The sequence below is a fragment of the Streptomyces sp. NPDC056527 genome (assembly GCF_042794475.1).
Taxonomy (GTDB): Bacteria; Actinomycetota; Actinomycetes; order Streptomycetales; family Streptomycetaceae; genus Streptomyces.
Map to the genome: position 1 here is coordinate 1 of NZ_JBHTTQ010000011.1, position 57671 is coordinate 57671.

46 protein-coding genes (1 of these 46 running past the window's edge) are annotated in these 57671 nt (G+C 71.2%); 33 read left to right on the forward strand and 13 right to left on the reverse strand.

Features of this window, described 5'->3' with window-relative positions; genetic code table 11:
• Window positions 1-57: 57 nt before the first annotated feature.
• Complete coding sequence (locus ACFQ7Q_RS08755; RefSeq protein ID WP_383551453.1) at window positions 58-312, reverse strand: antitoxin; 255 nt, start codon at window positions 310-312, stop codon at window positions 58-60.
• A 50-nt stretch (window positions 313-362) separates the two neighbouring features.
• Window positions 363-650: a hypothetical protein gene (locus ACFQ7Q_RS08760; RefSeq protein ID WP_383551455.1), complete on the reverse strand. Its 288-nt coding sequence runs from the start codon at window positions 648-650 to the stop codon at window positions 363-365.
• Between the two features lie 181 nt (window positions 651-831).
• Between ACFQ7Q_RS08760 and miaA the strand changes: the two genes are divergently transcribed.
• The 6 genes from miaA (at window position 832) to hflX (ending at window position 8843) form a co-directional block, all read left to right on the forward strand.
• Window positions 832-1770 (forward strand): tRNA (adenosine(37)-N6)-dimethylallyltransferase MiaA, encoded by a 939-nt coding sequence (gene miaA, locus ACFQ7Q_RS08765; protein ID WP_383551457.1) that lies wholly within the window; start codon window positions 832-834, stop codon window positions 1768-1770.
• A gap of 107 nt (window positions 1771-1877) precedes the next feature.
• A complete protein-coding gene (locus tag ACFQ7Q_RS08770) occupies window positions 1878-2342 on the forward strand; it encodes a hypothetical protein (protein ID WP_383551639.1) in 465 nt (154 codons plus the stop codon).
• A 108-nt stretch (window positions 2343-2450) separates the two neighbouring features.
• The gene (gene dapF / locus ACFQ7Q_RS08775) at window positions 2451-3347 is read left to right on the forward strand and encodes a diaminopimelate epimerase (RefSeq protein ID WP_383551459.1); all 897 of its coding nucleotides are present in this window, start codon (window positions 2451-2453) and stop codon (window positions 3345-3347) included.
• 140 nt (window positions 3348-3487) lie between these two features.
• Entirely contained in the window at window positions 3488-5623 is a 2136-nt protein-coding gene (locus tag ACFQ7Q_RS08780; protein WP_383551461.1) for a RelA/SpoT family protein, read from the forward strand.
• A gap of 114 nt (window positions 5624-5737) precedes the next feature.
• Window positions 5738-7231, forward strand: a complete 1494-nt coding sequence (locus ACFQ7Q_RS08785; protein WP_383551463.1) for a M1 family metallopeptidase — start codon at window positions 5738-5740, stop codon at window positions 7229-7231.
• A 118-nt stretch (window positions 7232-7349) separates the two neighbouring features.
• Window positions 7350-8843 (forward strand): GTPase HflX, encoded by a 1494-nt coding sequence (gene hflX, locus ACFQ7Q_RS08790; RefSeq protein ID WP_383551465.1) that lies wholly within the window; start codon window positions 7350-7352, stop codon window positions 8841-8843.
• Window positions 8844-8945: 102 nt separating this feature from the next.
• Here the strand turns inward: hflX and ACFQ7Q_RS08795 are convergent, their stop codons facing one another.
• Both ACFQ7Q_RS08795 and ACFQ7Q_RS08800 read right to left on the reverse strand, forming a co-directional pair.
• Window positions 8946-10106, reverse strand: coding sequence for a trypsin-like serine peptidase (locus ACFQ7Q_RS08795; RefSeq protein WP_383551467.1), 1161 nt, complete (start codon window positions 10104-10106; stop codon window positions 8946-8948).
• Between the two features lie 154 nt (window positions 10107-10260).
• Window positions 10261-11436 (reverse strand): trypsin-like serine peptidase, encoded by a 1176-nt coding sequence (locus tag ACFQ7Q_RS08800; protein ID WP_383551469.1) that lies wholly within the window; start codon window positions 11434-11436, stop codon window positions 10261-10263.
• A gap of 320 nt (window positions 11437-11756) precedes the next feature.
• Between ACFQ7Q_RS08800 and ACFQ7Q_RS08805 the strand changes: the two genes are divergently transcribed.
• The 5 genes from ACFQ7Q_RS08805 to ACFQ7Q_RS08825 all read left to right on the forward strand — a co-directional run bounded on the left by ACFQ7Q_RS08805 (window position 11757) and on the right by ACFQ7Q_RS08825 (window position 19853).
• Window positions 11757-13220, forward strand: a complete 1464-nt coding sequence (locus ACFQ7Q_RS08805; RefSeq protein WP_383551471.1) for a diaminobutyrate--2-oxoglutarate transaminase family protein — start codon at window positions 11757-11759, stop codon at window positions 13218-13220.
• Window positions 13221-13258: 38 nt separating this feature from the next.
• Entirely contained in the window at window positions 13259-15154 is a 1896-nt protein-coding gene (locus ACFQ7Q_RS08810; RefSeq protein WP_383551473.1) for an IucA/IucC family protein, read from the forward strand.
• Between the two features lie 86 nt (window positions 15155-15240).
• Window positions 15241-15969: a GNAT family N-acetyltransferase gene (locus tag ACFQ7Q_RS08815; RefSeq protein WP_383551475.1), complete on the forward strand. Its 729-nt coding sequence runs from the start codon at window positions 15241-15243 to the stop codon at window positions 15967-15969.
• Between the two features lie 61 nt (window positions 15970-16030).
• On the forward strand, window positions 16031-17842 hold the full coding sequence (locus ACFQ7Q_RS08820; protein ID WP_383551477.1) for an IucA/IucC family protein: 1812 nt from the start codon (window positions 16031-16033) through the stop codon (window positions 17840-17842).
• A 37-nt stretch (window positions 17843-17879) separates the two neighbouring features.
• Window positions 17880-19853, forward strand: a complete 1974-nt coding sequence (locus tag ACFQ7Q_RS08825) for an ATP-dependent DNA helicase (protein WP_383551479.1) — start codon at window positions 17880-17882, stop codon at window positions 19851-19853.
• A gap of 109 nt (window positions 19854-19962) precedes the next feature.
• On the opposite strand, the gene lexA is transcribed toward ACFQ7Q_RS08825, so the two are convergent.
• Entirely contained in the window at window positions 19963-20754 is a 792-nt protein-coding gene (gene lexA / locus ACFQ7Q_RS08830) for a transcriptional repressor LexA (protein WP_329115078.1), read from the reverse strand.
• A 479-nt stretch (window positions 20755-21233) separates the two neighbouring features.
• Here lexA and nrdR point away from each other — a divergent pair, with 479 nt between their 5' ends.
• Together nrdR and ACFQ7Q_RS08840 are read left to right on the forward strand one after the other, a co-directional pair.
• A complete protein-coding gene (gene nrdR / locus ACFQ7Q_RS08835; RefSeq protein ID WP_383551481.1) occupies window positions 21234-21746 on the forward strand; it encodes a transcriptional regulator NrdR in 513 nt (170 codons plus the stop codon).
• Window positions 21747-21905: 159 nt separating this feature from the next.
• Window positions 21906-24794, forward strand: a complete 2889-nt coding sequence (locus ACFQ7Q_RS08840) for a vitamin B12-dependent ribonucleotide reductase (RefSeq protein ID WP_383551483.1) — start codon at window positions 21906-21908, stop codon at window positions 24792-24794.
• 81 nt (window positions 24795-24875) lie between these two features.
• Here ACFQ7Q_RS08840 and ACFQ7Q_RS08845 read toward each other — a convergent pair whose 3' ends face one another.
• A complete protein-coding gene (locus ACFQ7Q_RS08845; RefSeq protein WP_383551484.1) occupies window positions 24876-25406 on the reverse strand; it encodes a TerD family protein in 531 nt (176 codons plus the stop codon).
• Between the two features lie 187 nt (window positions 25407-25593).
• Between ACFQ7Q_RS08845 and ACFQ7Q_RS08850 the strand changes: the two genes are divergently transcribed.
• Window positions 25594-26199 (forward strand): YdbC family protein, encoded by a 606-nt coding sequence (locus ACFQ7Q_RS08850; protein WP_383551486.1) that lies wholly within the window; start codon window positions 25594-25596, stop codon window positions 26197-26199.
• A gap of 39 nt (window positions 26200-26238) precedes the next feature.
• Here ACFQ7Q_RS08850 and ACFQ7Q_RS08855 read toward each other — a convergent pair whose 3' ends face one another.
• Window positions 26239-26904 (reverse strand): TetR/AcrR family transcriptional regulator, encoded by a 666-nt coding sequence (locus tag ACFQ7Q_RS08855; protein WP_383551488.1) that lies wholly within the window; start codon window positions 26902-26904, stop codon window positions 26239-26241.
• Window positions 26905-27039: 135 nt separating this feature from the next.
• On the opposite strand from ACFQ7Q_RS08855, the gene abc-f reads away from it, so the two are divergent.
• From abc-f to ACFQ7Q_RS08875, 4 genes are all read left to right on the forward strand, one after another.
• The gene (gene abc-f, locus ACFQ7Q_RS08860; protein WP_383551490.1) at window positions 27040-28650 is read left to right on the forward strand and encodes a ribosomal protection-like ABC-F family protein; all 1611 of its coding nucleotides are present in this window, start codon (window positions 27040-27042) and stop codon (window positions 28648-28650) included.
• A 33-nt stretch (window positions 28651-28683) separates the two neighbouring features.
• Window positions 28684-29343 carry a histidine phosphatase family protein gene (locus tag ACFQ7Q_RS08865; protein ID WP_383551492.1) on the forward strand — a complete coding sequence of 220 codons (660 nt, stop codon included), beginning with the start codon at window positions 28684-28686 and terminating at the stop codon, window positions 29341-29343.
• A gap of 12 nt (window positions 29344-29355) precedes the next feature.
• Window positions 29356-30267: an ADP-ribosylglycohydrolase family protein gene (locus ACFQ7Q_RS08870; protein ID WP_383551494.1), complete on the forward strand. Its 912-nt coding sequence runs from the start codon at window positions 29356-29358 to the stop codon at window positions 30265-30267.
• A 486-nt stretch (window positions 30268-30753) separates the two neighbouring features.
• Window positions 30754-32253: a DUF4153 domain-containing protein gene (locus ACFQ7Q_RS08875; protein ID WP_383551496.1), complete on the forward strand. Its 1500-nt coding sequence runs from the start codon at window positions 30754-30756 to the stop codon at window positions 32251-32253.
• Window positions 32254-32349: 96 nt separating this feature from the next.
• Here ACFQ7Q_RS08875 and ACFQ7Q_RS08880 read toward each other — a convergent pair whose 3' ends face one another.
• On the reverse strand, window positions 32350-33900 hold the full coding sequence (locus ACFQ7Q_RS08880; RefSeq protein ID WP_383551499.1) for an MFS transporter: 1551 nt from the start codon (window positions 33898-33900) through the stop codon (window positions 32350-32352).
• 133 nt (window positions 33901-34033) lie between these two features.
• Here ACFQ7Q_RS08880 and ACFQ7Q_RS08885 point away from each other — a divergent pair, with 133 nt between their 5' ends.
• From ACFQ7Q_RS08885 to ACFQ7Q_RS08895, 3 genes are all read left to right on the forward strand, one after another.
• The gene (locus ACFQ7Q_RS08885) at window positions 34034-34660 is read left to right on the forward strand and encodes a TetR/AcrR family transcriptional regulator (RefSeq protein WP_383551500.1); all 627 of its coding nucleotides are present in this window, start codon (window positions 34034-34036) and stop codon (window positions 34658-34660) included.
• Between the two features lie 84 nt (window positions 34661-34744).
• Window positions 34745-35455 (forward strand): ribonuclease HII, encoded by a 711-nt coding sequence (locus tag ACFQ7Q_RS08890; protein ID WP_383551502.1) that lies wholly within the window; start codon window positions 34745-34747, stop codon window positions 35453-35455.
• Window positions 35456-35546: 91 nt separating this feature from the next.
• Window positions 35547-36176: a hypothetical protein gene (locus tag ACFQ7Q_RS08895; protein ID WP_383551504.1), complete on the forward strand. Its 630-nt coding sequence runs from the start codon at window positions 35547-35549 to the stop codon at window positions 36174-36176.
• A 96-nt stretch (window positions 36177-36272) separates the two neighbouring features.
• Here the strand turns inward: ACFQ7Q_RS08895 and ACFQ7Q_RS08900 are convergent, their stop codons facing one another.
• Both ACFQ7Q_RS08900 and ACFQ7Q_RS08905 read right to left on the reverse strand, forming a co-directional pair.
• Window positions 36273-36899: a hypothetical protein gene (locus ACFQ7Q_RS08900; RefSeq protein ID WP_383551506.1), complete on the reverse strand. Its 627-nt coding sequence runs from the start codon at window positions 36897-36899 to the stop codon at window positions 36273-36275.
• A gap of 217 nt (window positions 36900-37116) precedes the next feature.
• A complete protein-coding gene (locus ACFQ7Q_RS08905; RefSeq protein WP_383551508.1) occupies window positions 37117-39300 on the reverse strand; it encodes a RecQ family ATP-dependent DNA helicase in 2184 nt (727 codons plus the stop codon).
• A 132-nt stretch (window positions 39301-39432) separates the two neighbouring features.
• Between ACFQ7Q_RS08905 and ACFQ7Q_RS08910 the strand changes: the two genes are divergently transcribed.
• The 7 genes from ACFQ7Q_RS08910 to ACFQ7Q_RS08940 all read left to right on the forward strand — a co-directional run bounded on the left by ACFQ7Q_RS08910 (window position 39433) and on the right by ACFQ7Q_RS08940 (window position 49646).
• The gene (locus ACFQ7Q_RS08910) at window positions 39433-40800 is read left to right on the forward strand and encodes a DUF4192 domain-containing protein (RefSeq protein ID WP_383551510.1); all 1368 of its coding nucleotides are present in this window, start codon (window positions 39433-39435) and stop codon (window positions 40798-40800) included.
• Window positions 40801-40915: 115 nt separating this feature from the next.
• Window positions 40916-42967 carry a glycogen debranching N-terminal domain-containing protein gene (locus ACFQ7Q_RS08915; protein ID WP_383551512.1) on the forward strand — a complete coding sequence of 684 codons (2052 nt, stop codon included), beginning with the start codon at window positions 40916-40918 and terminating at the stop codon, window positions 42965-42967.
• 107 nt (window positions 42968-43074) lie between these two features.
• A complete protein-coding gene (locus ACFQ7Q_RS08920) occupies window positions 43075-43845 on the forward strand; it encodes an NUDIX domain-containing protein (RefSeq protein WP_383551514.1) in 771 nt (256 codons plus the stop codon).
• Between the two features lie 119 nt (window positions 43846-43964).
• Window positions 43965-45722: an ATP-binding cassette domain-containing protein gene (locus ACFQ7Q_RS08925; RefSeq protein ID WP_383551516.1), complete on the forward strand. Its 1758-nt coding sequence runs from the start codon at window positions 43965-43967 to the stop codon at window positions 45720-45722.
• A gap of 160 nt (window positions 45723-45882) precedes the next feature.
• Window positions 45883-46770, forward strand: a complete 888-nt coding sequence (locus ACFQ7Q_RS08930) for a FadR/GntR family transcriptional regulator (protein ID WP_383551518.1) — start codon at window positions 45883-45885, stop codon at window positions 46768-46770.
• Between the two features lie 377 nt (window positions 46771-47147).
• Window positions 47148-48695, forward strand: a complete 1548-nt coding sequence (locus tag ACFQ7Q_RS08935) for an RNA polymerase sigma factor (RefSeq protein WP_383551520.1) — start codon at window positions 47148-47150, stop codon at window positions 48693-48695.
• Window positions 48696-48827: 132 nt separating this feature from the next.
• On the forward strand, window positions 48828-49646 hold the full coding sequence (locus ACFQ7Q_RS08940) for a S1 family serine peptidase (protein ID WP_383551522.1): 819 nt from the start codon (window positions 48828-48830) through the stop codon (window positions 49644-49646).
• A gap of 133 nt (window positions 49647-49779) precedes the next feature.
• Here the strand turns inward: ACFQ7Q_RS08940 and ACFQ7Q_RS08945 are convergent, their stop codons facing one another.
• The gene (locus ACFQ7Q_RS08945) at window positions 49780-50010 is read right to left on the reverse strand and encodes a hypothetical protein (protein WP_329115038.1); all 231 of its coding nucleotides are present in this window, start codon (window positions 50008-50010) and stop codon (window positions 49780-49782) included.
• 432 nt (window positions 50011-50442) lie between these two features.
• Here ACFQ7Q_RS08945 and ACFQ7Q_RS08950 point away from each other — a divergent pair, with 432 nt between their 5' ends.
• From ACFQ7Q_RS08950 to ACFQ7Q_RS08970, 5 genes are all read left to right on the forward strand, one after another.
• On the forward strand, window positions 50443-52560 hold the full coding sequence (locus ACFQ7Q_RS08950; protein WP_383551525.1) for a type IIA DNA topoisomerase subunit B: 2118 nt from the start codon (window positions 50443-50445) through the stop codon (window positions 52558-52560).
• 114 nt (window positions 52561-52674) lie between these two features.
• Window positions 52675-53847 carry a sensor histidine kinase gene (locus tag ACFQ7Q_RS08955; RefSeq protein WP_383551527.1) on the forward strand — a complete coding sequence of 391 codons (1173 nt, stop codon included), beginning with the start codon at window positions 52675-52677 and terminating at the stop codon, window positions 53845-53847.
• The gene (locus ACFQ7Q_RS08960) at window positions 53844-54602 is read left to right on the forward strand and encodes a response regulator (protein ID WP_383551529.1); all 759 of its coding nucleotides are present in this window, start codon (window positions 53844-53846) and stop codon (window positions 54600-54602) included. Before ACFQ7Q_RS08955 ends, ACFQ7Q_RS08960 begins: the two co-directional genes overlap by 4 nt.
• A gap of 98 nt (window positions 54603-54700) precedes the next feature.
• On the forward strand, window positions 54701-55213 hold the full coding sequence (locus ACFQ7Q_RS08965) for a DUF485 domain-containing protein (protein ID WP_383551531.1): 513 nt from the start codon (window positions 54701-54703) through the stop codon (window positions 55211-55213).
• Complete coding sequence (locus tag ACFQ7Q_RS08970) at window positions 55210-56808, forward strand: cation acetate symporter (RefSeq protein ID WP_383551533.1); 1599 nt, start codon at window positions 55210-55212, stop codon at window positions 56806-56808. Before ACFQ7Q_RS08965 ends, ACFQ7Q_RS08970 begins: the two co-directional genes overlap by 4 nt.
• Window positions 56809-56824: 16 nt before the next feature.
• Here the strand turns inward: ACFQ7Q_RS08970 and ACFQ7Q_RS08975 are convergent, their stop codons facing one another.
• Together ACFQ7Q_RS08975 and ACFQ7Q_RS08980 are read right to left on the reverse strand one after the other, a co-directional pair.
• Window positions 56825-57508, reverse strand: a complete 684-nt coding sequence (locus ACFQ7Q_RS08975; protein WP_383551535.1) for a response regulator — start codon at window positions 57506-57508, stop codon at window positions 56825-56827.
• Window positions 57505-57671 carry the end of an ATP-binding protein gene (locus tag ACFQ7Q_RS08980; protein WP_383551537.1) on the reverse strand. It continues 1594 nt past the right edge of the window, so the window shows 167 of its 1761 coding nt (coding positions 1595-1761); the start codon falls outside the window, past its right edge; it ends in the stop codon at window positions 57505-57507. The genes ACFQ7Q_RS08975 and ACFQ7Q_RS08980 overlap by 4 nt, the downstream gene beginning before the upstream one ends.

The window sequence follows — 57671 nt, forward strand, 5'->3', positions numbered from 1 at the left end:
GAGCATGTGCTCCGCGGCCGTCCGCCGTGCGGAGGGACCGTCAGGTGACGCCGGGCGTCAGGCGGCCGGCGGCCGGGTCGGGCCTTCGCCCTGCGAGCCGTCGTCCTTGTGGGCGATCCGGTCAAGGGCGTCCTTGGCCTTGCCGGTGCCCGATTCGATCTTGGCGCTGTACTTGCCCTTGGTCTTCTCGTCGACCAGCTTCGCGGCCTTGTCGACGCCGTGCTCGATCTTCTCCCCGTGCTGCTGCGCGAGATCGGAGACCTTGTCCTTGGCCGGGGCGAGCTTGGCCTTCAGTGAATCCAGGAGACCCATGGGTCACCTTCCCTCTGGTGAGTCCGTTTGCCGTGCCCTGTCTCCAGGAACTACTTCCGGGCGCCTTCGCCGGCCTCGTTGTCCGCGGCCACCTCGGCCGACTGCTGCTTCGGGATCTCCACCGCCTCGACCGCGTCCACGACAGCGGCCGCCTCCGCGGTCTCGCCGGCCCCGGAACCCTCCGGCGCCTCGGTCTCGGAGTCCTCGGCGCCGGGCGTGGCCGCCTCGGTCTTCTCCGCAGCCTCCGGCGTCTCCGTCAGGGCGACGGCCTGGGCCTCCTCCGTTGACGCCTCGGCAGCTCCCTTGCCCTTACGGCGAAACATTGCAAAAACGCCCATTACCACTCCATAGCGTACTCGTGTGGGAGAAGCCCCGCGGCGCCCGGGGCGCCCGTTGCGCCACCCGGCGCAGCCGGTACGGAAACCGGCGGTCGGAACCTCGCAACTGGCAACGAACCCGGATGCGGGCCGTCACGTCGCTCATTCGGGGACTCGTCGAGAGGTTTGCGAGACTGGGGCGGTGAGAAGTGCAGCTCCCGCCCCGCGGGTCATCGCCGTCGTCGGTCCCACTGCGGCCGGAAAGTCCGATCTGGGAGTATTTCTGGCCCAGCAGCTCGGCGGCGAGGTCGTCAACGCCGACTCGATGCAGCTCTACCGAGGGATGGACATCGGCACCGCCAAGCTGACGCTCGAGGAGCGCGGGGGCATCCCGCACCACCTCCTCGACATCTGGGACGTGACGGAGGCCGCCAGCGTCGCCGAGTACCAGCGCCTCGCACGCGCGGAGATCGACCGGCTGCTCGCCGCGGGCCGTACCCCCGTCCTGGTCGGCGGCTCCGGTCTGTACGTGCGCGGTGCCATCGACGCCCTCGAGTTCCCGGGCACCGACCCGGCCGTACGGGCCCGTCTGGAGGCGGAACTGGAGGAGCGGGGCTCCGGTGCGCTGCACCTCCGCCTCGCCGCGGCCGACCCCGAGGCCGGGCGCGCGATCCTGCCCAGCAACGGCCGCCGCATCGTCCGGGCGCTCGAGGTGATCGAGATCACCGGCAAGCCCTTCACGGCCAACCTGCCCGGTCCCGACTCGGTCTACGACACCGTGCAGATCGGCGTCGACGTGGAGCGCCCCGAGCTCGACGAGCGGATCACCACGCGCGTGGACCGGATGTGGGAGGCCGGTCTCGTGGCGGAGGTGCGCACGTTGGAGGCGCAGGGATTGCGGGAGGGGCGCACGGCCGCACGCGCGCTCGGCTACCAGCAGGTGCTCGCGGCGCTCGCGGGGGAGTGCACCGAGGAAGAGGCGCGCGCCGAGACCGTGCGCGCCACCAAGCGCTTCGCGCGCCGTCAGGATTCGTGGTTCCGGCGCGACCCGCGGGTTCACTGGCTGAGCGGCGCGGCGGAACACCGGCGGGAACTCCCGCGAGAGGCGCTGGCGTTGGTCGAACGAGCGGTTACAGCCTGATCACGTGATGGCATCGGGACGCCACGCCCGTCATTCCAGTGGTCTTCGGCGTGCCATCATCGAGCATCGATCGACCAAGTGGAGTCCGAGTGGGAGGGCGCGTGGCGATGGAGGCCGGCCCTCGCGACAGAGAACAGAACGACGCGATCCGGGGCGAAGCCCCGGGTGACGCGCCCGGTTTGAGCCCGGACGGTCCGGACGAGGCCGAGGGTTCGGCCGTCGAGGTCGACGCCGACGAGGTCGAGGTCGAACTGCGGCCCCAGCCCCGGCTGCGGATCTGGCAGCTCGCCCCGATCGTCGGCCTCGCCGCCGTCGGCTCGCTGATGTTCGCCTTCCCCCTCGCCTTCGGTTCCGGCGAGGGCGGCGCCGTCGTCGCCATGCTCGGACTGCTGATCAGTTCCTGCGCGGCCGGCTGGGGCATGATGGCCGCCCGCAAGGTGGGCCACACGTGGCCGGGTCTTCCGGCCCGCGGCTCCGGCGAGCGGCCGAACTGGCGGGTGATCGCCCTGTACGTGTTCTTCAGCGCGCTCCTCGTCGTCCTGGCCGTCTGGCGCGTGGCCCGCCTCCGCTGACGCCGAGGCCCGCGCCCCCGTCGCAGGTCGCCCGGGTGCCCGGCACGCCGACGCCCGCTCCGTGGACCGTCGAGGGCCTTGTCCGACCCGACCCGTACAGTTGATCCCGTGACCACCACGCAGACCTCGCCGCTCGCATTCCTCAAGGGCCACGGGACCGAGAACGACTTCGTGATCGTCCCCGACGCCGACAACGCCGTCGAGCTGCCCGCCGGGGCCGTCGCGCGACTCTGCGACCGACGGGCCGGTATCGGCGGCGACGGGCTGCTGCACGTGGTCCGCAGCGCGGCCCACCCCGAGGCCAGGGCCATGGCCGACGAGGCCGAGTGGTTCATGGACTACCGCAACGCGGACGGTTCGATCGCCGAGATGTGCGGCAACGGCGTCCGCGTCTTCGCCCGCTATCTGCAGCACGCCGGGCACGTCACGGCCGGCGAGGTCGCCGTCGCCACCCGCGGCGGGATCAAGCGGGTCCACCTCGACAAGGACGGCTCCGTCACCGTCTCCATGGGGCGCGCCCGCCTTACCGAGGCCGGTGTCACCGTCACCGTCGACGGCCGCAGCTGGCCCGCCCGCAACGTGAACATGGGCAACCCCCACGCCGTCGCCTTCGTCGACAGCCTCGACCACGCGGGCAATCTGTTCACCGAGCCGCCGTACACCCCCGCCGAGGTCTACCCGGACGGCGTGAACATCGAGTTCGTCGCCGACCGCGGCCCCCGCCACGTCGCGATGCGCGTGCACGAGCGCGGTGCCGCCGAGACCCGTTCCTGCGGCACGGGCGCGTGCGCCGTCGCCGTGGCCACCGCCCGCCGGGACGGCGCCGACCCCGCCGTGATCGGGACGCCCGTCACGTACACCGTGGACGTCCTCGGCGGCACGCTGATCATCACCGAGCACCCCGACGGCGAGATCGAGATGACCGGCCCGGCCGTCATCGTCGCCGAGGGCACGATCGACCCGTCCTGGCTCGGCGCCGGAGCATTCGAAACAGTCAACGACTGATCCGTCGCTCGAATGGGTGATCCGCTTCACGCTGGGCGAGAGCGGGACTGCAGCGCGTGGTGGGGTCGGTAGCATCAAGCACCGGCCCGGCAGGCACGCCTTGCCCGCCCACCGCCGGTCGACGTCGCCGGAGGTGCCCCATGAGCGCAGAGGCCACCAATCCCGTGAGCGCAGCGGAGGCCACCGGCCCCGACGCTCCCAGCCGCAGGCGCGCCCGTCCGAGGATCGACCTCCGCCGGCTGGGCCGCGCCGCTCTCCTCGGTCCCGCCACCAGGGACCGGCTGCCCGACGCCATCGGGCATGTCGCCGAGGCTCACCGCGCCCACCACCCCGATGCCGACCTCGCCGTGCTGCGCCGGGCGTACGTCCTCGCGGAGCACTCGCACCGCGGACAGTTCCGCAAGAGTGGCGAGCCGTACATCACCCATCCGCTCGCCGTCACCCTGATCCTCGCCGAACTGGGCGCCGAGACCACGACCTTGACCGCCGCCCTGCTCCACGACACCGTCGAGGACACGGAGGTGACGCTCGATCAGGTCCGTGCGCAGTTCGGCGACGAGGTCGCCTATCTCGTCGACGGTGTCACCAAGTTGGAGAAGGTCGACTACGGCGCCGCCGCCGAGCCCGAGACCTTCCGCAAGATGCTCGTCGCCACCGGCGACGACGTCCGGGTCATGTCGATCAAGCTCGCCGACCGGCTCCACAACATGCGCACCCTCGGCGTGATGCGACCCGAGAAACAGGTCCGGATCGCCAAGGTCACCCGCGACGTCCTCATCCCGCTGGCCGAACGGCTCGGCGTCCAGGCGCTCAAGACCGAGCTGGAGGACCTCGTCTTCGCGATCCTCCACCCGGAGGAGTACGAGGCGACCCGCGCGCTCATCGCCGAGAACACCGGCGCGGGTGACGCGCTGGCCGCCATCGCCGCCGGCGTCTCCACCGTCCTGCGCGACGCGGACATCACCGCCGAAGTCCTCGTCCGGCCACGGCACTTCGTCTCCGTCCACCGCGTCCGCCTCAAGCGTGGCGACCTGCGGGGCAGTGATTTCGGGCGGCTTCTCGTCCTGGTAGGCGAGGACGCCGACTGTTACGCCGTCCTCGGCGAGCTCCACACGTGTTTCACCCCGGTGATCTCCGAGTTCAAGGACTTCATCGCCGCCCCCAAGTTCAACCTGTACCAGTCGCTGCACACCGCCGTCGCGGCCCCCGACGGGTCCGTCGCCGAAGTCCTCATCCGTACGCACCAGATGCATCAGGTCGCCGAGGCCGGCGTCGTCGCGCTCGGGAACCCGTACACCCCTCCGACGGGCGGCGAGGGCCCCGATCAGGCCGAGGACGGGGAGCGCGTCGACCCCACCCGCCCCGGCTGGCTCTCCCGGCTCCTCGACTGGCAGCAGGCCACCCCCGACCCCGACACCTTCTGGACCTCGCTGCGTGCGGACCTCGCGGAGGACCAGGAGATCACGGTCTTCCGTGCCGACGGCGGCACCCTCGGCCTGCCCGCCGGGGCGAGCTGCGTCGACGCCGCCTACGCGCAGCACGGCGGAGCCGCCCACGGCTGCCTCGGCGCCCGTGTCAACGGGCGTCTGGCGACGCTCAGTACGGTCCTGAACGACGGCGACACCGTGCAGCTGCTGCTCGCCCAGGACACCGCCTCCGGGCCGTCCCCCGAGTGGCTGGAGCACGCCCGTACCCCCGCCGCGCGCATCGCGATCACCGCCTGGCTCCAGGCGCACCCGGAGGCCGTGGGCGCACCCGAGGCCGACCCTCGGCCGCCGGTGTCCTTCACCGCCGACCGGCGCTCGGGTGCCAAGCTCCACGCCGAGCTGCCGGAGGCCACCGCCACCGACGCCGTCGTACGGCCGGCCGGCTGCTGCACCCCCGTACCGCCCGACGAGATCACCGGCTTCCAGGTCCGCGGTGGATCCGTCACCGTCCACCGCACCGGATGCGCCGCCGTCGACGCCATGAGACGGCTCGGCCGCACGCCCGTCACCGTCCACTGGGGTGCCACCGCCGAGTGCCGTGTGACGCTCGTCGCCGAGTCCTTCGGCCGCCCCCGCCTCCTTGCGGACCTCACCGAAGCCATCGCCACAGCGGGTGTCGCCGTCGTCGCCGCGAAGATCGAGCCGCCCAGCGAGCAGCGGGTCCGGCACACATACACCCTGCAGCTCCCCGACGCGGCCGGGCTGCCCGCGCTGATGCGCGCCATGCGGGACGTGCCCGGGGTGTACGACGTGAGTCGCGCCCGGCACCCCGCCTCGCACGGAGAGTGACATCGCCGCGCGTGCCGGCGGCACAGGGGTGATGGCAGCACGGCCGTGACCCCTTCGGGTGGCGGGCGAGCGCGCCGCACGGGGGAGCGGCGCGGGCACTGGTAGCCGTAGCCCATGCCGCTCACACCCCGAAATCGCTCCCCACGCGCGCGTTGGCTGCGTTCCGCCGTCCTGGTCGCCGCCTCGGCCGGGCTCGTCGCCGCCGCCCTCCCCGCATCCGCGCCGCTCGGGATCGGAGACCCGCTCTTCCCCCACCTCGGCAACCCGGGCTACGACGTCCTCTCCTACGACATCGATCTCACCTACCAGGGCAAGAACACCGAGCCGCTCGCGGCGGTGACCCGGATCGACGCCCTCGCCACCGCCGACCTGGAGCGGATCAACCTCGACTTCACGCACGGCAAGGTCGCCTCGGTCACCGTCGACGGCGAACCGGCCGACTTCGTGAGCAGCGGCGAGGACCTGGTGATCACACCCGCCCAGCCGGCCGAGGACGGCGACCCGCTGACCATCGCCGTCACCCACACCAGTGATCCCAGTGGCCCCGCCGACACGGGCGGCTGGGTGCGTACCGGTGACGGTCTCGCCATGGCCAATCAGGCCGACGCCGCCCACCGGGTCTTCCCCTCCAACGACCACCCCTCCGACAAGGCGTACTTCACCTTCCGGATCACGGCCCCCAGCTCGCTCACGGCCGTGGCCAACGGCCTTCCGGCCGACCGGACCACCGACGGGTCCACCACCACTTGGACCTACCGCACGACCCACCCCATGGCCACGGAGCTCGCGCAGGTCTCCATCGGCCGCACCACCGTCGTGCACCGGGCCGGGCCCCACGGGCTCCCCCTTCGCGACGTGGTGCGCACCGCCGACCGCGAGCTCCTGGAGCCCTGGCTGAAGCGCACCCCCGGTCACATCGAGTGGATGGAGCGCCAGGTCGGCCCGTACCCCTTGGAGACGTACGGACTCCTGGTGGCCGACGCCGAGACCGGATTCGAGCTGGAGACCCAGACCCTGTCTCTCTTCGAGAGAAGGCTCTTCACCGAGCCCGCCTACCCGGAGTGGTACGTGGACTCGATCATGGTCCATGAGCTGGCCCACCACTGGTTCGGCAACAGCGTCTCGCCCCGTACCTGGTCGGACCTGTGGCTCAACGAGGGACACGCGAGCTGGTACGAGGCGCTGTACGCCGAGGAGACCGCCAAGCAGTCCCTGGAGCGGCGCATGAAGGCCGCCTACGGAGCCTCCGACGCCTGGCGCGCCGACGGCGGACCGCCCGCCGCCCCCGAGCCGCCGACGCCCGGACAGAAGATCAGCCTCTTCCGGCCCGTGGTCTACGACGGCAGCGCCCTGGTCCTCTACGCCCTGCGCCAGGAGATCGGCAAGGACGCCTTCCAGAGCCTGGAACGCCGCTGGGTCGGCGAGCACGCGGACTCCACCGCCACCACCGCCGACTTCACGGCGCTCGCCTCCGAGGTCGCGGGGCGTGACCTCACGTCGTTCTTCGCGGGCTGGCTGTACGCGGAGAAGACCCCGCCGATGCCCGGGCACCCGGACTGGCGCTCCCGCCCGGCCGCCGAGGCCCGCGGCGCCGTGAAACCAGGGTGACGGGCCGCGGTCGACCGTGTCACCATCGTCAGGTCGACGACGCGGTCGGCCCGGGAATCTTTCCGTGCCGTCACACGTTGTGATCGACGCAACCACTTTCCATCGACGTAAGGATCAAATGACCTCCTCTTCATCCCCTTCCCAGGACGAGCAGAGCTTCGCGGAGACGAGCCGCACCGAGAGCCTTCGGGCCGATGCCCTGATGGAAGAGGACGTCGCCTGGAGCCACGAGATCGACGGAGAGCGGGACGGCGATCAGTTCGACCGCTCCGAGCGCGCGGCCCTGCGGCGCGTGGCGGGCCTCTCCACCGAACTCGAGGACGTCACCGAGGTCGAGTACCGACAGCTGCGCCTGGAGCGCGTCGTGCTGGTCGGCGTATGGACCTCGGGGACCGTCCAGGACGCGGAGAACTCCCTGGCGGAGCTCGCGGCCCTCGCCGAGACGGCGGGCGCCCTGGTGCTCGACGGCGTGATCCAGCGCCGTGACAAGCCGGACCCGGCCACCTTCATCGGTTCCGGCAAGGCCCGTGAGCTGCGGGACATCGTGCTCGAAACCGGTGCTGACACCGTCGTCTGCGACGGCGAGCTCAGCCCCGGCCAGCTCATCGCCCTCGAAGACGTCGTCAAGGTGAAGGTGGTCGACCGGACCGCCCTCATCCTCGACATCTTCGCCCAGCACGCCAAGTCCCGAGAGGGCAAGGCGCAGGTCGCGCTCGCGCAGATGCAGTACATGCTGCCGCGACTGCGAGGCTGGGGTCAGTCGCTCTCCCGTCAGATGGGCGGCGGCGGCGGTGGCGGCATGGCCACCCGTGGTCCCGGTGAGACCAAGATCGAGACCGACCGGCGTCGGATCCGCGAGAAGATGGCGAAGATGCGCCGGGAGATCGCGGAGATGAAGACCGGCCGCGACATCAAGCGGCAGGAGCGGCGCCGTCACAAGGTTCCCTCGGTCGCCATCGCCGGTTACACCAACGCAGGCAAGTCCTCGCTGCTCAACCGGCTGACCGGTGCGGGTGTGCTGGTGGAGAACGCCCTGTTCGCCACCCTCGACCCGACCGTGCGCCGGGCCGAGACGCCCAGCGGCCGGGTCTACACCCTGGCCGACACCGTCGGGTTCGTACGGCACCTGCCGCACCACCTGGTCGAGGCGTTCCGCTCCACGATGGAGGAGGTCGGTGACTCCGATCTGATCCTGCACGTGGTCGACGGTTCGCACCCGGCTCCGGAGGAGCAGCTCGCCGCGGTGCGCGAGGTGTTCCGCGACGTCGGCGCGGTGAACGTGCCGGAGGTCGTGGTCGTCAACAAGGCGGACGCGGCCGACCCGCTCGTCCTGCAGCGCCTGATGCGGGCCGAGCGCCACGCGATCGCGGTCTCCGCCCGTACGGGCGAGGGCATCGAGGAGCTGCTCGCGCTCATCGACGCCGAACTGCCGCGGCCGCAGGTCGAGATCGAGGCACTCGTGCCGTACACGCAAGGCGGTCTCGTCTCCCGGGTGCACGCCGAGGGTGAGCTGCTCTCCGAGGAGCACACCGCGGAGGGCACGCTGCTCAAGGCGCGCGTGCACGAGGAGCTGGCGGCGTTCCTGACGCCGTACGTACCGGCCGCCCACTGACCGGTTCGCTCACACGCGGAAGGCCCCGCCCCCGATGAGGGGGCGGGGCCTTCCGCATGACGTACGCCGGTGTCCGCCGGCGTGGGTGTCAGTGCCGTCGGGTCAGCGGGCGAACTTCTTGCTCACCATCTCGTGCGCGTTCTTCGCGCCGCTCCCCAGCAGCGGTCCGGCCAGCCAGCCGTTGCCGCCGGCCGGGCCGATCGAGGTGTTCGAGACCAGCGCGGTCGTCCCGTTGGGCAGCGCACGGAACCAGCCGCCGCCGGACGAGCCACCGGTCATCGTGCAGCCGATGCGGTACATGGTCGGCGTGGCCGGTGCCGTGGTGAGCCGGGTGGCCCGGTCCAGGCACTTGTGCATGATCAGACCGTTGTACGGCGGAGCAGCCGGGTAGCCCCAGGCTCCCACCGTTCCGGCCTGCGCGGGCGCGGGCGCCGAGAAGTCGATCGGCAGCGCGGCGCCGACGGTCTCCTCCAGGGACTTCTTCCCGCGGGCCGGCTGCACGTGCAGCACGGCGTAGTCGTACGGCCAGGCGGCCTGCGACCCGCCGCGCTGGATCCACTCGCCCGAGGTCACGGCCCAGTCGGCCCAGTACTGGCCGTACGGCGACTCCTCGTGCGGCTGAGCATTGCGCAGCGCCGCCGGAGACTTGCCGAGGTCGTTGTAGGCGGGGACGAAGGTGATGTTGCGGTACCAGCCGCCTCGCTGCCCGGCGTGGACGCAGTGGCCGGCGGTCCACACCATGTTGGACTTCCCGGGCCGGCGCGGGTCCTTCACGATCGTGCCGGAGCAGACCATGTGGCCCTGGGGCGAGTCGAAGAAGATCTTGCCGACCGGCGCCGCGTTGCGGTGGTACGGCGTCTTCTCCCGCTGGGCCTGGACCGGTCGCGGCGTGGGGTCGCTGCCGCCGGAGCCCGCCGTCGTGGCCATCGTCTGGTCCGGGCTCTTCGCGGACTGCATCCGCTGGGAGTCCCAGAGCCCTTCGATCACCGGGTTGACGAAGTCCTCGGCCTCACGGAGCCATGTGTCCGTGTTCCAGTTCTTCCACTCGCCGTTCTTCCACTTGTCCGGGTCGACGCCGTGCTTCTTCAGCTTGTCGGCGAGGTCCTTGGGAAGAGTGGCATCGCCGCCTCCGGTGGCCGGAGCGCTCGTCTGCGCCGAGGGCTTGTCGGCCGCCGGTGTCTCGGTCGGCCCACAGGCGGTCGCGGTCAGCGCGAGCGCCGAGGCCAGCGCCGCGAAGGCCGGTATGAGTCGTGTGGAACGCATGAGTTGAGATCCCCCAGATGATGATTCCCGCGTCCGGGCGACGCCACGGACCGATTGCCACGGTCGCGTTGCCATGGACGCGTCACTTGCGGTGCACAGTATGCCCGTAGGAAAAGGGCGGGGCCCCGCAGGACCCCGCCCCTCGGCCCGCCGTCTAGCGGCCGGCGAACTTCTTGCTGACCTCGTCGTAGATGCCCTTGGCCTCGGTGCCCAGGCGCGGACCGGCCAGCCAGCCGGCCGTCACCGGGCCGATCGAGGTGTTGGACACCAGCGCCGGCTTGCCGTCCTGCCCGGCGGCGACCCAGCCACCGCCGGACGAACCGCCCGTCATCGTGCAGCCGATGCGGTACATCGTCGGCTGCTCCGCCTTCACCGACAGGCGGCCCGGCTTGTCCTGGCACTGGAACATCTTCTGGCCGTCGAACGGCGGGCCCGCCGGGTAACCCGTCGCCGTCATCTTCGCGATCTTCGACACCGCGGGAGCGTTGAACTCCACCGGCAGGGCCGAACCGACCGTCTCCTCCAGCGACTTGCCCGTGCTGCCCTTCTCCGGCGTCACATGGATCACCGCGAAGTCGTACGGAGCACCCTGACCGCCCGTCGCCGCGCCCTGGGAGATCCACTGCTCGGACGTCTGCGCCCAGTCGCCCCACCACACGCCGTACGGAGCGACCTGCTCACGCGTCGCCTTCTCCAACTGCGCGGTCGGCAGGGCGCGGTCGTTGTACGAGGGGACGAAGGCGATGTTGCGGTACCAGCCGCCCTTCTTGCCCGCGTGCACACAGTGACCCGCCGTCCAGACCATGTTGGACTTGCCGGGGTTGGCCGGGTCCTTCACGACCGTGGCCGAGCAGACCATCGAACCCTCGGGGCCGTCGAAGAACACCTTGCCCGCCTCGGGGGCGTTGGAGTGGTACGGCGACTGCACGCCCTTCGCCCTGACCGGCGCGGGGGTCGGGTCGGTGACACCCTCGTCGCCCGAGATGTCCTCCTCCTCGACCGGCTTGTCGGGCCGCTGCGCGTCACGCATCCGGTCCGGGTCCCAGAGGTCCTCGATGATCGGGTTGACGTAGTCCTTCGCCTCACGAAGCCACTTGTCGCGGTCCCAGTTCTTCCACTCGCCGTTTCTCCACTTGTCCAGATCGATCCCGTGCTCCTTGAGCCGGTCCTTGAGATCGTCCGGAATCGTGATCTTGTCGCCGGTGGACGGGCTCGCGGAAGCGCTGGGCTTGTCTCCCGCGTTCTCCTCGGTCGGGCCGCAGGCCGTCGCCGTCAGCGTCAACGCCGCGACGGCGGCTGCCGCGGCCAGCAGCGGACGAATCGATCGCATCTCGTGATCCCCCTGGGACTACGTCAACTTGTGCATGAGTGAACAGTGGTGGCGCCGTGACCGGCGCCGATGTGCGCCCCCACTATGCCGGTGCCCGGTGGGACGGCGTGCGGCAGGTCCGCGGTTCCGGCCTCCGCCCGGCCGTTGCCGGGTCGTGATCCCCACCGTCTCAAGGATCTTGAGATTTCCCCGTGATCCTTGGCAGCCCTCGTCGTTGGTACGTACGGGGGACACAGCGGAAGCGTTCAGCGACACCGTTCGCGCGGCGGAGCAACGTACCGATGTGCAACGCAACTGTTACAGCGGGAGGACACCGAGCCGTGGCCGTCACCGAACCAGCTCCGGCCGTACCGTCGGCCGTGCAGGCGAACCAGCGGGAGCGGAGAGCGGGTGAAGGGGGCGCACTTGAGGGCATCCTGCGTCGCCAGTCGCTGCGCGAATCGGCGGCGCGCACCTATGCGCGCTCATTGCCGATCGTTCCCGTACGGGCCCGGGGACTGACCATCGAGGGCGCGGACGGCCGGCGCTATCTGGACTGCCTCTCCGGCGCGGGGACCCTGGCCCTCGGGCACAACCACCCGGTGGTCCTCGAAGCCATCAAGAAGGTCCTCGACTCCGGAGCCCCGCTGCACGTCCTCGACCTCGCCACCCCGGTCAAGGACGCCTTCACCACCGAGCTGTTCGCCACGCTGCCGCCCGGACTCGCCCACGACGCGCGCATCCAGTTCTGCGGACCCGCGGGCACGGACGCCGTCGAGGCCGCCCTCAAGCTCGTGCGCACGGCCACCGGCCGCCGTGGCCTGCTCAGCTTCACCGGCGCCTACCACGGCATGACGGCCGGAGCCCTCGACGCCTCCGGGGGAGCGACGGACGTACGGGTCACCCGGCTCCCCTATCCGCAGAACTACCGCTGCCCCTTCGGAGTCGGCGGCGAGCGCGGGGCCGAACTCGGCGCGCGCTGGACGGAGAACCTCCTCGACGACCCCAAGAGCGGGGTCCCCACACCCGCCGCCATGATCCTCGAACCGGTCCAGGGCGAGGGTGGCGTCATCCCCGCCCCCGACGCCTGGCTGCGGCGGATGCGGGAGATCACCGCGGCCCGCTCCATCCCGCTCATCGCCGACGAGGTCCAGACGGGCGTCGGACGCACCGGCGCCTTCTGGGCCGTGGAGCACAGCGGCGTCGTGCCCGACGTCATGGTCCTGTCCAAGGCCATCGGCGGCTCCCTCCCGCTCGCGGTCATCGTCTACAGGTCGGAGCTCGACGCCTGGGAACCCGGCGCCCACGCGGGCACGTTCCGCGGCAACCAGCTCGCCATGGCGGCCGGTGCCGCCACCCTCGCCTACGTACGGGAGAACCGGCTCGCCGACCGCGCGGCCACCCTCGGCGCCCGGATGCTCGGACGGCTCCAGGGCCTGGCCGCGGCCCACCCCTGCATCGGCGATGTACGCGGCCGTGGGCTGATGATCGGCGTCGAACTGGTGGACCCGGACGCCACGGACCCGGGCGACCTCGGGGCCACCGTCCCACCGGCCGATCCCGCCCTCGCCACGGCCGTCCAGCGCGAATGCCTCGACCGCGGACTCATCGTCGAACTCGGCGGCCGCCACTCGGGCGTCGTACGCCTTCTCCCTCCGCTCACCCTCACCGACGAACAGGCCGAGGCCGTCCTCGACCGCTTCGCCGACGCCCTGGCCGCCGCCGAACGTGCCCACCGCCCGGCGTCTCCCCCACGCGGCAAGCGTCCCCGGACCGACACCGGACCGACCGGACCGTCCCACTGATCCCGGACCGAACCCGGACACCTCACAAGGAAGCCCCCGTGAACGCCAGCCCCGCATCCGAAGCGTCCGACACCGCCAGCGCCGTACTCGGCCCTCTCGCCGTCGAACAGGCCACCGTCCCCCGGCAGCACTCCGGCCCGTACGACCCCCAGCCCACCCCCGCACCGCACGCGTCCGTCAAGGCCGCCGCCGCTGTGGGGAGTACGGCGACCCGGGAGGATCACCTCGACGACCCGGACGCACAGCGCGCAGCCGACGCCGCGACCATCGAGAACCTGCTGCGCTGCTGGGTACGCGAGAAGAACCTTCCGGCCCCCGAGTCCACGACCCTCCGTATTCCTCTCGACGCCAGCGGCACCGCCCTCCTCGTCCCCGTCCACTACTGGTCGCCGACGGGGTGGCACCGCTTCGGGCCCCCCACCCTCGAAGGACTGCACCCCACCGCTCCCACCGCCGACGCCGTCACCGTCGCCGCACTCATCAGCCGCGAGACCGGCCGCCCCGAAGGAACCGAACTCGTCGGTCGCGTCGCCGATTCGACCCGCCGCACCGCCGAGTTCATCACCGAGCGGCGCCGTCGCCCCAACCCCGGCCCCGAAGCCGACCTCTTCCTCACCGCCGAGCAGTCCCTGTTGCTCGGCCACCCGCTCCACCCCACCCCCAAGAGCCGCGAAGGGCTCTCCGAGGCCGAGGCCCGGGCCTACTCACCCGAGCTCCACGGTTCCTTCCCGCTGCACTGGATGGCTGTCGACCCCACGGTCCTCGCAGCCGACTCCGCCTGGACCGAACAGGGCCGGCCGGTCACCGCAGCCCAGCTCGCCGCCGGCCTCGCCGAGGGTCTCGAACTGCCCGCCGGCACCGTGCCATTGCCCCTGCACCCCTGGCAGGCGCGAGAACTGCCGCACCGCCCCGCCGTCGCCGCCCTTCTGGACGCCGGCCTCCTCCATGACCTCGGCCCCCACGGGGCCACCTGGCACCCCACCTCCTCCGTCCGTACCGTGCACCGACCCGGCGCCCGGACGATGCTCAAGCTCTCCCTCGGCGTGCGCATCACCAACTCCCGTCGCGAGAACCTCCGCAAGGAGCTCCACCGCGGCGTGGAGGTCCACCGACTGCTGCGTACCGGGCTCGTCGACCAGTGGCAGGCCTCCCACCCCAACTTCGACATCGTCCGTGACCCCGCCTGGCTCGCGGTCGACACCCCGGCCGGCGAACCGATCCCCGGGCTCGACGTCATGGTCCGCCACAACCCCTTCAACGCCGGGGACGACGCCGTCTGCATCGCCGCCCTCACCGCCCCGCGCCCCTGGCCCGGCACTACGCGGATGCGCTCCCGTCTCGCCGACATCGTCCACCGCCTCGCCGTCCGGACCGGCCGCCCCACCACGGCCGTCGCCGCGGAGTGGTTCCTGCGCTACCTCGACCAGGTCGTCCGCCCCGTGCTCTGGCTCGACGGCCACGCGGGCGTCGCCCTCGAAGCCCACCAGCAGAACACCCTGGTGCTCCTCGACCCCGACGGCTGGCCCATCGGCGGCCGCTACCGCGACAACCAGGGCTACTACTTCCGCGAGTCCCACCGCGACGAGCTGGAGAACCGACTCCCCGGCATCGGCGCAGCCAGCGACACGTTCGTCTCCGACCAGGTCACCGACGAGCGCTTCGCCTACTACCTCGGCATCAACAACGTCCTCGGCCTCATCGGAGCCTTCGGCGCCCAGCGCCTCGCCGACGAACGCGTACTGCTCGCCGGCTTCCGCCAGTTCCTCACTTCCGCCACCGGTCTTGGCTCACCGCTGCCGCACCGGCTCCTGGAAGCCGCGACCCTGCGCTGCAAGGCCAACCTCCTCACCCGCCTGCACGGCCTCGACGAGCTCGTCGGCCCCGTCGACACCCAGTCCGTCTACGTCGCCATCACCAACCCCCTCCGTTCCTGAGGACCCCCCGCTCTCATCCCGACCCCACATCCATCAGCCCGCCGAAAGCCCACGATCCGACCGAACAGCCGAGAGGAGCACCCGCCATGTCCCCCACCGATGCGAGCACCGACTCGGGCACCGACCCCGGAACCGGCCACGGGCCATCGGCCGACACGGGCGGCGAGGACACCCTGGACCTGCACCTCGCGGACGAACTCGTCGCCCTGCTCGCCAACGCCGACGGCCCGGCGAGCACGTTCGGCGACCTCCTGGACGACGTCGCCACATGGGGCCGGGCCACGACCCCCGCTGGCTCCTTCCACCTCGTACCCGTGCGGATCGAACGGGACCTGGCGCTCGTCAGCCGCTGGATGAACGACCCTGCCGTGGCCGCCTTCTGGGAGCTCGCGGGCCCGGAATCGGTGACCGAGTCCCACATGCGCGCCCAACTCCACGGCGACGGCCGCAGCGTGCCCTGCCTCGGCGTCCTCGACTCGACCCCGATGAGCTACTTCGAGATCTACCGCGCCGACCTCGACCCGCTCGCCCGGCACTACCCAGCCCGGCCGCACGACACCGGCATCCATCTCCTCCTCGGCAGCGTCGCCGACCGCGGCCGCGGAGTCGGCACCACGCTGCTGCGAGCAGTCGCCGATCTCGTACTCGACCACCGGCCTCGCTGCACCCGCGTCATCGCAGAACCCGACCTTCGCAACACCCCCTCCGTCTCGGCCTTCCTGAGCGCCGGCTTCCGCCTCTCCGCGGAAGTCGACCTCCCTGACAAACGAGCCGCGCTCATGGTCCGTGACCGCGCCCTTCGTCACGTCCTGTGAACGCATCCCTGCCTTACTTACACCGCTCGACCCACAGCGGTTCCCACCCAGAGGAGTCCCCGTGCCGTCGTCCCCTGTCACCCATGACTCCGCACTGCTCACACCCCCCGAGCTGACTGCCGCGACCTGGACCAGGGCCGCCGCGCGCCTGCTCGCCAAGACCGTCGGCGAGTTCGCGTACGAGGAGATCGTCGAGCCCGTCCCCGTCCCGCCCGACCCCGCGACCGACACCCCCGGCGACCCCGACCGCTACCTCCTGCGGCTCGACGACGGCTCGCCACTGACCTTCACGGCCCGCCGTGGAGCCTACGGAAGCTGGCGGGTCGCCCCCGACTCCCTCGCCCTCGACGGGCAGCCGCTCACCGACCCCCTCGACTTCCTCGTCCGGGCCCGCAGGCTGCTCCGGCTCGACGGCGCCACCCTCGGTCATCTCATCCGCGAGCTCACCACCACCCTCGCCGCCGACGCCCACCTCGACCGGACGGCGCTGACGGCCGACCGGCTGGCCGATCTCGGTTACGCCGAACTCGAAGGCCACCAGACCGGCCACCCCTGGCTCGTCCTCAACAAGGGCCGGATCGGCTTCTCCGCGACCGACGCGGCCCGCTGGGCCCCCGAGGCCCGCCGCGCCACCCGGCTCCCCTGGATCGCGGTGAGCACCGAGCTCGCCGCCTACCGCGGAGTCCCCGGCCTCGACACCCCTGACCGGCTCTACGCCGGCGAACTCGACGCCGACGTCCGCGAGACCTTCCACAGCACGCTGCGGGCCCGCGGGCTCGACCCCGAGACGTACCTGCTCCTGCCCGTCCACCCCTGGCAGTGGGACGAGATCGTCCTCCCGCTCTACGCCCCCGCCGTCGCCTCCGGAGCCATCGTGCCGCTGCCGGCCGACGGGGACCTTCGGCTGCCCCAGCAGTCGATCCGCACGTTCCTCAACACGAGCCGGCCCGACAGGCACACCGTCAAGCTTCCGCTGTCGGTCCTCAACACCCTCGTCTGGCGCGGTCTCCCCACGGAACGGACCCTCGCCGCCCCCGCCGTCACCTCATGGGTCCACGGGCTGCGGGACGGCGACCCGTTCCTGCGCGACGAGTGCGGGGTGGTCCTGCTCGGCGAAGTAGCCTCCGTCACGGTCGAGCACCCCCTCTACGACCGACTGCCCGAGGTCCCGTACCAGTACAAGGAACTCCTCGGCGCGATCTGGCGCGAACCCCTCAGGCTCCCGCCCGGCGAACGCGCACGCACCCTCGCCTCCCTGCTCCACACCGACCCGGACGGCCGGGCGTTCGTCGCCGAACTGGTCGAGCGCTCGGGGCTCGCCCCCAGGACCTGGCTCCAGCGTCTCTTCACGGCCATGCTGCCGCCGCTGCTGCACTTCCTCTACCAGTACGGCACCGTGTTCTCCCCGCACGGCGAGAACGCCATCGTCGTCTACGACGACCAGGACGTCCCCGTACGCCTGGCGATCAAGGACTTCGTCGACGACGTGAACATCAGCGCACGCCCGCTGCCCGAGCACGACGCGATGCCGGACGACGTCCGGGCCATCCTGCTCACCGAGGAGCCCGACTTCCTCACCCAGTTCATCCATTCAGGGCTCTTCGTCGGTGTCTTCCGCTACCTGGCCCCCCTGTGCGAGGAACAACTCGCCGTGCCGGAACGTGACTTCTGGGCGCTGGTGCGCTCCGAGATCCTGCGCCACCAGGCGCGCTTTCCCGAGCTGAAGGAACGGTTCGAGCTCTTCGATCTCCTCACGCCCCGGATCGAGCGACTCTGTCTCAACCGGAACCGTCTGCACCTGGACGGCTACCGCGACCGCCCGGAGCGGCCCCATGCCGCCGTCCACGGGACGGTCCCGAATCCGCTCGCGTGATCCGGCTGTCAGTGCCGCGCCGTAGGCTGGACGCGCTATGACGAAGCCATCCCTCCCCGACCTCCTCCATGCCGCAGTCTCCGCCGTCGGCGGTATGGAGCGCCCCGGCCAGGTCACCATGGCCGAAGCGGTGGCCGAGGCCATCGACGACAGCTCCCACCTCCTCGTCCAGGCCGGCACCGGCACCGGAAAGTCCCTCGGCTATCTGGTGCCGGCGCTGGCGCACGGAGAGCGCGTCGTGGTGGCCACGGCCACCCTCGCGCTCCAGCGCCAGCTGGTCGAGCGTGATCTTCCGCGAACGGTCGACGCACTGCACCCGCAGCTGCGTCGCCGCCCGGAGTTCGCCATGCTCAAGGGGCGGTCGAACTATCTCTGTCTGCACCGCCTCCATGAGGGTGTGCCGCAGGAAGAGGAGGACGGCCTCTTCGATCCCTTCGAGGCCGCCGCTCCCACGAGCAAGCTGGGACAGGACCTGCTGCGGCTCCGCGACTGGTCGGACGAGACGGAGACGGGGGACCGGGACGATTTGACGCCGGGCGTCTCCGACCGCGCCTGGGCACAGGTGTCGGTCTCCTCCCGGGAGTGCCTGGGCGCGAGCAAGTGCGCGTACGGCGCGGAGTGCTTCGCCGAGGCGGCCCGCGAGCGCGCCAAGCTCGCCGAGGTCGTCGTCACCAACCACGCCCTGCTGGCCATCGACGCGATCGAGGGCGCCCCGGTGCTGCCCCAGCACGAGGTGCTGATCGTCGACGAGGCCCATGAGCTCGTCTCCCGGGTCACCGGCGTCGCCACCGGCGAACTCACCCCCGGCCAGGTCAACCGGGCGGTCCGCCGCTCCGCGAAGCTGGTCGACGAGAAGGTCGCCGACCAGCTCCAGACCGCGGCCGAGGGCTTCGAGCGGCTGATGGAGCTGGCGCTGCCGGGCCGCCTGGAGGAGATTCCGGAAGACCTGGCGTACGCGCTGATGGCGCTGCGCGACGCCTCCCGCGCCGTCATCACGGCGCTCGGCTCCACGCGCGACAAGTCCGTCCAGGACGAGGACGCCGTCCGCAAGCAGGCGATGGCGTCCGTGGAGACCGTCCACGGCGTCGCCGAGCGGATCACTCAGGGCTCCGAGTACGACGTGGTCTGGTACGAGCGCCACGACCGCTTCGGGGCCTCCCTGCGGGTGGCGCCGCTCTCCGTCTCCGGGCTGCTGCGCGAGAAGCTCTTCGCGGACAGGTCCGTGGTGCTGACCTCCGCCACACTCAAGCTCGGCGGTGACTTCAACGGGGTGGGGGCCTCCCTGGGGCTGGCCCCCGAGGGCACGCAGGGCGATGACATTCCGGTGTGGAAGGGGATCGACGTCGGTTCGCCGTTCGACTACCCCAAGCAGGGCATCCTCTACGTCGCCAAGCATCTGTCCCGCCCCGCGCGGGACGGCGATCGCGGAGACATGCTCGACGAGCTGACGGAGCTGATGCAGGCCGCCGGCGGTCGCACGCTCGGTCTGTTCTCCTCGATGCGCGCCGCTCAGCTGGCCGCCGAGGAGCTGCGCTCCCGGGTCCCCGAGTTCCCGATCCTGCTCCAGGGCGAGGACACGCTCGGCGAGCTGATCAAGAACTTCTCGGCCGAACCGCAGACCTGTCTCTTCGGCACGCTCTCGCTCTGGCAGGGAGTGGATGTCCCGGGCGCCAGCTGCCAGCTGGTCGTGATGGACAAGATCCCCTTCCCGCGCCCCGACGACCCGCTGATGAGCGCCCGCCAGAAGGCGGTGGAGGACGCCGGAGGCAATGGCTTCATGGCTGTCGCGGCCACTCACGCGGCGCTGCTGATGGCCCAGGGCGCCGGACGTCTCGTGAGGGCGACCGGGGACCGCGGCGTCGTCGCCGTGCTCGATCCGCGGCTCGCCACCGCCCGGTACGGCAGCTATCTGAAGGCGTCGCTGCCCGACTTCTGGTACACCACGGACCGTAATCAGGTGCGCAAGTCATTGGCGGCGATCGACGCCGCGTCGAAGGCGGCGGGGGTCTGAGAAAGCCGACCGGGGCCCTGCCGCATCGGCAGGGCCCCGGAGGGACACAGCAGGGCCCCGGGACCGGCGCAGTGGATCCCGGGGCCCGGTCGGAGCCGGCGAGGTGGTGTCACACCCGCCGCAGTACCGCGACGACCTTGCCGAGGATGGTGGCCTCGTCGCCGGGGATCGGCTGGTACGCCGCGTTGTGCGGCAGCAGCCAGACATGGCCGTCCTCGCGCTTGAAGCGCTTGACCGTGGCCTCGCCGTCGAGCATGGCCGCCACGATGTCGCCGTTCTCCGCGACCGGCTGACGGCGCACGGTGACCCAGTCGCCGTCGCAGATCGCGGCCTCGATCATCGAGTCTCCGACGACCTTCAGGACGAAGAGCTCACCGTCGCCGACGAGCTGCCGGGGGAGCGGGAAGACGTCCTCGACGGACTCCTCCGCGAGGATCGGGCCACCGGCGGCGATCCGGCCGACGAGCGGCACGTACGACGCGGCGGGCTTGCCGGTCGTGTCCGTCGGCTGCGTGCTGGGCTGGTCGGAGCCGCGCACCTCGTACGCCCGGGGGCGGTGCGGGTCCCGGCGCAGGAAGCCCTTGCGCTCCAGGGCCATCAGCTGGTGGGCCACGGAGGAGGTGCTGGAGAGGCCGACCGCCTGGCCGATCTCGCGCATCGACGGCGGGTAGCCGCGGCGCTGGACCGAGTCCCGGATGACCTCGATGACCCTCCGCTGGCGGTCCGTGAGGCCGGAGCTGTCCGCCCTGATGCCTGGAGGTCGCCCGGGCAGCGAGCGCGTAGGTCGCCCTGGCTCCCCGTCTCCGTTCATGGCTGCGTCATTCATGGCATGCACCGGCTCGAGTCGGCCCTGGGAGCGGTCCTGGGCAGTGATGGTGGCACTGTCTGCGGTGGTGGTCACGTCGGCGGCCCCTCTCGAATGGTCTCCCTGGCTGGCACAACGGTAGTGGCTTTCGAAAGGTTGCGCCAAACACACGTTCGAGTGAAAAATCGCGGATTGCCTTACGTGTACGTGCAGGTGGGTGTATACGCAGACCCCGGTTGCGGTGGCAATTCGGTCATTACGGTAGCGTTCCTCGCCGGGCCGCCTGGGAGCGGGGGTGCTTTCCCAGTGTGGCACTCATGGGGCCGGAATCAGCGGAGACGCGCGCCTCCCGTACCCTCGTGGCCGGTCGCGGGCGCGCCTGGCGCGCGACACGCGCGAAGTGCCGGAAACGCGACCCAACCCCAGATCTAGTGGTTGCATGGCATCAGCCACCTACAAGTTGTGGTCCCCCGTCTATCGGCGGTGCCCGCATCGCCTATGCTGGTGGTCGCTTCGAGGGGCCTTGACGGGCTCGGCGAGGCTATTCAGTCGTGCCGCGAGGGAGGGTCGGAACCATGCATTGCCCCTTCTGTAGGCACCCCGACAGCCGTGTCGTCGACAGTCGCACTACCGACGACGGGACGTCGATCCGACGCCGCCGCCAGTGCCCCGACTGCTCCCGTCGTTTCACGACGGTGGAGACCGCATCGCTGATGGTGATCAAGCGGTCCGGCGTGACCGAGCCCTTCAGTCGTACCAAGGTCATCTCCGGCGTCCGCAAGGCATGCCAGGGGCGACCCGTGACCGAGGACGCCCTCGCCAAGCTCGGCCAGCGGGTCGAGGAGGCGGTGCGCGCCACCGGGAGCGCCGAGCTGACCACCCACGACGTGGGCCTGGCCATCCTCGGCCCGTTGCAGGAGCTCGACCTCGTCGCGTACCTGCGCTTCGCATCCGTTTACAAGGCTTTCGACAGCCTCGACGACTTCGAGGCCGCCATCTCGGAACTCCGTGAGCAGCGGCCTCCCGCAGTGGACTGCGGGACCGGAGCGACCCCAGAGGTCCCCGTTCCCGCCACCGCCGCCGACTGACCGGCGGGCCGGACCGGGGGTCCGGCCGAGGCCGGCCGCGCGCGGCCGAAAAGACATGTCACGGGCGCCCGGAGCGGTGCTCGCGACAACAGACAAGAAGACAGTGCCCTGGGACTATCTGGGTGCTTAAAGGTGTTTTGCCCGTATATGGGAGGCGGCATGACAGAGACGGCGAGCGGTCCGGCGCGAGGTTCCCGAGCCAAGGGAGCCAAGGCGAGCAAGGGCCTGCGTATCGAGCGCATCCACACCACCCCGGGCGTGCATCCGTACGACGAGGTGATCTGGGAGCGTCGTGACGTCGTCATGACCAACTGGCGCGACGGCTCGGTCAACTTCGAGCAGCGTGGCGTCGAGTTCCCCGACTTCTGGTCGGTGAACGCGGTCAACATCGTCACCAGCAAGTACTTCCGCGGGGCCGTCGGCACCCCGCAGCGCGAGACCGGTCTCAAGCAGCTCATCGACCGGATCGTGAAGACGTACACCAAGGCCGGCGAGGGGTACGGCTACTTCGCCTCGCCCGCCGACGCCGAGATCTTCGAGCACGAGCTGGCGTACGCCCTCCTGCACCAGATCTTCAGCTTCAACTCCCCGGTGTGGTTCAACGTCGGCACGCCGCAGCCCCAGCAGGTCTCCGCCTGCTTCATCCTGTCCGTCGACGACTCCATGGAGTCGATCCTCGACTGGTACAAGGAAGAGGGCATGATCTTCAAGGGCGGCTCCGGCGCCGGCCTGAACCTCTCCCGTATCCGCTCCTCCAAGGAGCTGCTCTCCTCCGGCGGCAACGCCTCCGGCCCGGTCTCCTTCATGCGTGGCGCCGACGCGTCCGCAGGAACGATCAAGTCGGGCGGCGCCACGCGCCGCGCGGCCAAGATGGTCATCCTCGACGTCGACCACCCCGACATCGAGGACTTCATCGAGACCAAGGTCAAGGAGGAGGAGAAGATCCGCGCGCTGCGCGACGCGGGCTTCGACATGGACCTGGGCGGCGACGACATCACGTCCGTCCAGTACCAGAACGCCAACAACTCGGTCCGCGTGAACGACACGTTCATGAAGGCGGTCGAGGAGGGCGGCAAGTTCGGCCTGACGTCCCGTATGACCGGCGAGGTCATCGAGGAGGTCGAGGCCAAGGCGCTCTTCCGCAAGATGGCCGAGGCCGCGTGGGCCTGCGCCGACCCGGGCATCCAGTACGACGACACGATCAACCACTGGCACACCTGCCCCGAGTCCGGCCGCATCAACGGCTCGAACCCGTGCAGCGAGTACATGCACCTGGACAACACGTCCTGCAACCTCGCCTCGCTGAACCTGATGAAGTTCCTCAAGGACGACGGCAAGGGCAACCAGTCGTTCGACTCCGAGCGCTTCTCCAAGGTCGTCGAGCTGGTCATCACCGCGATGGACATCTCCATCTGCTTCGCGGACTTCCCGACCCAGAAGATCGGCGAGAACACCCGCGCCTTCCGCCAGCTGGGCATCGGCTACGCCAACCTCGGCGCCCTGCTCATGGCCACCGGCCACGCGTACGACTCCGACGGCGGCCGCGCCCTGGCGGGTGCCATCACCTCGCTGATGACCGGCACCTCGTACAAGCGCTCCGCCGAGCTCGCCGCGGTCGTCGGCCCGTACGACGGCTACGCCCGGAACGCCGAGCCGCACCAGCGCGTCATGAAGCAGCACGCCGACGCCAACACCGTGGCCGTCCGAATCGACGACCTCGACTCGCCGATCTGGGCCGCCGCCACGGAGGCCTGGCAGGACGTGATCCGCCTCGGCGCCAAGAACGGCTTCCGCAACGCCCAGGCGTCGGTCATCGCCCCGACCGGCACCATCGGTCTCGCGATGTCCTGCGACACCACCGGCCTCGAGCCCGACCTCGCCCTGGTCAAGTTCAAGAAGCTGGTCGGCGGCGGCTCGATGCAGATCGTCAACGGCACCGTCCCGCAGGCCCTGCGCCGCCTGGGTTACCAGGAGGAGCAGATCGAGGCGATCGTCGCCCACATCGCCGAGCACGGCAACGTGATCGACGCCCCCGGCCTGAAGACCGAGCACTACGAGGTCTTCGACTGCGCCATGGGCGAGCGTTCCATCTCCGCGATGGGCCACGTCCGCATGATGGCCGCCATCCAGCCCTGGATCTCGGGCGCCCTCTCCAAGACCGTGAACCTGCCGGAGACGGCCACGGTCGAGGACGTCGAGGAGGTCTACTTCGAGGCCTGGAAGATGGGCGTCAAGGCGCTCGCCATCTACCGCGACAACTGCAAGGTCGGCCAGCCCCTCTCCGCCAAGAAGAAGGAGGAGGAGAAGGTCGAGGTCACCGCGAAGTCCGAGGCGACGATCCGCGAGGCCGTCGAGAAGGTCGTCGAGTACCGCCCGGTCCGCAAGCGTCTCCCCAAGGGCCGCCCCGGGATCACCACGTCCTTCACGGTCGGTGGCGCCGAGGGTTACATGACCGCCAACTCCTACCCGGACGACGGTCTCGGCGAGGTCTTCCTGAAGATGTCCAAGCAGGGTTCGACGCTCGCGGGCATGATGGACGCCTTCTCCATCGCCGTCTCCGTCGGCCTGCAGTACGGCGTCCCGCTGGAGACGTACGTCTCGAAGTTCACCAACATGCGCTTCGAGCCGGCCGGCATGACGGACGACCCGGACGTGCGGATGGCGCAGTCGATCGTCGACTACATCTTCCGCCGCCTGGCGCTGGACTTCCTGCCCTTCGAGACCCGCTCCGCGCTCGGCATCCACTCGGCCGAGGAGCGTCAGCGTCACCTGGAGACGGGGTCCTACGAGCCCGCCGACGACGAGATGGACGTCGAGGGTCTGGCCCAGTCCGCCCCGCGCCAGACGGAGACCCTGAAGGCCGTCGCCCCTGCCCCCAAGGCGGAGGTTCCGGCGCCCAAGCAGGCGCACACCTCGGCGGAGCTCGTCGAGATGCAGCTGGGCATCAGCGCGGACGCCCCGCTCTGCTTCTCCTGCGGTACGAAGATGCAGCGGGCGGGCTCCTGCTACATCTGCGAGGGCTGCGGCTCGACCAGCGGCTGCAGCTGAACCGCTGAGCAGTGACTGACGAAGGGGACCGGCCTGTGGCGGCCGGTCCCCTTCGTGGTCGTCCGCATCGGTGCGGAAGGCTCAGGAGTGCCGGGCGCCCATCAGCGTCGCGAAGGTCTGCGGGTCCACGTCGAACCCACGGCGAATCGACCGGTACGACCAGCCCTCCGCGCCGTCCCGGGTGAACTCCACGACCGTCACGGCCGTCGCATCGGCGACGTCCTCGAAGCCGTGCGCGACGAGGTCCGTGTAGCCCTCGCGGACCCGTACCCCGGTGTTGGCGATGTCGCCGAAGGTCAGCCGGCCGCCGCCCTGCTGTATGGCCACGCCCACCACCACGCGCGCGTACCGGGGGGCGAGCCGGTCCAGCTCCAGGATCATGGCCTCGTCGTATCCGAAGCCCTGCCCCGTACGGCTGTCACGGCTGAGCGTGATCGTGCCGTCGGGGGAGCGACTGCCGAAGTGCACCAGATAGTCGGGCGAGCCGTGGGGATCGTCCGTCGTGTACACCCCGGCGATGATGTCCAGGTCGTGCGCCGAGGCGCCGATCGGACTCGGATCCCACTTGAGCGTCACCTCGACCTTGCCGACCCCCTTGTTGAGTCCGCTCACCGTGAATCCCCTCTCCGTGTACGACTTGCGTCGCCGGTCAGACCAACTGCCCGTGGTCGCGGGCAGGTTGTTCATGGTGTCATGCGCGGTCGGCGGGGTGCCGAGGGTCGAGGAGGCGGCCGTACCGGCGGCAGTGCACTCCTCCGTACTCTGACGGGGGCCATGCTCCGCCCCGTACGATGGCGCGGTGCTGGTCAAGTGGATTCGCTGCACCGTGGTGGACCGTAGGGGGTTCGAGCGGGGACAGCGGAAATGGGCGGGGCTGCTCGGTGAGCCGGGATTCCGGGGACAGGGCGGAGGATGGAGCCGGGCACGGCCGGATGTCGCCCATGTCTTCGCGTTCTGGGAGAGCCGCGCGTTCTACGACTCCTTCATGGCGCGCTCCCACGACCGGCTCGCCACCGCGCAGTCGGGCACGTTCAGGAACGCCCAGGTCAAGCTCTTCGACCACCGCTTCGACGTGAAGACGGGATTCGAGCCGAAGTTCACCGATGCCGATGTGGCGAGGGTGGCGCACTGCCGGGTCCACGAGGACCGAGTCGAGCACTTCGCGTTGATGCAGGAGAAGGTGTGGAATCCGGCGATGGCCGGTTCCCCCGGGATGCTGCGCGGTGTGTTCGGCGAGGCACCGGGGAACGAGTTCGTGGTGCTGTCGATGTGGCGGTCCGCCGCCGAGCACGGCAAGTACCGGGTCGAGCGCGTGGAACGGCTCGGGCTGCGTGCCCAGACGGAGGCCGACGTGGCGGCGCTCACCGGCGACGTGGTGCAGCTCGAACCGTCCTGGACGGTCTGAAGGGGCCGGCGGACCTTGTCACGGGCGCCGGGACCGCAATCACTCCCCGGCGGCCTGCTCCCGGCCGTCGGCTTCCGATCGTCGTACGAACGCGCCCGCGGTGACCGCCGCGAGCGTCGCCCGGGCCGCCTGGTCCGCCGTGGCGGTGTCGACCGGCTCGCGGGTGACGAACAGACGCAGGAACAGGGGCGCTGAGACGGCGCGGACGACCGCGCCGGCGTCCGTGCCCACGGGCGCCTCGCCTCGGGCCGATGCCCGCTCCACGACCACCTCGCAGCGGGCGAACCGCTCGCTGTAGAAGGTCCGCAGCGCTTCGGCGGCCCGCTCGGACTGGAAGGCGGCGCCGACGAACGCGGTGGGGGCCGCCGCGGCGCCTTGGTCGGCGAAGGATTCGACCACCTCGCGGGCGAGTGCCCGCAGATCGCCGTCGAGGCTTCCGGTGTCGGGCGGCGTCCAGCTGTCCTCGCCCGCGAGGTCGAGGGCGTCCGCGAGCAGCCCCTCCATGCTGCCCCAGCGGCGGTAGAGCGTCGTCTTGTGCACTCCGGAGTGCTCCGCCACGTACTCGACGGTGAGGGCCGGATAGCCGTGCTCGGCCAGGCCCGTGAGGACCGCGTCGCGCACGGCGGCCCGGGTGCGTGCCGTGCGGCCGCCGGGGCGCCTGCTGCCCGGGGCGGGCGCCTGCTCCCCTTCGATCGGTGCATTCAATTGCTACTCCTGTTGCGTTAGTGGATCGAGTGTGCCACACTCTCCGTAATGCAACTCGGGTTGTGTTTGCCGGTCGGGGGTGTGCCCTCTGTTCCGGCCTGTTCGGTTCGTTCCACCTCATCACCGGAGGCGCCCTTGCCTACACAGATCTCTCTGCATGACGTGACCGTGTCCCGCGGCGAACGGCTGCTGCTCGACCGGATCTCGCTCACCGTGCGCCCTGGTGACCGGATCGGGATCGTGGGGGAGAACGGGGCGGGCAAGACCACCCTGCTCCGCCTGCTCGCCGGACTCGAAACGCCCGACGACGGCGAGGTCGTCACCGTGGCCGACGGCGGCACGGGACTGCTGGCACAGACACCGCGGCTCTCCGGCGATCACACCGTCGCCGATGCGATCGACGACTCCCTGGCGGAGCTCCGCACCATGGAGCGGCGGCTCAGGGAGTTCGAGGCGGAGCTGGGCACCGCCGACGGAACCGTGCTCGACGCGTACGGGGAACTGCTGACCACCTTCGAACTGCGCGGCGGGTACGAAGCGGACGCACGGGTCGACAAGGCCATGCACGGCCTCGGGCTCGCCTCCATAGGCAGGGAACGCCGGCTCGGCAGCCTGTCGGGCGGTGAGCAGGCCCGGCTGGGCATCGCCTGCGCGGTCGCCGCCGCACCCGAGGTGCTGCTTCTCGACGAGCCGACCAATCACCTCGACGAACAGGCCCTCGGCTGGCTGGAGGAGGCGTTGTCGGCCCACCGGGGCACCGTCGTGGCCGTCTCCCATGACCGGGTCTTCCTGGAGCGGGTGGCCACCGCCGTCCTCGAGGTGGACGCCGAGCGCCGCACGGTCGTCCGGTACGGCGACGGCTACGCCGGATTCCGGTCCGGGCGGGCGGCCGCGCGACAGCGCTGGGAGCAGGCGTACGAGGAGTGGCGTGAGGAGACGGCGCGGCTCGAGGCGTACGCCACGACCACCGCACACGGCGTCGCCGCCGGACGCTCCATCAAGGACAACAACAAGATGGCCTACGACCGGGCGGGCGGCCGGGTCCAGGCGTCCGTCTCCGGGCGGGTGCGCAACGCCCAGGAACGCCTGCGCCGCCTCCGGGCCGAACCGGTGGCCAAGCCCCCGCGCCCGCTCACGTTCACCGCGCGGCCGGTCGCCGGGGGCGCCCAGGGAGACCTGGTCACCCTGACCGATGTGCGCGTCGCCGACCGGCTTGCCGTCGACCGGCTGACCATACGGGCGGGGGAGAAGCTCCTGATCCACGGCGGCAACGGCGCGGGCAAGTCCACTCTGCTCCGTGTCATGGCGGGACTGGCGGAACCGGAGGCGGGAGAAGTGCGCCGAAGCGGGCGCATCGGGTTCCTCGCCCAGGAGATACCGGCCCACCGGCCGGCGGAGCGGGTCCTCGCCACCTTCGGGCGAGGGCTGGCGCTCACCGAGGACGAGCAGGCCGAACTGCTGCTGTCATACGGCCTGTTCCGTTCGGCGGACCTCCTGGTGCCCGTCGGCAGCCTCTCCGCGGGGCAGCGCCGCAGACTCGCCCTCGCACGCCTGCTGGCCCGCCCGGCCGACCTGCTGCTCCTCGACGAGCCGGCCAACCATCTCGCCCTCGGGCTCGTCGAAGAGCTGGAGGAGGCGCTGGAGCAGTGGACCGGGGCTCTGGTCGTGGTCTCCCACGACCGGCAGTCGCGCCGTCGCTTCACCGGGCGGATACGCCGGATGGACTCCGGGCGCCTCCTCGGCTGAGCCCGTCCGAAGCGGGCGATCTAGGGTCATGGCATGGCACGACCGCGGCGCATCGTTCTCGTACGGCACGGAGAGTCCGAGGGCAATGCCGACGACACGGTGTACGAACGGGAGCCGGACCATGCGCTCAGGCTCACCGAGACCGGCCTGCGGCAGGCGGAGGAGACGGGGGTACGGCTGAGGGAACTGTTCGGGAAGGAACAGGTCAGCGTCTATGTGTCGCCGTACCGCCGCACCCACGAGACGTTCGGGGCCTTCCATCTCGATCCCGGGCAGGTGCGCGTACGCGAGGAGCCGCGGCTGCGGGAACAGGACTGGGGAAACTGGCAGGACAGGGACGACGTACGGCTGCAGAAGGCGTACCGCGACGCGTACGGCCACTTCTTCTACCGCTTCGCCCAGGGCGAGTCGGGGGCGGATGTGTACGACCGGGTCGGAGCGTTCCTGGAGAGTCTGTACCGCAGCTTCGAGGCGCCCGACCATCCGCCCAACGTGCTGCTGGTGACCCACGGCCTGACCATGCGCCTGTTCTGTATGCGCTGGTTCCACTGGACGGTCGCCGATTTCGAGTCGTTGTCCAACCCGGGCAACGCCGAGACGCGGACCCTGCTGCTCGGCGAGGACGGCCGATACCGCCTGGACCGGCCGTTCGAACGCTGGCGTACCCCGGAACCGTACGGCCACACCGGATAGAGTGGCATTGCGATGACCGCTGACTCCTCTTTCGACCGGCGCTTCGACCGCGCCCTGGCCAGCCTTCGAGGACTGGCCGTGGGAGACGCCCTGGGCTCCCAGTACTTCGTCCCCGCCAACTATCCGCTGCTCAAACGACGTGAAGTGCCGTCGGGACCGTGGCAGTGGACCGACGACACCGAGATGGCCTGCTCCGTTCTGGCCGTGCTCGCGCAGCACAACCGGATCGACCAGGACGCGCTCGCGCAGGCGTTCGCCGAGCACCACGACTTCGACCGGGGCTACGGGCCCGCGGTCAACCGGATGCTCCGGCTGATCAGGGAGGGCGGCGACTGGCGTGAGCTGGCCGCGGCGCTCTTCAACGGTCAGGGGTCCTGGGGGAACGGAGCCGCGATGAGGATCGCCCCGCTCGGCGCCTGGTACGCCGACGACCCCGAGCAGGCGACCCATCAGGCCGAGATCTCCGCGTACACCACGCACCAGCACCGCGAGGCCGTGGTGGGCGCGATGGCCGTGGCCGCCGCTGCCGCGCTCGCCGCGGACCCGGCCGGGCCGCCCACCCCCGCCGCCCTCTTGGACGGCGTGATCGCGCTCGTCCCGCGCAGCGCCGTCGGCGCGGGGCTGCGACGGGCCCGCGACATGCTCGACTACGGCGACGCGGCGACGGTGGCCGCGGTCCTGGGCAGCGGTCGCCGTACCAGCGCGCACGACACCGTGCCGTACGCGCTCTGGTCGGCGGCCCGTGGCCTCGACGACTTCGAGCGGGTCTTCTGGACGACCGCGCAGGTGGGCGGCGACGTCGACACCACCTGTGCGATCGCCGGGGGCGTCGTGGCCTCCGCCACGACCGGCGCGCCTCCCGCCGCCTGGCTGGACCAGACCGAGGAACTGCCCGGCTGGCTTCCGGCCTCCGTCCGACCCTGACGACGGTCCGCACTGCCCGGCGAGGAGCATCCGCCGAGTCGCCGGGCAGGCGGATCCGCGCAGCCCCCGCCGGGACGAGTGTCACGGTCCTGCCACAGCGCCGACCCGCCGGGGCCGAATCCCCGAGGGCACGGTTAGAGTCGGCCACTCCCAAGCGCTGATCATGAAGAGAGAGCGCCGACGAGACACCCGGACGCAGGCCCTCCGCCCCCATGGCCCCGTTTGCGGACCGGGTCGGGAGGGGGTCCCGTGTCCGACACATCGTCCGCACCACCACCGAAGGACAGCACTCCTTCACCAGAGGGCAGCGCTCCTCCGCCGAAAAGCGGTGCCGCGTCCGTGCCTGCGGCCGCCGCGCCTGCGGCCTCGGCCGGCGCCGTATATCCCGTGCCACCTCAGCCCCGCGCCCAGGCGTCCGCTGGGTGGCAGGGAGGCCAGAGACCCCAGCAGCCCTGGGCGCCACCGACACCGCCGGGCGACAGCTGGTTGACCAGGCTGCGTCCCGCCGCGCCAGCCCGGGCCGGCACCGCGACCGTGGCGGCCATCGCGGCCACCGCGCTTCTCAGCGCGCTGCTGCTCGGCGACGGCCTGGGCCTGAATCTGGTGCTCGTGGCCGTTCCGGCCGTGGTCGCCGCGTCCTTCGCCGCGCGGGCGGCGGGCCGCCGTCTTCGCCCCTGGACGCTGATCTGGGCGATCGGGGGACTCGCCCTCCTCGGCATCCCCGCGCTGCGGGACGCCGGCTGGCCGACGTTTCTCGCGATCGTCACCGCGCTGGTGGTGACCTCTTTCGCCCTGCACGGCGGCCGCGGCTGGCCGAGTATGTTGTTCGGCCCCATCGGTCTGATCGACTCGCTGGGCTCCGGCACCACCTGGGCCTGGCGAGGGCTGCGTGACCGGGCCGACGGTTCCCGCGGCCGATGGGGGCCGGTCGTGCGTACGGTCGGCGTGGCCGTCGCCCTCCTCGTCGTCTTCGGCGCGCTGTTCGCGGGCGCCGACGCGGCCTTCGCCGATCTGCTCGGCTCGCTCATCCCCGACTTCTCGCCGGCCCAGGTGCCGTGGCGGCTCTCGTTCTTCCTGCTCGGTCTCTTCGGGGCGATCTCGCTCGCCCGTACCGCCGCCGCTCCGCTGCGCTGGGACCGCATGGTCATCCGTCCCGGCCGTGCGCGGGCGCGCATGGAGTGGGCCGCTCCGCTCATCGTCCTGAACCTTCTCTTCGCGGCCTTCAACGCGGTGCAGCTCACGGTTCTCTTCGGCGGCTACGACAAGGTGCTGGAAGAGACCGACCTGACCTACTCCGAGTACGCGCGGGAGGGGTTCTGGCAGCTCCTGACGGCCACTCTGCTCACCCTCGTGGTCATCGGGCTCGCCTTGCGGTGGGCACCGCGCGAGGGGGCCCGCGACCGCACCCTCGTGCGCGCCGTGCTCGGCACCCTCTGCGTCCTCACGCTGGTCGTGGTCGCCTCCGCACTGCGCAGGATGGACCTGTACGTGGACGCGTACGGGCTCACCCGGCTGCGCATCTCGGTGGCCGCGATGGAGATCTGGCTGGGTCTGGCCATCGTGTTGATCATGGCCGCGGGGATCTTCGGCGCGCGCCTGCTGCCGCGGGCGCTGGCGGCGAGTGCCGCCGCGGCCGTGCTGACCTTCGGCCTGGCCTCGCCCGACGCGATCGTCGCCGAGAACAACGTCGAACGGTACGACCGCCTCGACAAGATCGATGTCCCCTACCTCGCGGGGCTCTCGGCCGACGCAGTGCCCGCGCTCGATCGGCTGCCCGAGCCGCAACGTTCCTGCGCCCTGATGCACATCGAGAAGCGACTGCGCGCCGACGACGGAGGGTGGTTCGCCACCAGCTGGTCGGAGGCGACGGCCCGTTCGATCCTCGCCGAACGAGGGGTCGAGTCGTCCTCGGCGGAGTGTGGCTGGCCGAGCAGGGAAGAGGACCACGACCCGTACACCGACGGCGACCCGTACAGCATCCCCTGAGTCCACTCGCCCTCCGCCGGACCGGAACCACTGGCTCTGCCCCCTCCCACCGCACGCCGCGGGGGAGGGGGCAGAGCGCGAAGGTCCCGAGGCGCGCTAGGCGACCGGGCCCGCGGCCTCGGCCTTGCCGCTGAGCGCCTCCAGATCGCTCTTGCGCACCCTGATCACCGCCACCGCCGTGATCAGGGCGAGCGCCACCATGCCGACGGCTGCCGTGAAGGCGGTCGAGATTCCTGAGGTCAGCACTTCGTGACCCCAGGGAGCCGGCAGCTCCTTCGTCGCCGCGAACTCCGCCTGCTGCTCCGGAGTCGCGCCGGCGAGGAAGGCCGGTACCTGCTTCTCGGCCTCGTTCCGGCTGGCGGTGCCGAACACCGTGACAAGGATGGAGAGACCCAGCGAACCGCCCACCTGCTGCGTCGCGTTGAGCAGCCCGGAAGCCGCGCCGGCCTCGTGCTGCGCCACGCCGGAGACGGCGGTGAGCGTGAGGGTCACGAAGTTCAGGCCCATGCCGAAGCCGAACAGCACCATCGGGCCGAGGACACCGCTGACGTACGAACTGTCCGGAGTGATGAACGTCTGCCAGAACAGCCCGAGACCGGTGATCGCGGAGCCCGCCACCATGAAGGGCTTCGGGCCGAGGACCGGCAGCAGCCGCTGGGAGAGTCCCGCGCCCGTCACGATCGCGACCGTCACCGGGAGGAAGGCGAGTCCGGACCGGATCGGGCTGTAGCCCAGGACGTTCTGCACGAAGAGAACGATGAAGAAGAACATCCCGAACATGGCCGCGGCCAGGCTGAGCATGATGACGTACGTGCCCGAACGGTTGCGGTCGGCGAACATCCGCAGCGGAGTGATGGGCTCACGCGCCCTCGACTCGACGATCGCGAAGGCCGCGAGCAGGATCACCGCCGCGACGAAGGAGCCGATCGTGAGCGGATCGCGCCAGCCCTCCTCGGATGCCCGGATGAAGCCGTATACCAGCGAGGCCATACCGAGGGTCGAGGTCAGGGCGCCCGCGATGTCGAACCGGCCGGGGTGTCGCTCGGACTCGTTGATGTACCGCGGTGTCAGGAAGGCGATCAGCAGGCCGATCGGCACGTTCACGAACAGCACCCAGCGCCAGTCGAGCCACTCGGTGAGCATTCCGCCCGCCAGCAGGCCGATCGCGCCGCCACCGGCGGAGACGGCGGCGAAGACCCCGAGCGCCCGGTTCCGCTCCGGGCCTTCGGGGAAGGTCGTGGTGATCAGCGCGAGCGAGGTCGGCGAGGCGATCGCGCCGCCGACGCCCTGGAGCGCGCGAGCGGCGAGGAGATGCCAGGGTTCCTGGGCGAAGCCGCCGAGCAGCGAGGCGAAGGTGAAGAGCAGGATGCCGGCGAGAAAGACGCGGCGGCGGCCCAGGATGTCGCCGGCCCTGCCGCCGAGCAGGAGAAGGCCACCGAAGGTGAGCGTGTAGGCGCTGAGAACCCACGACAGATCGGTGGTGGAGAAGGAGAGCGCGTCCTGGATGTGCGGCAGTGCGATGTTCACGATCGTGGCGTCGAGCACGACCATCAGCTGGCAGGCGGCGATCACGGTGAGGGCGATTCCCGGTCGCCCCTGCCGGGCCGGGCCCGGCGTGTTCCGCGTGTCCACTGGAGATGTTGTCACTATGGATCCCCCCACGGAGAATTAGTGAACGCACCCGTTCACTGTCGTCAACGGTAGTGAGTCCCCCTCAGTGAACGCAACCGTTCACTGTGCGCTGCCGACTGCCTCGACCCGCCCCAAGGAAGAGTCCCCGATGGTTACTTCGCGCTCCGCGGCCACCGCTCGGTCGCAGGGGGCGTCGCCGCGACGCCGTGGTCCGGTACTGGAACGAGCCATTCTGGAGGCCGCGCTCGATCAGCTGAGCACGGTCGGCTGGAACGGCCTGACCATGGAGGGCGTCGCGGTCGGCGCCCAGACGGGCAAGGCCGCGGTGTACCGGCGCTGGCCTTCGAAGGAGGATCTGGTCGCCGACGCGCTCCAGGTCGGACTGCCGACGCTCGACGAGGCGCCCGACCACGGGAGCGTGCGTGAGGACCTCTACCAGTTGTGCCGGCGGATCCGGGCCGCGATGTACTCGAAGCCCGGCTTCGCTCTGCGATCGGTCATTCACGAATGCGACAGCGAGACCGCCGAACGTCTGCACGGGCTGATCGTGACCGGGGTGATCGAACCCTCCGCCCGTCTCCTCCGAGAGGTGGTGCGGAGGGGGATCCGGCGCGGTGACGTGCGCGCCGACGCCACTGGTGAGCTGCTCTTCGACGTCATCCCGGCGATGATGATGTACCGCTCGAAGATGTGCGCCAGCGAATGGACGGACGCCGAGATCGCCGCGATGATCGACCAGATCATGGTGCCGCTCCTCCGCTCGCCGAGCTCGTGAACCGCCTTTCCGCGATGGCTTCGGACATCGGAGGGGAATGCGGGTATCGCGGGCGGTCCCCATCGGCGTAATCTGTCTGGCGCCATGCCGTACGAACCGCCCACCCACAGCGTCGAGCGATCGCTCCGAGCCACCACCGGCGCCAAGATCGTTGCCGGGGTCGACGAGGTCGGACGCGGGGCATGGGCCGGCCCGGTCACGGTCTGCGCGGCCGTCACTGGTTTGCGCCGGCCCCCCGAGGGGCTCACCGACTCCAAGCTCATCACCCCCAAGCGCCGCACGGCCCTGGCCGCGGAGCTGGAGAAGTGGGTCACCGCCTACGCGCTCGGGCACGCCTCTCCCCAGGAGATCGACGAGCTCGGGATGACCGCGGCGCTCCGGCTGGCGGCCGTGCGCGCGCTGGACGCCCTGCCCGTACGGCCGGACGCGGTGATACTCGACGGCAAGCACGACTACCTCGGCAGCCCGTGGAAGGTGCGTACGGTGATCAAGGGCGACCAGTCCTGCATCGCCGTCGCGGCGGCCTCGGTCATCGCCAAGGTCCGGCGCGACGCGATGATGGCCGAGCTGGAGAGCGAGGCCCAGGAGTGCGCGGTCTTCGGCTTCGGCGCCAACGCGGGCTACCCTTCGCCGGTCCACAAGGCCGCCCTGGAGGAGCGGGGGCCCACCCCGTACCACCGGCTCTCCTGGTCGTATCTCGACGCGCTGCCTCAGTGGCGGCACCTCAAGAAGGTCCGCATCTCCGCCGAGGCGGTCGCACTGGAAAGCGGGGGCCAGCTCGGCTTCGACTTCTGAACTTCCCGGCAGCGCCGTCTCGCCGGCCGGGTCGCACGATTGTGCCCACCCGCCGGAGCCTCGCGCACCGGCATTTGATAGACATCCACCCATGCCTCTCATCCCCGAGGAGCCTCAGATTCACGAGAGTGCCCAGGGTCCCCGCGCCATGGCCGCCGGCCACCCCGCGCCGACCCCTCGTCCCGTACCCGGTCCGCGCTCGGCGGCCTCGCCGCGTCCAGGGCGCCCCGGCCCCGCACCGGCCAGGCCCGCGCCGCCGGCGCAGCGCCCGCACCCCGGTGCCGGGCAGTCCCCGTCGCCCCGTCCGGAGAATCGTTCCGAACAGCGGTCCGGCCCGCAGATCCAGCTGATCCCCGCCCCGGTCGACGGCGCGCTCGACGCCGCCGAAGAGGCCGTGGATCTGCTTCTGGAGACCGGCCGCCCGCCCGGCGACATCCTCGTCCTCACCACCGGTGAGCAGCACCCGTGGGCGGCGCACGAGCTGTCCTTCGGTGATGCCGCCTACTGGGCCCAGCAGGACGCCCGCGACGACGTGTTCTTCGCGGACGCCGCCGCTGTGGAGCGGGCCGCCACGCGACCCGTGGTCGTCGTGGCGGTCAACGGCGGAGCCGATGACGCCGCCGCACGCGCCCTGCCCCTGGCGATGGGACGCGCGACCGCGCTGCTCGTCGTCTGCGGTGACCCGCAGAGCGTCAACGCCGTGCTCGGCGCGGGTGTCTGAGGCGAAGCACCTCTCGCGGTCCTGACCCGGCTGCCCCGTGGGGGCGGCCGGGCCGTGGTCCCGCGGATCCCGTCCACCGGCGCGGGGGCCGTCGCGTCAGCGTGCCGCCGTCCTGCGCAGCAGCTCGGAGGCTCCGCCAGCGGTACGCGGAGTCATGATGCCCAGCTCCGAGACGTCCCCCAAGGCGGTCGGACGGGAGTCGGAGCCGGGGTGCCGTCCACCGCGGCCCTCGCCGAGCACCTGCCAACCGCCGCGGGTCAGCGTGATGTACGCACCGCAGCGCAGCCCGTGGAGCGTGCAGGCATCGCGCAGCCCCCACATCCAGGCGCCGTCCTCCTCGGTCCATCGCTCGTCGCCGTCACGGCAGTAGAGCAGTACGGCCGTCCGCACGGGGGTCCGGCGCCGCAGATCGTGCGGGATGACCCGGCGCAGATGCGCGAGGAGCGCGTTGCGGAACTCCCAGCCGTCCGCGGGGACGGCGCGACGCGTGAACGACGCGCTGGCGGCCAGCCGTTCCTCGTGGTCGAGGACGGCGACGACGGCGGTCGCGGGTGTCGGCCGATGGCGGGTGTGCAGACCGCTCACGACCTCGCGAGGATTGCGGAGCAGCGGTATCCCCGCCGCGGCCCACTCGGACGGTTCCAGTATCCGGGCGAGGCGGCTGGCGGACTCGGACGGCGAGTTGATCGAGGTGGCTGCGGACGGAGCGAATCCGAAGGTCACGGTCCTCCCTTCGGATACGCGCCCGCTGGCGGGCAGGGTCGAGTGAGGGCGCACCACAGCACAGTCCTTCCGGACCACGTACAAAGGCTGTGCGGGGCGGGGTCTCAATTCTTGCGGGCCTGTGCGCGGGCGGCAACGAGCAATTGAGGCAGCTGACTGGAATGCGCCGGTATGACACTCATATCCCTGCCCAGCCACCCAGTGTTCACTCCCCGTTTCACCCCTGGACGGCAAGCACCAGCGGAAACACGCCTTCCGCTCCCGCCCGGCGCAGCAGTCGGGCCGACACGGCGAGGGTCCAGCCGCTGTCCGACAGGTCGTCAACCAACAGCACCGGCCCGCCGGCCGAGGCCAACCGCTCCGCCAGCTCGGGGGGAACCGTCAGCGCCTGATGGAGCCCCACCACCCTCTGGGCGCTGTTCGTTCGGGAGATCCGCAGCTCCTCCGCCTCCGGCACGTACTCGACCGCTCCCAGCAGCGGCATCCTGCCGATCTCCGCGATCCGCCGACCCAGTGAGCCCACCAGGTCCGGCCTGTTGCGCGAGGCGATCGTGACCACGCCGGCGGGCCGGGAGGGAGCGTCCGGCGCGCCGGAGGCCCAACCACCCGGACCCTTGGCCCAGTCGGCAAGCACGCGGACCACCGCCTGCACCACATCGTCCGGAACCGGACCGTCGGGCGCGCGCTCCGCGAGCATCGGACGCAGCCGGTTTCCCCAGCCGATGTCCGACAGCCGTCCGAGAGCCCGCCCTGCGGACGACTGCTCGCCCGCCGGGATACGGCCCTTCAGATCGACACCGACCGCAGTGAGCCCGGTCGGCCACATCTTGCGCGGCTCCACGTCCACGCCCGGCCGACCCAGCTCACCCTTGGCGGCATCGAGCGCGGCATCGGTCACCTTCGGGTCGAACCGGGACCCCGAGCAGTTGTCGCAGCGGCCGCACGGGGCGGCCTCCTCGTCGTCCAACTGGCGTCGCAGGAACTCCATCCGACAGCCCGTCGCCGCCGCGTACTCACGCATCGCCTGCTGCTCCGCCGACCGCTGACGGGCCACCCAGGCATAGCGCTCGGAGTCGTACACCCACGGCTGTCCCGTGCTCGTCCAGCCGCCCTTCACCCGGTGCACGGCACCGTCCACGTCCAGGACCTTGAGCATCGTCTCCAGCCGGGTCCGCCGCAGTTCGACCAGAGGCTCCAGGGCCGGCAGGGAGAGCGGTCGGTCCGCATGCGCCAGGACGTCCAGAGTGCGACGCACCTGCTCCTCCGGCGGAAAGGCGACCGACGCGAAGTACTGCCAGATCGCCTCGTCCTCCTTGCCCGGCAGCAGCAGCACCTCCGCGTGCTCCACTCCTCGTCCGGCACGGCCCACCTGCTGGTAGTACGCGATCGGGGAGGAAGGCGAACCGAGGTGCACCACGAAGCCCAGGTCCGGCTTGTCGAACCCCATGCCCAGGGCCGACGTCGCCACCAGCGCCTTGACCCGGTTCGCCTGCAGGTCCTCCTCCGCCTGCTGCCGGTCCGCGTTCTCCGTCCGGCCCGTGTACGAGGCCACCGTGTGCCCGCACTGGCGGAGATAGGTGGTGACCTCCTCGGCGGCCGCGACCGTGAGCGTGTAGATGATCCCGGATCCGGGAAGATCGCCGAGGTGGTCGGCCAGCCAGGCCAGCCGGTGCGCGGCGTCGGGCAGTTGGACCACTCCGAGGCTCAGGCTCTCCCGGTCGAGCGGACCACGCAGCACCAGCGCGTCCGTACCCGCTCCCGTACCGAGCTGCTCGGCGACGTCCGCCGTCACACGGGCGTTGGCCGTCGCCGTCGTGGCGAGCACAGGGACGCCGGCCGGCAGATCCGCCAGCATCGTGCGCAGACGGCGGTAGTCGGGCCGGAAGTCGTGGCCCCAGTCGGAGATGCAGTGCGCCTCGTCGACGACGAGCAGACCCGTGGCGGCGGCGAGCCGGGGAAGGACCTCGTCGCGGAAGTCCGGGTTGTTGAGCCGCTCGGGACTGACCAGCAGCACGTCCACCTCGCCCGCGGCCACCTCCCGCTGGACGGTCTCCCACTCCTCCGTGTTCGACGAGTTGATCGTGCGGGCACGGATTCCGGCGCGGGCCGCGGCCTCCACCTGGTTGCGCATCAGCGCGAGAAGCGGGGAGACGATCACCGTGGGACCGCTGCCGGCCTCGCGCAGCAGGGATGTCGCCACGAAGTACACCGCGGACTTGCCCCACCCGGTCCGCTGCACCACCAGCGCCCGTCGCTTGTCCGCGACCAGCGCCTCGATGGCCCGCCACTGGTCCTCCCGCAGTCTCGCCTTGCCGGTGGGGTCCCCGACGAGACGGGCGAGTACGGCGTCGGCGGTGGCTCGGAGGCCCGTGCGGTCGGCGAGACGATCTGCGTTGGTCATGCCCCCATGCAACCCGATGGGTCGGACATCGCGCGAACGAGCCGCGAACCTGTGGACAACCGGGAATCGACGTTGCCGGGAGTTATCCACAGGGGTTTCGCAGTCGGCGACGTCCGCGAGACCGTCGTGACCATGAACACGAACCCGCACGAATCCCGTGGATCCACCGAATCGCAGCAGATCACCCTGCGCGGCCCGGCCGAACTGGCCGACGCTCTCCCCTTCATGTTGGGCTTCCATCCCACCGACTCCGTCGTCCTCGTCGCCCTCCACGGCGAGCACGGCCGCTTCGGCGGCAGGGTCAGGCTCGGCATCCCGCGCTCGGCCAAGGAATGGCCCTCGACGGCGGAGCACCTCGCGGAGTGCCTCGTCGAGGGCTGCACCCGCCGCGGCACGCGCCCGGACGGCATCGTCGTCTTCCTCTGCCAGGACCCCGCGCCCGGTGAGACCGGCCGCCACGTGATGGAGCGCCTGCGCCCCTTCGCCCAGCGGCTGCGCACGGCCTGTGGCGAGCTCGACATTCCCGTCTACGAAGTCCTCTGCATCTCCGACGGCCTCTACTTCTCGTACGTCTGTCCCGACACCCGCTGCTGTCCGCCCGACGGCACCCCGCTCGCCCTGACCGGTACGTCGGTCATGGCGGCATCGGCCGCCTACGCCGGAATCCAGGTGCGGGGATCCCTGCGTGACATGGAGGCGCGGCTCAAGCCACGGGCGTCGCCCGACGACGAGCGGCAGCGTAAAGCCCTGAACGAGGCCGCGTCCGTGATCGTCCCCAGGATCCTCGACGACCCGCCGGCCCCGGGCAGGGAGGACATCAGGGAGAAGACGCTCACGCTCGCCCGCGAGATGCTGCGGCGGTACGGCGGGCCGCCCGGGGTGGCCGAGGGACCGGCACCGGCATCCGTGGCCGACCGGGCGCGCGGCACGGGAGCCATGGAGCGGGACGCGGCCGACGACGCACTGATCGACCCGGACGAGGCCGCGGCACTGATCCTCGGACTGCAGGACCGTGACACCCGGGACCGGGCCGCCGAGTGGATGGAAGGTCCGGAGGGCGCGGCGGCCCTGCGGCTCTGGGGAGTGCTGGCCCGGCGGTGCGTGGCGCCCTTCGACGAGTACGCGGCGGCGCCGCTGACCCTCGCCGGCTGGGTGGCCTGGTCCACCGGCGACGAACCGGCCGCCCGGGTCGCCCTGGGTCTCGCTCTGGACGCCGACCCCGACTATGTCTTCGCCAGGCTGCTGCACCAGGCCTGCAACGAGGGACTCGATCCCGAGTCGCTGCGCGGCTGCCTGCGCCAGGAGCGGGAGTCGAGGGCGGCGGCGGCCGTCGAAGCCCGCGCCGGAGCGCGCCGGGCCGGTTCGCGCAGCGCCCGTCCGCAGGCGGTCAGGAAGGGCCGGCGCACCGCCGGAACCCGCCCCGGCACATCCTCACCGAAGCCGTCGCGGGACGCCGCGACCGGGCGAACCGGACAGCGGGGGACGAGGAGCGGCCGATGACGCCCGTGACCAGGCCGCCCGCGAAGGCGTTCAGCTCTGTGGCGGAGCCCCACGACCCGTCCCGCCGACCACGTACCGGCAGTCCGGATCGCACAGAGAGCACCGCACACCACCCATGGCCTCCAGTTCCGCACCGGCCCCCGGACTTCCGGCCGGACCCGCGACCCTCGCCGGCCTCACCCTTCCGGGTGCACCGAGGCCGAGCGAGCTGCCCTCGGTGCACAACGCGCTCATCTGCGTCGCTCTGCCCGCCCTCGTCATCTGCGCCGACCACGGACAGCTCACCGGACGCGGCCTCGAAGGGGTCTATCTGTCCGGGCGGAGACTCCTCTCCCGCTGTGTGCTGCGGGTGGCCGGACGGGAACCGATCGCGCTCCAGGGCAGGCGGGCCGCCGCCGACCGCGCCGTGTTCCTCGGGGCCCTGCGTACATCGGGGGACAACGGACCCGATCCCGGGATCACCGTCGAGCGTTCGCGCGGCGCCGACGGAACCGAGCGGATCACCCTGCGCAGCTCCGCCACCCGGCCGCTGCGACTCCCGGTGGAAATCGCTCTCGGGACGGATCTCGCGGATCTGGGCGCGGTGGCGTCCGGGCGGCCTGGGCCCGAGATCTTCCCCAGCGTCCACGGCACCGGGATGCGCTGGACGGCGGACGACGGCCGGTACGCGGCCGTCACCGCGGAGCCGCCGCCCATGGACGCGCTGGCCGCCGCCGGGCTCCTGCGGTGGGAGATCGAACTGGCTCCCGGAGCCGCCAACACCATCGAACTCAGGGTGCGCGCGGACCGGACACCCCGGTCCGCCCCCCTCTCGGCACAGGGCGCAGCGCGGCCCGGAGGCGCCGTGCTCGCCGAGGCTCGCGCCGAGGGCGACGATCCTCGGATCGGGGAGCTGCTGCGGACATCCGTCGACGACCTGCGGGCCCTTCTCCAGCGCGACGCGGCCCACCCGGGGGACGTCCATCTCGCCGCCGGGGTGCCCTGGCGCTGCGGACCCGCCACCTCCGAGGCGCTGTGGGCAGCGCGCATGGCCCTGCCCCTCGGTACCCGGCTCGCCGTCACCACGCTCCGAACGCTGGCCCGGACCCAGATCGGTGGAACGGGCCCGGTCGCGGGGCGCATCCCCGGCCCCCTCAGGGACGCCGGCCCCTACCTGCCGCCCCGCTGCACCGGCATCGAGGCCACCCTCGCCTTCCCCGCGGCCCTGGCCGAGGCCAGACGCTGGGGGTTGCCCGAGCAGGACCTCGAAGAACTGCTTCCCGCGGCGGAGCGGTGCCTCCAGTGGCTGCGATCCGCCGCGGACCCGCACGGGTTCGTCCCGGACCCGGGGCCCTCCGGTCCCTGGCGGGCCGAGACTCAGGCCCACGCCCACCGGGCGGCCGTGCTCGGCGCCGACCTCCTCGACGCCAGCGGCCGACCGGGCGGGGATGCCTGGCGGGAGTGGGCGAGCACCCTGCGGGCGCGCTTCCGCGCGGAGTTCTGGCTCGACGACAGGTCCGGTGGCAGACCCGCCGCCGCCCGGGCTCCGGGCGGCGGGCCATGGACCCAGCTCGGAGGGTGGGCGGCGCACCTGCTCGACACCGGTCTCCTGGGCGGCGGCCGGTACGCGCCCGGCCTGCTGGACCGGGCCGAGACCGAACAGCTGGCCCGGTTGCTCGGCACCCCGGCGCTGGACTCCGGTTGGGGGCTGCGCAGCCTCGGTGCCAAGGAGCCCGGCCACAACCCCTTCGGGCACAGGGCAGGAGCCGTACGCGTCCATGAGACGGCGGTGGCCGTGGCCGGGCTCGCCGCGGCGGGGTACGAGAGGGAGGCCGTGTCCCTGCTCCGTGGCGCCCTGGACGCGGCGGAGGCGTTCGGCCACCGCCTGCCCGAGATGTACGCGGGCGACCAGAGGACGGCCGGCGCTGTTCCGGTGCCGCACCCTGCGGCCTGCCGGCCGGCCGCCGTGGCCGCGGCCGCCGGTGTCCATCTGCTGGCGACCCTCGCCGGGATCCGGCCCGACGCGCCTGGCCGGACGGTGGCCCTGCACCCCGTCCGTTCGGCTCCGCTCGGCGCGGTACGACTGTCGGGGCTGCGGGTCGCGGGGGAGCCGTTCACCGTGAGGGTGAGCCGGCTCGGGCTCGGCATGGTCGAGGAGGCCGCCGACGGCCTCCAGCTGGGGGGCTGATCATGCGGGGCGGCAGCGCGAGGGAAGCCCTACGGGAGGGACAAGAAGTCACTGCCGATGCGGTGGAGGGGAGTGTTTATCGTCAGGAAGACGACTATGATCGCGGCATGTCTCCCTACGACCCGTCGGCCTTTCCGCCCTTTGCCGTCACCGTCGATCTGGTCGTGCTCACCGTGCGGCGCCACGCTCTGTGCGCCCTGATCGTGAGACGGGGAGAAGCGCCGTTCCAGGGCCGGTGGGCGCTGCCCGGTGGATTCGTCCGGGCGGACGAGGATCTCGGCGCCGCGGCGGCGCGCGAGTTGGTCGAGGAGACCGGACTCTGCGTCCACGACCCGGGTGCCCCGGCGCCCATGCCGAGCAACGGCGCCCACCTCGAGCAGCTGGCCACCTACGGGGACCCGCAGCGTGACCCCCGGATGAGAGTGGTCAGCGTCGCCCATCTGGCGCTCGCCCCGGATCTGCCGGCGCCGCGCGCGGGCGGTGACGCGAACAGCGCACGCTGGGCACCGGTCGAGGAGGTACTCGGCAAGGACGGCTCCGTCGAGCGCGAGGAGGGGCAGGGGGAGCCGCTCGCGTTCGACCACGCGCAGATCCTCGCCGACGGAGTGGAGCGGGCCCGTTCCAAGATCGAGTACTCCTCGCTGGCGACTGCCTTCTGTCCGCCGGAGTTCACGGTCGGCGAGCTCAGGAGGGTGTACGAGGCGGTGTGGGGTGTCGCGCTCGACCCGCGCAACTTCCACCGGAAGGTGACGGGCACCCCCGGATTCCTGGTGCCCGCGGGGGGCACCACCACGCGCCAGGGCGGCCGTCCCGCGCAGCTCTTCCGTGCGGGTGGGGCGACGTTGCTCAACCCGCCCATGCTGCGTCCCGAGGTCTGACGAGCGTGCTCGGGGGCGACCCGAGGCCTCAACCCTGCGCCAAAAGTCCGAAATGTCGCGTTATCTTGCTTCGATAGCCGCCCTGCCGCGGAGCGGTGTCACCTACCGCGAGAGAAGCGATGCTCCAGGCCATCGGACTCACCAGCAGCCCCCGCCGCGACCTCCCGCCCGCCGTGGACGATCTCACCTTCGACGCCAGGCCGGGGCAGGTCACCGCCCTTCTGGGCCCCGCCGGATCCGGCAAGACCACCACCTTGCGGCTGATGCTCGAACTCGAGCCCGGCCGGGGCGTCACGTACTTCCGCGGACGGCCTCTCCACCGCATCGCGCACCCCGCAGGTGAGGTCGGCGTGCTGCTGGGTGACGTTCCGGGGCACCCCTCGCGAACCATGCGCAGCCAGTTGCGGATGCTGTGCGCGGCCAGTGGGGTTCCCGCTTCCAGAGCCGACGAGATGCTCCGGGCCGTAGGACTCACCGGGCTACCCGACCAGCGCATCGGGGCCCTTCCGCGCGCGATGGACCGCCGACTCGGGCTCGCCTCCGCCCTGTTGGTCGATCCGCACGCGCTCCTGCTCGACGAGCCCGGCGCCGGGCTCTCCGTACGGGACAGGGCCTGGCTGCACGAACTCCTGCGTGCCCATGCCGTGGACGGCGGCACCGTCCTCTACACCACCGACGACCCCAAGGACGCGGCCCGCCACGCCGACCGGGTCGTCACCGTCGCCCGCGGCCGCCTCGTCGCCGAGCAGGAGGTGGCCGACTTTGCCCGAACCAGGCTGCGGCCGCGGGTCGCGGTACGTACGCCCCATGCGGCACGGCTCGCCTCGGTCGTCACTCAGGAGGCGCGCGCCGCCCGCCGCACCGTCGAGGTGGTCACCGAGAAGGGCAATCGCCTCTCCGTCTACGGCAGCGACTGCGCCGCGATCGGAGAGGCGGCGTTCCGGCACGGCGTGCTCATCCACCAACTCTCCGACGAGGTGGGCGACACAGGCCCGCGCGACTCGGCCGATCCCTCGGGCCCCACTTCCGTGGACGGCCGCGGCCGCGAAACGGAGGGCCTCGCCGCCGCTCGCGAGCCGGAGCCGCCGGCGGAGCGGCGGCCGACCCGATCGCCGCTGCGCCCGCTCCGGTACGAGATCCGCAGACTGCTCGGCGTTCCGGCCACCCCGCTCGTCGCGGCCGCGGTCCTGATCGCCTCCGTCGTGATCTCGGTGGTGCTCGCACGCAGCGGCCGGACGCCCGTGCCCACGCTGCTCGCCGGCTGGCCCACGCTCTCCCCGCTGCCGCCCGCCGCGATCGGGGCCGGACTGCTCGGTGCCTTCTCGTTCGCGGACGAGTACCGCTACCCGGCGCTCACCACCGGCCGCGGTGCGGTTCCGCGCCGTCTCGGACTGCTGCTCGCCAAGCTCACGGTCGCGGCCGTCGTCGCCCTGGTCCTGGCCGTGCTCGTCGTGGCCGCCGACCTGCAGACCCTTCGCCTCGTCTACGGCGGCGAGTTGATTCCCGTACCGAAAAACTGGCCGACACTGTGTGCGAGTTGGCTCGGTCTGACCGTCGGCTGCGCCTGGGCCGGAGTGCTCGGAGCCGGGGTCTTCCGCGTCGCCGCGGCGGGAGTGGCGGCCGTCCTCGCGGTGCCGGTGGTCCTCGCGCCCGTGCTGCAGAAGGTGACCTCCGGGCCCTCGGGCCGTCCGCTCTCGGGGCTCCCCGCCCGGCTGCGGGGTTTCGTCAGCATGGAGTGGCCGGCAGCGGCCGACCGCTGGCTGGAGGGGGTGTTGCGGGTGGTCGCCCAGCCCGTGGGGGTGGCGCTGGCGCTGTCGTTGACCGCCCTGCTCTGCGCCTATCTGTTCACCGGCCTGCGCCGCAAAGCGCGTTGGTGATCATTTCCGGATCGAAAGCTTCCGCTTCCCCGGCAACTCCCTTGAAAATGGCTCGCTATGTCTGATAAATCGTCAATTGTGTAGGGGGTGCCGATCACCCTTTCGTGTGCTTTTCACCAAAGACCTCAAGGGTCACGGGGGGCACGCCGACAAAGGATGCGTGAGTACCCTTGCGCACACCATGATGACCGCCGCCCGCCCCGTCGACTCCGGCCTCGGCGCCCCGGGCGATCTCGACCGCTACCCGTACGGGGAGGCGCCCGTCGCCGACCGTGTGGGGCCCTCCTCCTGGGAGGGGGTGGAAACGGACCTCGGCCGGGTCGGCCGTCGCACGGCCGGCAGTCGCGGCCGCGGCCTGCACGGCCAGCTCGTCCAGCAGCTGGGGCAGATGATCGTCTCTGGCGACCTCGGTGCCGACCGCCCGCTCGTTCCGGAGGAGATCGGTCAGCGCTTCGAGGTCTCCCGCACCGTCGTGCGCGAGTCGCTGCGCGTCCTGGAGGCCAAGGGCCTGGTCAGCGCCCGCCCCAACGTCGGCACCAGGGTCAGGCCCGTCAGTGACTGGAACCTGCTGGACCCCGACATCATCGAGTGGCGCGCCTTCGGCCCGCAGCGCGACGACCAGCGCCGCGAGCTGAACGAGCTGCGCTGGACGATCGAGCCGCTGGCAGCCCGGCTCGCCGCCGGTCACGGACGCGAGGACGTCCAGCAGCGGCTGGCCGACATGGTCGAGATCATGGGTCACGCCTACGCCCAGGGTGACGGCATCACCTTCGCCCGGGCCGACGTCGAGTTCCACTCCCTGCTGATCCAGCTCGCCGGGAACCGGATGCTGGAGCACCTCTCCGGCATCGTCGCGGCCGCGCTCCAGGTCTCCGGCGGTCCGGTCACCGGCTGTGACCGTCCGGGTGAGCCCTGCCTGGCGCACCACGCGCGTATCGTCGACTGCCTCGCGACCGGGGACGCGCTGGGTGCCGAGACGGCCATGCGTCAGCTGCTGACCGTCCACCCGGAGGTGGAGCGCGTGGTGCCCGCCCCGCGCGAGCACTGACCCGCGGGCCACGGCCACGGGCGCGGAGTCGTACACACCGCGTGTCGCCGGAGCCGTGCGGAACCCGGGGATCACGACGCATCCCCAGGGTTCCGCGGGGGCTCGGGCGGCGCGAATGTGCGACGAACGCCCGTTCTGGCCGCTTCGTCGCAAATGAGGTGTGACTCGGGCCACGCGGATTGGGCGTAACACTCCTCGAAGCCGTGCGATGACTTAAGAGGTGACAGCCGAGGAAGGAATACAGCAGCCGCGTGAGGCGCTGTGCAGTTCCCCGGTCCAGCCCGCGCCGTCGGCACATTCCCAGCCGATGGTCGTCGGCTCCGGCCCGATCCCGGGCGGGGCCGGAAGCCGTTTTCCATCGTTCCGAGAGGTTGTTCGTGTCGGCCAGCACATCCCGTACGCTCCCGCCGGAGATCGCCGAGTCCGAGTCTGTGATGGCGCTCATCGAGCGGGGAAAGGCTGATGGGCAGATCGCCGGCGATGACGTGCGTCGGGCCTTCGAGGCTGACCAGATTCCGCCAACCCAGTGGAAGAATGTTCTGCGCAGCCTCAACCAGATCCTCGAGGAAGAGGGTGTGACGCTGATGGTCAGTGCAGCGGAGTCGCCGAAGCGCGCCCGCAAGAGCGTCGCAGCGAAGAGCCCGGCCAAGCGCACCGCCACCAAGACCGTCACCGCCAAGACGACCGTGACGAAGACCGTCTCGGCCGCCACGGCGGCTGCGGCGGCTGAGAGCGCGGACCCGGCCGACGAGGCCGGAGCGCCGGCCAAGAAGGCGGCCGCCAAGAAGACCGTGGCCAAGAAGACGGTGGCGAAGAAGGCCACCGCCAAGAAGGCGACGGCCAAGAAGACCGCTTCCAAGAAGGACGCCGACGAGGCCGTCGAGGGCGAGGAGCTCCTCGATGACGTCGCGCCCGGCAAGGGCGAGGACGAGGAGGCCGAAGGCGAGAACAAGGGCTTCGTCCTGTCCGACGAGGACGAGGACGACGCTCCGGCGCAGCAGGTCGCCGTCGCCGGTGCCACCGCCGACCCGGTCAAGGACTACCTGAAGCAGATCGGCAAGGTCCCGCTGCTCAACGCCGAGCAGGAGGTCGAGCTCGCCAAGCGCATCGAGGCCGGTCTGTTCGCCGAGGACAAGCTGGCCAACTCCGACAAGCTGGCGCCCAAGCTCAAGCGCGAGCTGGAGATCATCGCCGAGGACGGCCGCCGCGCCAAGAACCACCTCCTGGAGGCCAACCTCCGACTGGTGGTCTCGCTGGCCAAGCGCTACACCGGCCGCGGAATGCTCTTCCTGGACCTGATCCAGGAGGGCAACCTGGGTCTGATCCGCGCCGTCGAGAAGTTCGACTACACCAAGGGCTACAAGTTCTCCACGTACGCCACCTGGTGGATCCGTCAGGCGATCACCCGCGCCATGGCCGACCAGGCCCGCACCATCCGTATTCCGGTGCACATGGTCGAGGTCATCAACAAGCTCGCGCGCGTCCAGCGCCAGATGCTCCAGGACCTGGGCCGTGAGCCCACCCCGGAGGAGCTGGCCAAGGAGCTCGACATGACCCCGGAGAAGGTCATCGAGGTCCAGAAGTACGGCCGCGAGCCGATCTCCCTCCACACCCCGCTGGGTGAGGACGGAGACAGCGAGTTCGGTGACCTCATCGAGGACTCCGAGGCGGTCGTCCCGGCCGACGCGGTCAGCTTCACGCTCCTCCAGGAGCAGCTGCACTCCGTTCTCGACACGCTCTCCGAGCGTGAGGCCGGCGTGGTCTCCATGCGCTTCGGTCTCACCGACGGTCAGCCGAAGACGCTGGACGAGATCGGCAAGGTCTACGGCGTCACGCGTGAGCGGATCCGCCAGATCGAGTCGAAGACGATGTCGAAGCTCCGTCACCCGTCCCGTTCGCAGGTCCTGCGCGACTACCTCGACTAGTCCGCGTCGTACACGCCGAAGGGCCCGGTTCCCCGAAAGGGGGCCGGGCCCTTCGGCGTGTGCGCGGGTGCAGGGCGGCGACACCTGCACCACGCTGGGTGAACCGACATCTTCGGAGAGTCAGGAGGCTCTATGCGTCGCCCCATCGCCCGAGCAGTGACCACTGCCCTGGGCCTGATCTCGGCGGCGGCAGGCCCGTTCGCCGCCGCCGCTCCCGCGGCCGCCGACAGTGTCGTCGTCGGAGGGCAGACCGCGAAGATCGCGGAGGCCCCGTGGGTCGTGGCGCTCTCCAGCCGTGACCGGTTCGGAGGTACGCGTGCGGGGCAGTTCTGCGGGGGAGTGGTGGTCGCGCCGACCCAGGTGCTCACCGCGGCCCACTGCCTCGGCAGGGACGTTCTGGGCGGCGAGCCCTCGGACCTTCCCGACCTCAAGGTCATCGCGGGCCGCAGTGCGCTCAGCGGCCAGGGTGGGCACGAGATCCGGATCTCCGGCACCTGGACCAGTCCGGAGTACAACCCCACGACCAACGCCAACGATCTGGCGGTCCTGACGCTGGCGACCGCGCTGCCGCAGTCCTACGTGATCGAGGTGGCCCGCCCGGGCGACGAGGCCGAGATCCCGGGGACGGCGGCGGACGTCTACGGATGGGGGGACACGACAGGCAACGGCACCTATGCCTCGGCGCTGCGCTCGGCGCGCGTCCAGGTGCTGCCCGACGGGGCATGCGAGCGGGCCTATCCGGGCGGCTTCGGAGCCGCGTACCGGGGCGAGACGATGCTGTGCGCCGGTGACCCGCAGGGCGGCAAGGACGCCTGCCAGGGGGACAGCGGAGGGCCGCTGGTGGCCGCGGGGCGGCTCATCGGGCTGGTGTCCTGGGGCAGTGGGTGCGGTCAGGCCGAGAATCCGGGCGTCTACACCCGGGTCTCGGCGGTGCTGCCGACGAAGCTCTGAGCCGCACAGGCGAGGCCGGAGCGGGCCTCGGGCCTCGTGTGCGAGGACGGGCGGCCACCCCCCTGTGACTGCGGGGGTGGCCGCCCGTCGTCCGGTCAGCGACCGGCCCTTGGCTCGTCGTGGATGCGAGGCGTCAGCGGTCCTCGTCTACTGCCTTGGCCGGCACGTCGGTGAGCCGGTCCGTCTCATCCTGTATTTCCGCGGCGATCTTCTTGAGTTCCGGCTCGAACTTGCGCCCGTGGTGGGCGCAGAAGAGCAAGTCACCGCCGCTGGTCAGGACGACGCGCACGTACGCCTGGGCGCCGCAGCGGTCGCAGCGGTCAGCGGCCGTCAGGGGGCTCGCGGGGGTCAGAACAGTAGTCACGTCGCCTCTTCTCTAGCTCGACGAGCTGTCGTACCAGGGTCAACATCCAACCAGGCCGAAAACGTTCCCGCTCGTGGCTTTTCCTCGAAACTTCTTCCCGAGGTGGCTGTCTGCTGCCGGTTGGCGGCGAATGAGCCGTATTGCGTCGCTCTACGGATTTCGCATTGCTTGTCTCGGTTCGTCCTCCCGGCTGGGTTGCCGGTTGTGAATGAGGACGTGCCCGGAGCCTAAATGGTTCATGCGTGGAAGGGAACGTGATGTTCACGTCACCCCATCGAGGGATCGAACACTCATGCGACTCTGCACTAGCATGAGAAATCAGGAGGGTGGCGTGACAACGGCTCTACCAGGCATCGGTACCCTCAGACCGGTGAACGACGCCGGGCCTTACCCCACCGGGCCACTTTTCAAATTCAGCGAGGAGCGAACCGCGTGACCGCCGAAACGTCCGTGCCGTCCAGTGCGCTGCTGACCGCAGACCGTGACGCTTCCAACTACACCGCGCGGCACCTGCTCGTACTCGAAGGGCTCGAAGCGGTCCGCAAGCGCCCCGGCATGTACATCGGGTCCACCGACAGCCGCGGCCTGATGCACTGCATCTGGGAGATCATCGACAACTCCGTCGACGAGGCCCTCGGTGGCTACTGCGACCGCATCGACGTGATCCTCCACGACGACGGCTCCGTCGAGGTGCAGGACAACGGCCGGGGCATCCCGGTCGACGTCGAGCCCAAGACCGGGCTCTCCGGCGTCGAGGTCGTCATGACGAAGTTGCACGCCGGCGGAAAGTTCGGCGGCGGCTCGTACGCGGCCTCCGGCGGTCTGCACGGCGTGGGCGCCTCCGTGGTGAACGCGCTGTCGGCCCGGCTCGACGTCGAGGTCGACCGGAACAGCGCCACGCACTCGATCAGCTTCCGTCGCGGCGTCCCCGGCATCTTCACCGAGCAGGGCCCCGACAGCCCCTTCGACCCCGCCAACGGGCTGCTGAAGGGCAAGCGCGTCCCGAAGACCCGCACCGGCACCCGCGTGCGGTACTGGGCCGACCGCCAGATCTTCCTCAAGGACGCCAAGCTCTCCCTGGAGACGCTCCACCAGCGCGCCCGCCAGACGGCCTTCCTGGTGCCCGGCCTGACCATCGTGGTCCGCGACGAGCGCGACCTGGACGGTGTGGGCAAGAGCGAGGAGACCTTCCGCTTCGACGGCGGCATCAGTGAGTTCTGCGAGTTCCTCGCGCAGGACAAGGCCGTCTGCGACGTCCAGCGGCTGACGGGCACGGGCACCTTCAAGGAGACCGTCCCGGTCCTCGACGACCGCGGCCACATGACCCCCACCGAGGTCACCCGTGAGCTGGGCGTCGACGTCGCCCTGCGCTGGGGCACCGGCTACGACAGCACGGTCAAGTCCTTCGTCAACATCATCGCCACCCCCAAGGGCGGCACCCATGTCTCCGGCTTCGAGCAGGCCATCACCAAGACGGTGAACGAGGTCCTGCGCTCCGCCAAGATGCTGCGCGTCGCCGAGGACGACATCGTCAAGGACGACGCCCTGGAGGGGCTCACGGCCGTCGTGACGGTCCGCCTCGCCGAGCCGCAGTTCGAGGGCCAGACCAAGGAGGTGCTCGGCACCTCGGCCGCCCGCCGGATCGTCGCCAACGTGATCGCCAGGGAGCTGAAGGCCTTCCTCACGTCAACCAAGCGTGATGCCAAGGCTCAGGCCCGGGCCGTCCTGGACAAGACCGTGGCGGCCGCCAGGACCCGCATCGCCGCCCGCCAGCACAAGGACGCGCAGCGCCGCAAGACCGCGCTGGAGTCCTCCTCGCTGCCGGCCAAGCTCGCCGACTGCCGCAGCGACGACGTGGAGCGCAGCGAGCTCTTCATCGTCGAGGGAGACTCCGCGCTCGGCACCGCCAAGCTCGCCCGCAACAGCGAGTTCCAGGCCCTGCTGCCGATCCGGGGCAAGATCCTCAACGTCCAGAAGTCCTCCGTATCGGACATGCTCAAGAACGCCGAGTGCGGAGCGATCATCCAGGTCATAGGAGCCGGCTCCGGCCGCACCTTCGACATCGACGCCGCCCGGTACGGCAAGGTCATCATGATGACCGACGCCGACGTCGACGGCTCCCACATCCGCACGCTGCTGCTGACCCTCTTCCAGCGCTACATGCGGCCCATGGTCGAGCAGGGCCGCGTCTTCGCCGCCGTGCCGCCGCTGCACCGCATCGAGCTGGTCCAGCCCAAGAGGGGCCAGGACAAGTACGTCTACACGTACTCGGACAACGAGCTGCGCCAGACCCTGCTCGAGTTCCAGCGCAAGGGTGTCCGCTACAAGGACGCCATCCAGCGCTACAAGGGTCTCGGTGAGATGGACGCCGACCAGCTGGCGGAGACGACGATGGATCCGCGGCACAGGACCCTGCGCCGGATCAACATCGGCGACCTGGAGTCGGCCGAGCACGTCTTCGACCTGCTGATGGGCAACGACGTGGCTCCCCGCAAGGAGTTCATCACCAGCTCCGCGGCGACGCTCGACCGCTCGCGGATCGACGCCTAGACCGGTTCCGCCGGCCGACCGTCCACCCAGGGGTGGAGCCGCAGAGTTCCACCCCTGAGGCGATCACGGACGCGTCTCCCCTCCGTAGCATCGAAGCGACGGAGGGGGACGGACATGTACGGCGGCAGGACGACCAGGCGATGGCTCGTGTGGCCCGCGCCCGAGGCGCTGACCCGGGTCGGTGTGCCACGCGGCCGCCTCGTGATCGACGGCTTGCTGCTCACCGCGATCTGCTCGTGGATCGTGGCGAGCGCGTACGGCTCGGGAGCCTTCTCCGGCTGGTACGGGATCGTGCCCCCGCTCGGTCTCGCCCTCTGCGTGGCCGCGGTCGCCGCCTATCACGCGACGACCGTCGCCCATCGGCTCGCGCCGTCGCTCGGGCTGCTCACCCTCGTGGCGGCGGTCGGGCTCGGAGCCCATGCCGCCGGAGCCGATGTCTCCGCGACGCTGGTCTGGATCGTCGTCTCGGTCACGGCGATGGAGCGACTCCCGCTGCTCGTCGCCCTGATCACCGTGCTGGTCCTCTCCGGAGGCTTCGTCGACGCGGACGAGACCGGGTTCCTGGGTGCCGGGGTGACCACGGCCGCCGTGCTGCTCACCGGCTACTCCCTCCGCTTGGACGCCCAGGCCCGCAGCGCCGGGTTCCGGCTGCTGGCGCAGGAGCGGGCGGCCCGCGAGGCGGAGGCGGCCTCCGCCGCCCTGAGCGAGCGGGCCAGGATCGCCCGGGAGATCCACGACGTGCTGGCGCACAGCCTCTCCGCGCAGCTGGTGCACCTGGAGGCCGCGCGGCTGCAGATCGAGGCAGGTGCCCGGCGGGAGGACGTCCTCGAGCGGGTGGCCGCCGCGCGCTCCATGGCCCGGGAGGGACTCGCCGAGACCCGGCACGCGCTCTCCGCGCTCCGCGGCGACATGGTGCCCGTCGAGGACTATCTGCGGGAGCTGGCGCGCGGGGACCGGGCGGAGGTCGAGGTGATCGGCGTGCGCCGGGCCCTGCCGCCGGAGGCCTCGCAGGCGGTACGCAGGGTGGCCCAGGAGGCCCTCACGAACGTACGCAAGCACGCGCCGGGGGCGAGGACGCGGCTCCGGCTCGCCTACGAGACGGGGGAGATCGCCCTGGAGGTACGGGACTCGGGTGCGGTCGGGGGCGGCGACGGTGCCGCGCTGAGCGGTTCGGGCTCGGGCTACGGGCTCCTCGGGATGAGGGAGCGCGCCGAGCTCCTGGGCGGCACGCTGGAGGCCGGTCCCGAGGACGAGGGTTTCGCCGTGCGGCTGAGGGTGCCGGCATGAGCGGTCCGAAGACGCGGTACGACGACGGCCGGGTCGCGCGCGTGATCGTGGCCGACGACCAGTCCATGGTGCGCGAGGGCATCGTGCTCGTGCTCGGGCTGCTGCCCGGCATCGAGGTCGTCGGAGCCGCCAGGGACGGCGAGGAAGCCGTCGCGCTGACCGCGGAACTCGCCCCCGATGTGGTGCTGATGGACCTTCGGATGCCGCGGTGCGACGGGGTGGAGGCGACCCGGCGGATCCGCTCCGAGCACCCGGAGACCGAAGTCGTGGTGCTGACCACCTACGCGGACGACGACTCGCTCTTCCCGGCACTGCGCGCCGGGGCCCGCGGTTATCTCACCAAGGACGCGGGCGGGGAGGAGATCGTACGGGCCGTCCATGACGTGCTCGACGGACGGGCCGGACTGGCGCCCGCCGTCCAACGGAGGCTTCTGGAACAGCTGATGGCCCAGCCCCAGGGGCGTGCACCGTTCCGGGGAGGACCGGCCGAGGCGGCGCACGGCGGCCGGCGAGGACCGCAGCACCAGGAGTCAGGACCCGACGGACTCACCGAGCGCGAGACCGAGGTGCTCGGCCTGGTCGCGGACGGACTCTCCAACCAGGAGATCGCCCGCCGACTGGGCATCTCCACGGCGACCGTCAAGACGCACATCAACAATCTCTTCGCCAAGATCGGCGTGCGCGACCGGGTGCAGGCCGTCCGGTACGCATATCAGCACGGGCTCGTCGCCCCACCTGGCGAGACCATCACCTGATGGGGTGAAGAGCGGGAGGAGAAGAGTCCTGGATCTTCCCGCTCTGTCCATCCTTGGGCACGCGGCCGAAACGGTTCGCTGACAAGGAGAGTTCACCGGTGGAGAAGCACGAAGGGCCGGGCCTCCCGGCAGTGCGGATCGACGACCCCTGGTACGACGCACTGGCCGCCGGTTGGGGTGAGGCGGTCGAGACCGAGGCACCGGTCGGCGCCTCGACGCACGACGCGCCGGCGCCCGGAGCCGTTCCGCGACAGCAGCCGGCCCACAGCGCCGCCGACATCTATCTGGCGGTCCAGCGCAGCCCCGCCTTCCAGGAGGTACGCAGCCGCTACCGGCGGTTCGTGCTCCCCGCCGCCCTCGGCTTCCTCCTCTGGTACCTCGCCTATGTCGTGGCGGCGACCGTGGCCCCCGGTCTGATGGCCCGGCCCGTCGCCGGGGCGGTGAATGTGGCGATGGTCGCCGGACTCGGCCAGTTCCTCACCACCTTCCTGCTGACCTGGGCCTATGCCCGACATGCCCGGCTGCGCAGGGACCGGGCGGCACTGGAACTGCGCTGGACCGTGTACGACGAGACGCGCGCCCAGGAGACGACACGAGGGGGCCGGCGGTGACCGACGACCATCAGACGCTGGCACTGCTGCTGTTCAGCGCGTTCATCGCGGTGACGCTGGGGATCACCACCTGGGTGAGCCGTAACCGGCATGGATCCGCTGAGGAGTTCTACGCCGGCGGACGGCTGTTCTCGCCGATGGAGAACGGTTTCGCCATCGCCGGCGACTACATGTCCGCCGCCTCCTTCCTCGGCATCTCGGGCCTCATCGCGCTCTTCGGCTACGACGGGATGCTGTACTCCGTCGGCTTCCTCGTCGCCTGGCTGGTCGTGCTCCTCCTGGTCGCCGAACTGGTCCGCAACTGCGGTCGGTTCACGCTCGCCGACGTCGTCGCCGCGCGGATGGCGGAGCGCCCCGTCCGGATCGCCGCCGGAACGTCCTCCGTCACCGTCTCCGTGCTCTACCTGGTGGCCCAGATGGTGGGAGCCGGCAGTCTGGTCGCCCTCCTCCTCGGCGGCACGAGCGAGGCGGCCCGCTCCTGGACCGTGATCGGCGTCGGCGCCCTGATGGTCGTCTACGTGTCGCTGGGCGGGATGCGCGCGACCACCTGGATCCAGATCGTCAAGGCCGTGCTCCTCATGGCCGGCACCATCGCCCTCACCGTGCTCGTCCTGGTGCGCTTCCACGGAGACTTCAACCACCTGCTCACGACCGCGGCCGAGCGCAGCGGGCACGGACGGGACTTCCTCGCACCGGGGCTGCGCTACGGCGGGGAGTGGACCGCGCGCCTCGACTTCATCAGCCTCGGCATCGCGCTCGTCCTCGGCACCGCGGGCCTCCCGCACATCCTCTCCCGCTTCTACACCGTGCCCACCGCGCGGGCTGCCCGCCGTTCGGTCGTCTGGGCCATCGGGCTCATCGGCGGCTTCTATCTGATGACGATCGTCCTCGGCTTCGGGGCGGCCGCGATCATCGGCCCCGACGCCGTCCGCGCCTCCAACGCCGCCGGGAACACCGCCGTACCGCTCCTGGCGCTCGACCTCGGAGGGGGAGCGGGTTCGACCGGTGGCACCGTGCTGTTCGCGATCGTCGCGGCCATCGCCTTCGCCACCATCCTGGCCGTCGTCGCCGGCATCACGCTCGCCTCCTCCGCCTCCGTGGCCCACGATCTGTACGCCTCGCTGCGCCGCCGCAACGCGCATGCGAAGCAGTACAGCGAGGTGACAGTGGCACGCCTGGCCGCCGCCGGGATCGGGGTGGCCGCGATCGGTCTCGGACTGCTCGCCCGGGACCTCAATGTGGCGTTCCTGGTCGGGCTCGCCTTCGCGGTCGCCGCCTCCGCCAACCTCCCCGTGCTTCTCTACTCGCTGTTCTGGCGGAAGTTCACCACGCGGGGCGCCGTGTGGTCGGTGTACGGAGGGCTGATCCCGGCCGTCCTGCTGGTCGTGCTCTCGCCGGTCGTCTCCGGCAGCCCGGACGCGCTCTTCCCGGGCGTCGACTTCCATGTCTTCCCGCTCCAGAACCCGGGTGTGGTCTCCATCCCGCTGGGCTTCCTGGCCGGCTGGATCGGCACGGTCATCTCCTCCGAGCCGCCGGACGCGGCCCGGCACGCGGAGACGGAGGTCAGGGCGCTGACCGGCGCAGGCGCGGTGTGAGTCCCGGGTGGGATCTTCAGCGGGCGGCCGGGGCCCAGACGTAGCGGTGCTCGGGACGGCCGGTCTCGCCGTACTTCAGCGAGAGGCGTACGCGGCCGGTGCGTTCGAGCAGCTTGAGATAGCGCTGGGCGGTCTGCCGGCTCACCCCGGCCCGCTCGGCGATCTCCTGCGCCGACAGGGCCCCGTCGGCGGCGAGCAGCACCTGGCGTACCAGCTCGGCCGTGGTGGGGGAGTGCCCCTTCGGCAGTTCGGGCTCGGCCGCGCCCGCCGAGAGGGCGCCGAAGAACCGGTCCACCTCCGCCTGTTCGGCCTCGCCGCCGCCGTCGAGGGTGTGGCGCAGGGCGGCGTACGCCTCCAGCTTGGCGCGCAGCCCGGCGAAGGTGAACGGCTTCACCAGGTACTGGAGGGCGCCGTGACGCATCGCGGCCTGGACCGTCGCCACGTCGCGCGCCGCCGTCACCATGATCACGTCGGTCTGGTGGCCCTGCCGGCGCAGCTCCCGTACGACCGCGAGTCCGTTCTCGTCCGGCAGGTAGTGGTCGAGCAGGATGAGGTCGACCGGGACCTCACCGAGGCGGGCGATCGCCTCCGCTGTGGTGTGGGCGGTGGCGACGACGCGGAACCCGGGCATCTTCGTCACGTAGGCCGCGTTGATCTGCGCGACGCGAACGTCGTCGTCGACGACCAGTACGTCGATCATCGCGACTCCTCATTCACCCGGGCCATGGAGGGCTCCTGCGCGGGCTCCGGCCCCTGAGCGGATTCCGGCCCTTGCGCGGGCTCAATCCCCCACGCGGATGCCGGCTCCTGCGCGGGTTCCGGCTCGGGCGCCGGTTCGCTCAGTGCCTCCGGGAGCACGACGG

Bases quoted from the DNA above. Each gene is read 5' to 3' on its own strand.
- ACFQ7Q_RS08755 (WP_383551453.1), bottom strand. From the start codon at position 312: ATGGGTCTCCTGGATTCACTGAAGGCCAAGCTCGCCCCGGCCAAGGAC.
- ACFQ7Q_RS08760 (WP_383551455.1), bottom strand. From the start codon at position 650: ATGGGCGTTTTTGCAATGTTTCGCCGTAAGGGCAAGGGAGCTGCCGAG.
- ACFQ7Q_RS08770 (WP_383551639.1), top strand. From the start codon at position 1,878: ATGGAGGCCGGCCCTCGCGACAGAGAACAGAACGACGCGATCCGGGGC.
- ACFQ7Q_RS08780 (WP_383551461.1), top strand. From the start codon at position 3,488: ATGAGCGCAGAGGCCACCAATCCCGTGAGCGCAGCGGAGGCCACCGGC.
- ACFQ7Q_RS08785 (WP_383551463.1), top strand. From the start codon at position 5,738: ATGCCGCTCACACCCCGAAATCGCTCCCCACGCGCGCGTTGGCTGCGT.
- hflX (WP_383551465.1), top strand. From the start codon at position 7,350: ATGACCTCCTCTTCATCCCCTTCCCAGGACGAGCAGAGCTTCGCGGAG.
- ACFQ7Q_RS08795 (WP_383551467.1), bottom strand. From the start codon at position 10,106: ATGCGTTCCACACGACTCATACCGGCCTTCGCGGCGCTGGCCTCGGCG.
- ACFQ7Q_RS08800 (WP_383551469.1), bottom strand. From the start codon at position 11,436: ATGCGATCGATTCGTCCGCTGCTGGCCGCGGCAGCCGCCGTCGCGGCG.
- ACFQ7Q_RS08815 (WP_383551475.1), top strand. From the start codon at position 15,241: ATGTCCCCCACCGATGCGAGCACCGACTCGGGCACCGACCCCGGAACC.
- ACFQ7Q_RS08825 (WP_383551479.1), top strand. From the start codon at position 17,880: ATGACGAAGCCATCCCTCCCCGACCTCCTCCATGCCGCAGTCTCCGCC.
- nrdR (WP_383551481.1), top strand. From the start codon at position 21,234: ATGCATTGCCCCTTCTGTAGGCACCCCGACAGCCGTGTCGTCGACAGT.
- ACFQ7Q_RS08840 (WP_383551483.1), top strand. From the start codon at position 21,906: ATGACAGAGACGGCGAGCGGTCCGGCGCGAGGTTCCCGAGCCAAGGGA.
- ACFQ7Q_RS08865 (WP_383551492.1), top strand. From the start codon at position 28,684: ATGGCACGACCGCGGCGCATCGTTCTCGTACGGCACGGAGAGTCCGAG.
- ACFQ7Q_RS08870 (WP_383551494.1), top strand. From the start codon at position 29,356: ATGACCGCTGACTCCTCTTTCGACCGGCGCTTCGACCGCGCCCTGGCC.
- ACFQ7Q_RS08885 (WP_383551500.1), top strand. From the start codon at position 34,034: ATGGTTACTTCGCGCTCCGCGGCCACCGCTCGGTCGCAGGGGGCGTCG.
- ACFQ7Q_RS08890 (WP_383551502.1), top strand. From the start codon at position 34,745: ATGCCGTACGAACCGCCCACCCACAGCGTCGAGCGATCGCTCCGAGCC.
- ACFQ7Q_RS08895 (WP_383551504.1), top strand. From the start codon at position 35,547: ATGCCTCTCATCCCCGAGGAGCCTCAGATTCACGAGAGTGCCCAGGGT.
- ACFQ7Q_RS08905 (WP_383551508.1), bottom strand. From the start codon at position 39,300: ATGACCAACGCAGATCGTCTCGCCGACCGCACGGGCCTCCGAGCCACC.
- ACFQ7Q_RS08910 (WP_383551510.1), top strand. From the start codon at position 39,433: ATGAACACGAACCCGCACGAATCCCGTGGATCCACCGAATCGCAGCAG.
- ACFQ7Q_RS08915 (WP_383551512.1), top strand. From the start codon at position 40,916: ATGGCCTCCAGTTCCGCACCGGCCCCCGGACTTCCGGCCGGACCCGCG.
- ACFQ7Q_RS08920 (WP_383551514.1), top strand. From the start codon at position 43,075: ATGTCTCCCTACGACCCGTCGGCCTTTCCGCCCTTTGCCGTCACCGTC.
- ACFQ7Q_RS08925 (WP_383551516.1), top strand. From the start codon at position 43,965: ATGCTCCAGGCCATCGGACTCACCAGCAGCCCCCGCCGCGACCTCCCG.
- ACFQ7Q_RS08940 (WP_383551522.1), top strand. From the start codon at position 48,828: ATGCGTCGCCCCATCGCCCGAGCAGTGACCACTGCCCTGGGCCTGATC.
- ACFQ7Q_RS08955 (WP_383551527.1), top strand. From the start codon at position 52,675: ATGTACGGCGGCAGGACGACCAGGCGATGGCTCGTGTGGCCCGCGCCC.
- ACFQ7Q_RS08960 (WP_383551529.1), top strand. From the start codon at position 53,844: ATGAGCGGTCCGAAGACGCGGTACGACGACGGCCGGGTCGCGCGCGTG.
- ACFQ7Q_RS08975 (WP_383551535.1), bottom strand. From the start codon at position 57,508: ATGATCGACGTACTGGTCGTCGACGACGACGTTCGCGTCGCGCAGATC.